Here is a 46576-nt window from a genome sequence, read left to right on the forward strand (position 1 = left end):
GTTAACCTTAATCTGGGGTAAAGAGCGCGCCCATGGCATTTTCAAAATTCAAGGCTGGCCCCGTTTGGGGCTTTGGCCTACACCGCAGCCCATGACCGATACGATCCTGTCCCGATGTGAGGCCCGTGGCCTGCGCCTGACCGACCAACGCCGCACCATTGCGGGGGTGTTGGAGGATGCCGATGATCACCCGGATGTGGAGGAGCTTTATGCCCGTGCCTCTGCCAAGGACCCGCGTATTTCATTGGCCACGGTCTACCGGACCGTAAAACTGTTCGAGGAATCGGGCATTCTGGAAAAGCATGATTTCGGCGACGGGCGCGCGCGGTATGAGACAGCCGGCGGGGAACATCACGACCACCTGATTGATTTGCAATCGGGTGAGGTGATCGAATTTATCGACGCCGAAATCGAAGCCTTGCAGGACCGCATCGCAGACAAGCTGGGGTATGACCTCAAAGGCCACCGGCTTGAACTTTACGGGGTCAAGAAAGGAGCCAAGAATGGCTGACGATCGTCCCCTTCTGGCCGTGTTGATCGACGCGGACAATGTACCTGCCAAACACGCCGAGGCGATCCTCAAAGAGGTCGCGCGCATCGGGGAACCTGCCCTGCGCCGCGTCTATGGCGACTGGTCGTCGGACATGCTGAAAGGCTGGTCCAAGATCATCCCGTCGCTGGGGTTCGTGGCGCGTCAGGAAACGGCCAACACGCGGCAAAAGAACGCCTCGGACATCGGGCTGGTGATCGACGCCATGGACATTTTGCACACGGCCAAGTTTGACGGTTTTGTGCTGGTGTCCTCGGACAGTGATTTCACCGCGCTGGCCAACCGGCTGCGGGAAGACGGGTTGAGCGTGATTGGCATTGGCGAGGCGAAGACGCCCGACAGCCTGCGCAATGTCTGCAACCGGTTTATCCTGATCGAAAACCTTGTTCAGGCCGATGTGAAAGAGGCGGTGCCCGAAAAGCAGAACAACAAACTGTCAGAGGCTTATGATCTGTTTGTTGAGGCCATGAACCGCATCGACACCGAGGACGACTGGTACAATCTGGGTGGCGTGGGGTCGATGATTTTGGCGGCCCATCCCGATTTCGACCCGCGCAGTTATGGCCATGGCAAACTGAGCGGGCTGGCCAAGGCCCTGCGCGATATCGAAACAAAATCGAGCGGGAACAACCTGTTGGTGCGGTTGAAAGACTGATGGAAAACCTGCGCGGCGCAGCCCTGATGACCGCCTCCATGTTGGGGTTCGCCATTGAGGACGCCTTGATCAAGGGGCTGTCGGGCACCGTGCCTGCAGGCCAGATCATCGCCTTCATCGGCTTGGGTGGCATCGTGGCCTTTGCCGGTTGGCTGTTGGCCACGGGTCAACCTGTGTTCGTGACCGAACAACGCCGCCCCAAGGTGGTGTTGCGATCAGGGTTGGAGGCGCTGGGATCGATTTTCTTTGTCTCATCGCTCGCCTTGATTGATCTGACACTGGCGTCTGCCATCATTCAGGCGACACCGCTGGTGGTCGCCATGGGGGCCGCGCTGTTCTTGGGCCAACAGGTGGGCTGGCGGCGCTGGGTCGCTATTTTGATCGGCTTTGCCGGTGTCTTGCTGATCGTGAAACCGGGTGCGTCCGGGTTTGATCCGCTGGTCTTGCTGGCCATCATCGGGATGCTGGGGTTGGCCGCGCGCGATCTGGTGACACGCAATCTGAAATCCGACATTTCCGGCCCTCACCTGAGCATCGCGGCCTTCATCGGCTTGGTGCCAGCGGGCCTGTTGCTGTGCGTGGTCTGGGGCCAATCGCTCGTCTGGCCCACGCCCTACGAATGGTCCGTGCTGGTGCTGTGCGTCTTCGTGGGCATGGTCGCCTATCTGGCGATTATTGCGGCCACTCGGGCGGGCGATGCGGCATTTATCTCCTCGTTCCGCTACAGCCGCATGCTCTTCGCGCTTGTCATCGGCGCGCTGTTTTTCGCGGAATTCCCCGATGCGCTGACCTTGGTGGGCGTTGCCATTGTCATTGCAGCCGGTCTTTTCACCCTCCTGCGGGAGGCACGCCTGCGCCGCCCTTCCCAAGCGTCAAAGGGCACGATATAGGGGCGGTAACAGATGCGCTGTTTGCGCTAACAGATTACAGGAGTCCCAGACCATGGCCACCATCATCGACATCCACGCCCGCGAAATCCTCGACAGTCGCGGCAACCCCACGGTTGAGGTCGACGTGACCCTTGAGGACGGAACGCTGGGCCGTGCGGCGGTGCCATCGGGGGCCTCAACAGGTGTCCACGAAGCGGTGGAAAAGCGCGACGGTGACAAATCCCGTTACAAAGGCAAAGGCGTGTTGCAGGCCGTGGCCGCCGTGAACGGCGAAATCGCCGAAGCAATCCTCGGCTTTGACGCCACCGAACAGGTCGCCATCGACATGGCCATGATCGAATTGGACGGGACCGACAACAAGGGCCGTCTGGGCGCCAATGCGATCCTCGGCGTGTCCATGGCTGTGGCCAAGGCCGCCGCAGAATTCACCGCGCAGCCGCTGTTCCGCTACATCGGCGGCACCGCAGCACGCACCCTGCCTGTCCCGATGATGAACATCATCAACGGCGGCGAACATGCTGATAATCCGATTGATATTCAGGAATTCATGATCATGCCGGTGTCCGCCACCTCCATCGCGGAAGCGGTGCGCATGGGGTCCGAAGTGTTCCACACATTGAAGGGCGAGTTGTCGGCCGCAGGCCTCAGCACAGGCATCGGCGATGAGGGCGGCTTTGCCCCTGACATCAGCTCAACCCGTGCGGCATTGGATTTCATCCTCAAATCCATCGAAAAGGCGGGCTACACGCCGGGCGAAGACATCTATCTGGCCTTGGATTGCGCGGCGACGGAATACTACAAAGACGGCAAGTATGAGATGAAGGGCGAAGGCAAATCCCTCACGTCCGAGGAAAACGCAGCCTATTTGGCGGCTCTGTGTGACGACTACCCGATCATCTCCATCGAAGACGGCATGTCCGAGGACGATTGGGACGGCTGGAAGGCCCTGACCGACCGTTTGGGCGACAAAATCCAGCTGGTCGGTGACGACTTGTTCGTGACCAACCCTGCCCGCCTGTCCATGGGCATCGAACGCGGATCCGCCAATTCCATGTTGGTCAAGGTCAACCAGATCGGCACCCTGACCGAGACACTGACCGCCGTCGACATGGCCCACCGCGCGCGCTTTACCAATGTGATGTCGCACCGGTCCGGTGAGACTGAGGATGCAACGATTGCAGACCTCGCCGTGGCCACAAACTGCGGCCAGATCAAGACCGGATCGCTGGCGCGGTCGGACCGGCTGGCGAAGTATAACCAGTTGATCCGCATTGAAGAAATGCTGGGCGAGACCGCCGTTTACGCCGGCCGTTCGATCCTTAAGTAAGACACTGAAAATGCGCAAAGGCCCCTGCAAACGCGGGGGCCTTTTGCTATTGGAACCGGTCTGGCCTGTAGGGCGTCACCAGATCGGTTTGGGCATTGGTCGCCTGCCCCAAAACCTCTGCCGCTGTAACCTCGCCCACGACTGCGGCCAGTGTCACGCCCGAATGCATCACCGCCACATGCAGGCCCTCCGGCCCTGCTGCACCGATCACCGGCAGGCCGTCCTCAGGCACCGGCCTGTAGGCCAGCGTGACCTCATCCCAACCGGACACCCCGCCCCGGATCATCGGGCTCAGCCAGCCCATGACCCGGGCGGCGATGGCGTCAGGTGTTTCGAAAACCTCGGACGCGTCGTCACCTTGATGGTTGGCCACCGCTGACGCCAGAAGCCGGCCGTCTGGCAACTGGCGAACCTCCCCATGGGGCGTCACAAGGATTGGCGTGATGCACGCATCAACCGGCCGTGTCGTGACCAGAACGCCCGGTCGGGTGAGCATGGGCAGGTTTACCCCTGCGGTCTGCAGAATATCCGGCGCCCCGTTGCCAGCGGCGATTACCACGCGGTCACCTTCGACATCCCCGACAGAGGTCACAACCCCTGTGATTTTCTCTGCCCCCAGAAGACCGTTAACCCTCACCCCACGCAACACCTGCGCCCCCGAAGATCGCAAAAGCCGGTCGGCGACCGCGGCTGCGTCGGCGGCGGCTTCGGACGGAAAAACCAGAAGATCATCAGGCACACCCTCAAGGTCCGGCTGCGCCTTTTCAGCCCATGCTTTGGATAGATATTCTACAGCATATTCATGATCTTGCAGGTCGGACTTCATCCGATATAGCGCCTCACCCTGTTCTTCCCACCACCATGCGCCGCAAAATGAAACGGGCAAATCAGGCAGATGGGTCATCAAACGGCGATATCCTCGCAAACTGGCCGCCCGCAGGTTGTGATGGTGCGCATCGGCATAGAAGCTGGCGTTGATCCAGCCGAACGAGGCCGAAGTCGCGGCGGGCATCCCTCCGTCAATGACCACAACCTGTGCCCCCGCACGGGCGAGATGCCACGCGATGCTGGCCCCGATGATCCCCGCACCCACAATGATCGTTTTCATGACATACCCCCTTGGGTCCTGTTTGCGGACAGCCTAACCTAGGACCATGACAGCACAAGATATCATCGCCGCCCTGAACCTGTCGCCCCATCCCGAAGGCGGGCACTATCGCCAGACCTGGGTCGATGACACCGCCACAAACCGCCCCCATGGCACCTGCATCTATTTCCTGCTCGAGGCCGGAAAACCCAGCCATTGGCACAGGGTCGATGCGGTGGAAATCTGGCACTACTACGCCGGTGCCCCGCTGCGTCTTAAACTGGCGGAAACTGACGCGGGGCCGAGGGCCGACATCCGCCTTGGCCCTGATCTTGCAGCGGGCGAACGTCCGCAAGGGATTGTTCCCAAAGACTGGTGGCAGGCCGCAGAAACAACGGGCGACTGGACGCTGGTCGGCTGTACCGTCAGCCCGGGATTCTCATTTGACGGATTTGAACTCGCCGAGGCCGGTTTCGATATCCGCTAACCGGATCGCAGGCCCGCGAACGTGCGCCTCCGGCGGAGGTATTTGGGAACCAGAGAGCTTGAGCCGTCCCGGAAAGCCTCCAGTTGAGGGGTTCAGGCAAAAGCGGGCGGAGCCAAGGGCTGTCTCGAAAAGACCCCAGTGGGGCGTTTCAGCCGAGGAATGGTCGGAGACCCGAGGCGTCCCGGAAAACCTCCGGGGAAAGGTGTCGGCCGACAACGGGGGGAGCCCAAAGCAGTTCCACCTTCCAGCTGTAGCGTACTGAATTCAAGACGCATTAACCTTAACGCCGTCGCTTGTGGTCTGCGCACCGGCCCCGCTTCTTTGGTTCAAAAATATGCAAATCCTCCCGTTCGACCGGTCACCGCCACACACCGTGAAAACGCCAAAACGCGGGCTTGCCCGCGCGGGTCGGATTGGCGAAGCCAATTCGACAAAAAAGGGAGGACCGAAGCCCTCCCGTTAGTCTCGCCATCTTGGCTCATTCTAGTGTACCGCCCGGTATTCTGCCTGCGGCCAAGACGTCCCCGCGCGCCTCGAAAGATGCGCGGTGTTCTATCAGCTACACCCCGACGTGCCGCCGCATGTGTTGCACTTCATGCAGGTGCCGTTGCGCACCAGCGTGTAGTTGCCGCATTCGCCGCACGGGTCGCCTTCGTAGCCCTGCATCTTCGCCTTATCGCGGGCGGACATGCTGACGGTGCCGGTGGACACAGCCGTCGCTTGCGCCATCCCGCCGCCTGCGGCCACGGCTGGGGCCAGCGTATCAAGTGCGACAGCGGCATCGGCCCCATCGGTGAAGGCCACAGCACCTGCGCCGCCTTGCAGGACGACCAACTCGTTGGGGACGCGCTTGCGCAGGTATCCGGTGGAGCTGATCTGCTTGAGGACCTCGAGGGACTTGGTGGCCGCACTCTCGGATGGCTCGGAGATGTTGCTTACGCCTTCTTCTTCGCCACGGCCAAGGCTGTCGAAGGACGCGCCTTCGGGTTTGACGTGGGCCAGATCGGTCCGGTCGAGGTAGGACACAGCCAGTTCGCGGAAGATATAGTCAAGGATCGACGTCGCATTCTTGATGCTGTCGTTGCCCTGAACCATGCCAGCGGGTTCGAACTTGGTGAAGGTGAAGGCATCCACGAACTCCTCCAGCGGGACACCGTATTGCAGGCCCACGGACACGGCGATGGCGAAGTTGTTCATCATCGCGCGGAAACCAGCGCCTTCCTTGTGCATGTCGATGAAGATCTCACCGAGGTTGCCGTCCTCATATTCGCCGGTGCGCAGATAGACTTTGTGCCCGCCGACGATGGCCTTCTGGGTGTAGCCCTTGCGGCGCTCGGGCATCTTTTCGCGGTGCGATTTGATGACCTCTTTGATGACGACCTTTTCGATGATCTTTTCGGCGATGACTTGCGCCTTTTCCATCGTGTTGCCGCTCTCAAGGATTTCGGCGGCTTCGTCGTCGTCCTCGATCAGGGCTGCGGCCAGTGGCTGGGACAGTTTGGACCCGTCACGGTACAAGGCGTTCGCCTTGATCCCCATGGCCCAGCTGCGCTCATACGCCTTTTGGCAATCCTCGATGGTGGCATCGTTGGGCATGTTGATCGTCTTGGAGATCGCACCCGAGATAAACGACTGTGCGGCGGCCATCATGTCGATGTGGCTGTTGACGGACAAGAAACGTTTGCCCTTTTTGCCGCAGGGGTTGGCGCAGTCGAAGACCACATAGTGTTCTTCCTTCAGGTGCGGCGCACCTTCCAGCGTCATGGTGCCACAGACGTGGTCATTGGCGGCGTCCACATCGGCCTTGGAAAAGCCCAGGGATTTCAGAAGGTCGAACGTCGGATCGTTCAGCTTGTCGGCAGGAATGCCGAGGACGTCTTTGCAGAAGTCTTCGCCCAGTGTCCACTGGTTGAACACGAAACGGATGTCGAAGGCGGATGGCAGCGCGGCTTCGATTTTATCAATTTCTGCCTGACCAAACCCGTGGCCCACCAGCGATGTGTGGTTGATGCCCGGTGCATTGCCCAAGGTGCCGTGGCCCACGGCGTAGGACACGATTTCCTCAGACTGGCTGGAGGAATAGCCCAGCTTTGCCAAGGCCGCAGGCACGGACTGGTTGATGATCTTGAAATACCCACCACCGGCGAGCTTTTTGAACTTCACCAGCGCGAAGTCAGGCTCGATTCCCGTGGTGTCGCAATCCATGACCAGACCGATGGTGCCGGTGGGCGCGATCACGGTGGATTGCGCGTTGCGGTAGCCGTGCTTCTCACCCAGCTTCAGCGCCTCATCCCATGTCGACATGGCAATGTCGATCAGGCGGGCTTCGGGGCAGTTGGCATGGTCAAGGGCCACTGGTTTGATGTCCAGCGCCTCATACCCTTCGGTCGCACCGTAGGCCGCGTTGCGGTGGTTGCGGATGACGCGCAACATGTGGTCGGCGTTCTTTTTGTAGCCCGGGAACGGGCCCAGCTCACCCGCCATCTCAGCGGAGGTGGCATAGGATACACCGGTCATGATCGCGGTCAGCGCACCGGCCAAGGCGCGGCCTTCGTCGCTGTCATACCCCAGCCCCATGTTCATCAGCAGGCCGCCGATGTTGGCATAGCCCAGACCCAGCGTGCGGAAGTCATAGGACCGCTGGGCGATTTCTTTCGATGGGAACTGCGCCATCATGACCGAAATTTCCAGCGTGACCGTCCACAGACGGGAGGCGTGCATGTAATCCTCAACCTGGAATTCGCCGTCTTTGTAGAAGGTCAGCAGGTTCATCGAGGCAAGGTTACAGGCCGTGTCGTCGAGGAACATGTATTCAGAACACGGGTTGGACCCGCGGATCGCGCCGTCTTCGGGGCATGTGTGCCATGCGTTGACCGTGTCGTGGTACTGGATGCCCGGATCGGCACAGGCCCATGCGGCGTGGCCGACCTTTTCCCACAGATCGCGGGCTTTGATCACCTTGGCGACCTCACCGTTGCGGCGGTTGATCAGCTTCCAGTTGGCGTCCTCTTCGACGGCCTTGAGGAAGGCGTCTGTCACACGGATCGAGTTGTTGGAGTTCTGGCCGGAGACGGAGTTATAGGCCTCGCTATCCCAATCGGTGTCATAGGTCGGAAATTCAATCGACGTATGCCCCTGCCGTGCATAATCCAGAACCCGCTTGACGTAAGTCTCCGGGATCATGACCTTTTTGGCCTCGCGAATGGCGTCTTTCAGCTGAACATTCTTTTTGGGGTCATAGGCGTCGGCCTCTGCCCCGTCCCAGCCCTGGATCGCGCCGAAAATCAGGTTCAGCTTGGCTTCGTGCATTTTGGAACCGGCGACGATGGACGCCACTTTCTGCTCTTCCAGCACCTTCCAGTTGATGAATTCCTCGATATCGGGGTGGTCGGCGTCGACAATCACCATTTTGGCCGCGCGGCGCGTGGTGCCGCCTGATTTGATAGCGCCGGCTGCACGATCGCCGATCTTCAAAAAGCCCATCAAACCAGACGACTTGCCACCGCCCGACAGTGGCTCGCCTTCGCCACGCAGTGAGGAAAAGTTGGTGCCGGTGCCGGAACCGTATTTGAACAGGCGCGCCTCACGCACCCACAAATCCATGATGCCGCCGTCGTTGACCAGATCGTCAGCGACCGACTGAATGAAACAGGCGTGCGGCTGGGGATGTTCGTAGGAGGACGTGGATTTCGTCAGCTTGCCGGTCTTGTAATCCACATAGTGGTGGCCCTGCGCGGGGCCGTCGATGCCGTAGGCCCAGTGCAGGCCGGTGTTGAACCACTGGGGGCTATTGGGGGCGGCACGCTGGGTTGCCAGCATGTAGCGCATTTCGTCAAAGTACGTGCGCGCGTCTTCTTCGGTGGTGAAATAGCCACCCTTCCAGCCCCAGTACGTCCATGCGCCAGCCAACCGGTCGAACACCTGCTTGGCGGAGGTTTCGCCGTCCATGGTCGCGCCCTCTGCAGGCACGGACCGCCACAAAAACTCTGGCACGTCTTTTTCTTCGACCTTCACGGTTGCGGAGGGCACACCTGCCTTGCGGAAGTATTTCTGCGCGATCACGTCAGAGGCCACCTGGCTCCAGGCTTGGGGGATTTCACAATCGTCGAGTTTGAACACAATCGTCCCGTCCGGATTGCGGATTTCGGAGGTGGCGGATTTGAATGCGACCTCTGCGTAAGCGTCCTGTCCGGATTTCGTAAAGTTGCGTTCGATTTTCATTGTGTCTTGCCCCTGTGTAATCGTGCCGGCGTTGCGGCGAATGATATGTCCCGTCCCAGACCCCGCTGTCGGGGGTCTCAAAATCGTGCCGGATGAGGTGGCAATGGCGTGGGGCATGATACATCCGCCTTCAAAATCGAAGCGAAGCACTGTCAGATCACCGTAGGGTGCACTGAGGTGTTGTAACCTGTCCCACGCTGGCCTCACCACTATATGTTGTGGCGTCTCATCCAGCCCGCACAAGGTGACGCATCTACACCTAGGGGGTCAACGAAATTTTTACCCTAAATATGGATTAAATATCCTTGACCCATGGTTAACGAAGATCTGGCAAATGCTGTCCCCGATTCCCCCTCAGGCTTGCGCACAGGGATGTCAGGGTGGACGCCCAAAACCGCCGTTTGGAAAATCCTGTGAAATGACAGCGCACTAAGCCGCAAAGTTTAGAAACTACATCACTTATCCACAGGTAGGACGTGGTTTGCGCATGGCCCGACGCCCCCCTTGTTCCTCGGTCAAACTGTGTCACTGTGGTCACGCATCATCTAGGGGCCTGTGCAATGAAACATCTGATTTTCGGACTGGGTCTTTTGGCGGCAGGCTGCGCAGAAACCACATCATCTGGTGGGTCCTTTGCCGCCGGGGCACAGCCAGCAGGCGCGCAACAGGCCTATTTTGAAGGCTACCCTGCCGGTTTGTTCTTTGCAGCCGGCGCCGTTTGCGATGGTCCGGGGCAGGATGTGGTGCGTCCGGATGAAAACGAGGTCCGCTGCGAATCGTTGCCCGACCCGCAGACCGCGGCAGCCTTGATCTTGCAATTTGACGGCACGGTCGAGGACCTGCCCCGTTTTGTAATTGCCTTCAGCGGATTACAGGACACGGCAGGGTATCTGGTAACAGCAGACAGCTACATCCGCGTGCCCCGTCGCGAAGGCGGCGCGCAGCAGGTCCGGTTCCCCGATGAACGGATCGAGGCAGAACTGGCACGGCTTTTGGTGGATGCAGGCGGCGCACCTCTCTGACGATGCCCCAAAACGCAAGCGGCCGCCCCCGAGGGGACGGCCAATGCTTAACTTGGGTAAGTTGGGTTTTGAAAATGTGGTCGGGGCGAGATGATTCGAACATCCGACCCCCTGTACCCAAAACAGGTGCGCTACCAGGCTGCGCCACGCCCCGAACCGAGGCCTCGTCTAAAACCTGCGGCCTGATTTGAAAAGGGGTAAAGTTGACAAAAGCGCGAAAAGCTAGTCGCACGGCCAAAGGACATTGCCCGCAACACTGGGGTGCTGAACCTCATCGCCCACAGAAAGACCCAAGCGGGCCGACAACCCGCCATTCACCTCAAGCACATATTGTATGTCGTCCCCGCCGAAGATCGGGGTTTCGTCCAGCGGAACGGCGTTTTCGTGAATATGATCGACCACGCCATCGGCCCCGATGAACACCATATCAAGGGGGATCAGCGTATTGCGCATCCAGAAACTGGTGGTTTGCGGGGCCTCGAAGACAAACAACATGCCCTCGAACGTGCCCATCTCTTCGACGAACATCAGCCCCTGCGCCCGTTCGGACGCATCATCGGCCACATCAACAGAAAACCGCACTTCGCCGAAATCCCCCCGCAGCGCGAGGGTTCCGGCATCACAGTCGGCCATGGCGGTCCCCGCCATCAGCACTGCACCACACAGGTAAGATGTCAGTCCGCGCTTTCCCATGGCAAAACCTCAGCGGCCATCAGCCCGCGTTTGCCCTCGATGGCCCGCAGCGCGATGGCTTCGCCGGGCAACAGATCAGCCAGACCAGCGCGACGCAAGACCTCGACATGCACAAAGACGTCAGCGGATTTGCCAAAGACATTCGCAAAGCCGAACCCCTTGGCCTTGTCGAACCACTTCACGCGGGCGGGCTCCACCGGCGTTCCGGCGATTTCGGCGGGGTCAAAATCCGCAAAATCAGACAGGGTCGCAACCGCAACATCTGATGGTTGGTCTATTGAGACCACATCGCTGGCCTGAAGCCCGCGATCGGTCTCCACCACATGCACGGTGATCTTTGCCCCCTCCGCCACGGAGCTTTGCCCAAAGTTGCGCAGCACGTTGGCATGAAGCAGGATATCCGGTCCGCCACTTTCGGCGACGATAAACCCGAAGCCCTTGGTTGGATCGAACCATTTCACTTGCCCCCCCACAGGGCGAGCGGTCGTCGTTTCATCAGTCATTTTTTGTCCCCACCCACGCGTAATATTGTTGTGCGCGGGATCTCACTTGAGACTTACGGTGGACCCGAACGGCAAGAAATACAAGCGTTTCCGCCTCCAAATTTTCACGTCGCGTGAAAATTATGGGTTTAACCGGTCGATTTCCCAAGGGTCATTTCGACTTATGCGGGACCACCTGAAACGATCATGCAACCGAAAGTCGCCATCGGCCCAAAATTCGATTTCCACGGGCGAGATTCGAAATCCCCCCCAGAAGGGCGGGCGATCGGGGTTCGTGCCTCTGGTCGCCGTCACCTTGGCAACCTCCGCCACAAGGGCCGCGCGTGACGACAAAGGCGCCGACTGGTCTGACGCCCAAGCCCCCAGTCGACTTTTGAGACTCCGGGACGCAAAATACGCGTCTGCGGCCTCTCCGTCCTCCCGTGTGACGGTCCCGCGCACGCGAATTTGCCGTCTCAGGGATTTCCAGTGCATCACAAATGCGGCCTTTCCCGATGCGTCCAGTTCGCGTCCCTTCTGGCTGCCGTAATTGGTGTAAAAGACAAAGGCACCGTCGCCCTGCCCGTCGCTTTCCACATCTTTCAGCAGCACCATGCGCGCGTTGGGCAGCCCGTCCGCATCGACGGTGGACAAGGCAATCGCGTTGGGGTCATTGATTTCCGCCTCCGTGGCCTCCGCCATCCAGGTGCGCACGATCTCGAAGGGATCTTCGCCTGCAAATTTGCCGCTTCGGTCTGCCATGGTCTGTCCTATCCAACACTGCTTTGCCTTAAGGTGGCACCGCACCGAGGGACGTCAAGCAGCAAACGCCCGGTGTCTTGAAGCCCCCAGCCCTATCGCCTAAACCAAACCCACAAGACATTTATCAGGCGCCGTCGGGGCCGAAAGGAAAGCTATGTCATCCAATTTGATGCAGGGGAAACGCGGCCTGATTATGGGGCTGGCCAATGACAAATCCATCGCATGGGGGATCGCCAAAGCCCTGTCCGAGGCCGGGGCCGAACTTGCGTTCTCCTACCAGGGCGAGGCGCTTAAAAAACGTGTGGGGCCGCTGGCGGAAAAGCTGGGCTCGGACATGGTGCTGCCCTGCGATGTGGCCGACGAGGCGTCCATTGACGCGCTGTTCCAAGGCATCAAGGAAAAATGGGAGACGATTGACTTCGTTGTCCATGCCATTGGCTTTTCAGACAAAAACGAATTGCGCGGCCGCTATGTGGACACCAGCCGCGACAATTTCATGATGACCATGGACATCTCGGTCTATTCCTTCACCTCCGTGATGCAGCGCGCCGAAAAGATGATGAACGCGGGCGGCAGCGCGATCACGCTGACCTATTATGGCGCCGAACGGATCATGCCCCATTACAATGTCATGGGCGTGGCCAAAGCGGCCCTTGAGGCCTCCGTGCGCTACATGGCTGAGGATCTGGGCAAGGACGGCATCCGCGTCAATGCCATCTCGGCGGGTCCGATCAAGACTTTGGCCGCCTCCGGCATCGGCGATTTCCGCTACATTCTGAAGTGGAACGAATACAATTCACCCCTGCGCAAGAATGTGACCATTGATGAGGTCGGCGGCTCCGCCCTCTATCTTTTGTCCGACCTCAGCGCGGGTGTGACCGGTGAGACCCACCACGTCGATGCGGGCTACCACGTGGTCGGCATGAAAGCCGTCGACGCCCCCGACATGTCCCCCAACAAGGATTGATCCCATGAGCACCAGCCCAGAGGGCCGCCTGCCCCACGAAAAAGGCTTCCACATCTCATGGGACCAAATCCACCGCGACAGCCGCGCCCTGGCATGGCGGCTGGATGGCAAAGGCCCCGATGACGGCGCCTGGCGCGCGGTGGTGGCGATCACCCGTGGCGGGATGGCGCCTGCGATGATCGTGGCGCGCGAACTGGACGTGCGCACGGTCGATACCATTTCCGTGGTGTCCTACCATTCGGGCGGCGGGGCCGCGGACCAACGGCGCGAGGCACAAGTCCTGAAATCGCCTGACACGGACATGATGGGCGACGGCACCGGCATCCTGATCATTGATGACCTTGTCGACAGCGGCAAAACCCTCGAACTGGTGCGCAGCCTCTACCCGAAGGCGCATTTCGCCACCGTTTATGCCAAACCCGAAGGCGAGCCGCAGGTGGACACCTTCATCACCGGCGTCAGCCAGGATACGTGGATTTTTTTCCCGTGGGACATGGCCTTGCAATATGTCGAACCTTACCGGGGTAAGGACTAGACGCCGATCGGCCCTCCGGGGGGAGTTTTCCGGGCCAGATGAAACAGGGGACCACGCCCTCCTTCATCTTGGCCGATACAACTCCCGCCGGAGGCATCCCGCACTCTCAACCTCGGAGCCTCCAGATGACTGTTGCGCGCACCCAGACCACCTTTTCGCCCCCCGTGATGGAGGCGCGCCGCTGGCTGGAAGGGGTGGATTTCGCAGACACGCCCCTCATAAATGTCAGCCAGGCAGCACCCGTAGACCCGCCGCCGCTGGCCCTGCGTCAGGAACTGGCGCGGATCGTCGTTGAAGACGACGAAAGTCATCTCTACGGGCCTGTTCTGGGTCTGCCGGAGCTGCGCGCAAAGGTGGCCGCCGATTGGTCGGCTTCTTACGGGGGGAAGATTGAGGCCGCGCATGTGGCGATCACATCAGGCTGCAATCAGGCGTTTACGGCGGCGATTTCAACTTTATGCGCCGAGGGCGATGAGGTCATCCTGCCGGTGCCGTATTATTTCAACCACCGCATGTGGCTGGACATGGCAGGTGTGCGCACGGTCCCGTTGGAGCCGCATGACGCCTTGGTGCCCAGTGCCGAGGACGCAGCCGCCCTGATCACTGACCGCACCCGCGCGATTGTTCTGGTCACGCCCAACAACCCCGGCGGGGTCGAATATCCGGCCGCCACGGTGCAGGCTTTTGCCGCCCTCGCGCGGTCGAAGGGCCTCGCCTTGATCATCGACGAAACCTACCGCGACTTTGACAGCCGCGTCGCCACCACCGGCGATCTGGCCGCCAATGGCGCGCCGCATCCCCTGTTCGAGGACCCCGACTGGGACGAAACGCTGATCCATCTTTACTCCTTCTCCAAGGCCTACCGTCTGACGGGCCACCGCGTCGGCGCGATGATCGCGTCCCGGGCGCGACTGGCGGAGGTGGAAAAGTTCCTCGACACCGTCACCATCTGCCCCAACCAGCTGGGCCAGCGCGCTGCCCTGTGGGGCATGCAGAATCTTGGTGACTGGCTGGCAGGGGAACGGCTTGAAATTCTCGACAGGCGCGCCGCGATAGAAGAACAGATGCCAAGGCTCACCGCGACGGGATGGGCACTGGAGGGGTGCGGTGCCTATTTTGCCTATCTGAAACATCCCTTTGATGTCCCATCGGATGAGCTGGCCAAAACACTGGTGCAGGACGCGAGCGTTCTTACCCTTCCGGGGACAATGTTTATGCCTTCGGGCGGCGGCACCCGTCATCTGCGCGTGGCCTTTGCCAACGTCGACCGCGCCGGGATCACCGCTTTGTTCGACCGTTTGGTGGCCTTCACCCCGCGCTAGGTCCAACACCGCTTGCACCCCGCCCATCCCCCGCCTATTCAGGTGCAAACGTGATTTCAGGGGCGTCTCGACATGGCCAAAGCAGGCAAAACACGGAACTTCTTTGTGTGGATCATCATGGGTCTGCTGTTCGTGGGTCTTATGGGCTTTGGCGCCACGGGGCTGTCGGGCACGGTGCGCGCTATCGGCACCGCAGGGGACAAGCCGATTGCGGCGCAGACATATTACCTTGAACTGCAAAACCGGATTGCCTCCGCTTCGGCCCAGCAGGGCCGCCAGATTTCCTTCCCCGAGGCTGAGGCGCAGGGTATCCCCGCCACCGCCCTTCAGGTGGTTGTGGGCCAGCGGTCGCTGGATGACGAAGCCGCTGATCTTGGCCTGTCAGTGGGCGACCGTGTGATCAGCGAACAGGTGCTGGCCAATCCCGCGTTCAGGGGACTTGATGGATCTTTCGATCGCGCCCAATACCGCGAGGCGCTGTCGCGTTCGGGACTCAGCGTGCGCGAATATGAAAGCACCCTGCGCGATCAGGCCACCCGCGCTATGGTGCAGGGCGCTGTGTTCACCGGCATCCCCGCCCCGTTGACCTATGCCGAAACACTGGCCCAGTTTTCGCGCGAAGGCCGGACTTTTACATGGGCCCCCTTGGCGGATGCAGATGTTGAAGTCACCCTGCCCGAGCCGTCCGAGGAAGATTTGCAGACCCATTATGAGGCAAACCCCGATCTTTACCGCACGCCGGAAACCCGCCAGATCCGCTACGTCTGGCTGACGCCCGACATGATCCAGGACGATGTTCCGGTGGATGAAGACGAATTGCGCGCCGAATATGAAGCCCGTCTGGAAGAATTCCAGCAACCCGAACGCCGTCTGGTCGAACGGCTGGTGTTTTCCGATGAAGAGGCTGCGGCGGAGGCTTTGGCCCAGATCGAAGCCGGTGAGACGACGTTCCCCGATCTGGTGGCCGAACGCGGCCTGACCCTGAACGATGTGGACATCGGCGATGTAACCGAGGCACAGATGGACGACGCAGGCCCCGCGATCTTTGCCGCAGAAACCGGCGACACCGTTGGCCCCTTCCCGTCCGATCTGGGACCGGCGCTGTTTCGCATGAACGCCATTCTGGCCGCGCGCAACATCACCTTTGAACAGGCCCTGCCCGACCTGCGCGAAGATCAGGCCGCCGCCCGCGCGCGCCGCCTGATCGAAGACCAGATCGACCCGATCACCAACCTGCTGGCCGGGGGCGCACAGCTGTCGGACGTGGCAGAGCAGACGGAAATGCAGCTGGGTGAGATCACGTGGACCACCGAAGTCACCGACGGCATCGCCGCCTACGCCAGCTTCCGTGAGGTTGCGGCGGCCACCGATGTGGGCGATTTCGCCGAGGTGGAGGAGCTGGACGACGGCGGCCTTTTCGCGCTTGAGGTGACTGACATCACCGCCCCCATGGTGCCCCCGCTGGATGATATCCGCGCCGATGTGATCGCCGGATGGGAGGCCGAGGCCACGGCCCAAGCTATCGTGGATGAGGCCGAGGCGCGCGCAGCCCAACTGCGCGAGGGGCTGGAATTTGCGGCCCTCGATCTTGACGCCGTGCAGGAAACCGACCTTACGCGGCGCGGGTTCGTCAATGGCACGCCGCCCACCTTCCTGACGGAGGTTTTCACTATGGAACCGGGCGATGTGCGTGTGCTGGACAACACTGGCGGGGCAATCATCGTGCGTCTGGACGAGGTGACTGCAGCCGACGACACCGACAGTGCCTTTGCCGCCGAAGTCGCGTCGATTGCCGAAAGCACCAGCCAGGGCATCGCGCAGGACATCTACGAACTCTATACCCGCAACATTCAGGTCAACACGGATGTGAACCTGAATCAGGCCGCGATCAATGCCATCCACTCGAACTTCCGGTAAGACATGACGCCTGATTTCCAGACCTTTGCGCAGGGCTTTGACGCCGGACGCCACCAGATCGTCTACACGCGGCTGACGGCCGATCTGGACACGCCGGTGTCGCTGATGCTGAAACTGAATGGCGCGGGCAAACATGCGTTCTTGCTAGAATCCGTCACGGGTGGCGAAGTGCGCGGCCGTTATTCCATCGTCGGCATGAAACCCGATCTGATCTGGGACTGTCACGGCACCACAAGCCGCGTCAACCGCCAGGCGCGGTTCGATGACGACGCGTTTGAAGACCAGCAGGGCGATCCGCTGGACAATTTGCGCGCGTTGATCGCCGAAAGCCGCATTGATCTGCCTGAGGATTTGCCCCCTGCATCGGCAGGGCTGTTCGGCTATCTGGGCTACGATATGATCCGTCTGGTGGAACATCTGCCCGACGTGAACCCCGACCCGCTTGGCCTGCCCGATGCGGTGCTGCTGCGGCCCTCGGTGGTGGCTGTTCTGGACGGGGTAAAGGGCGAGGTGATCCTCGTGGCCCCCGCCTATGCAGGCACCGGTCAATCCGCCAAAGCCGCCTATGCGCAGGCCGCCGAACGGGTGATGGACGCGCAACGGGCGCTGGAATTGCCTGTGCCCGCCGCCGAACTGGCCAGTTTTGAGGACAGCACCGAGGCTGAACCTGTGTCCAATTTCACCAAGGACGGCTACATGGCCGCGGTGGAAAAGGCCAAGGACTACATCCGCGCCGGTGATATCTTTCAGGTGGTGCCCGCCCAACGCTGGACCCAGACGTTCCGCGAACCGCCTTTCGCGCTTTACCGCTCCTTGCGCCGCACCAACCCGTCGCCGTTCATGTTCTTTTTCAACTACGGCGGCTATCACATTATCGGGGCCAGTCCCGAAATTCTGGTGCGGGTCTTTGGCAATGAGGTGACGATCCGCCCCATCGCAGGCACCCGCCCCCGTGGCGCGACCCCCGAAGAGGACCGCGCGAACGAGGCTGATCTGATGGCCGACCAGAAGGAACTGGCCGAACATCTGATGCTGCTGGATCTGGGGCGCAACGACACCGGCAAGGTCAGCAAAATCGGCACCGTCCGCCCGACCCAGCAATTCATCATCGAACGCTACAGCCATGTGATGCACATTGTCAGCAATGTGGTCGGTGAACTGGCCGACGATCAAGACGCGCTCAGCGCCTTTTTTGCCGGTATGCCCGCAGGCACCGTGTCCGGCGCGCCCAAGGTCCGCGCGATGGAGATTATCGACGAACTGGAACCCGAAAAGCGCGGCATCTACGGCGGTGGCTGCGGGTACTTCAGCGCCAACGGCGACATGGACATGTGCATTGCCCTGCGCACGGCGGTGTTGAAGGACGACCAGCTGTATATTCAGGCGGGCGGCGGTGTGGTCTATGACAGCGATCCGGAGGCGGAATATATGGAGACGGTGCACAAATCCAACGCCATCCGCCGCGCCGCAGCCGATGCCGCCACCTTCAGGGGTGGCAATTCATGACTATGTGGAACGGACAGGCCGATCCGGCCTGAGACGTCCCGCTGGGGCCCGCTCTAGGACGGGTTTGGACATCGCCCGTTCTCGCCTGAAATCCTCCATTGGAGGCTTTACGGGACGGCTTGAATTCTCTGGTTCTAAAATACCTAAAATCGACCCTATCCGACAGGCCGAACCGCGCCTGAACGGCGGCGCCCATTCCAACGCACCGCTAAAATTCGTAGAATTTTAGCCCCGCCCGCCGCAGGCGCCGATCGCAGATCGTCCTATTGCGCCGTTAGAACAGCGCTCAGCGGGACCAACGCAACCTGATCCCCGCCATTGGCGGTCCCCCACAAAATCAGCGCGGAAATCGTGTCGGGCCGCACCCGGCCCACCAGCACCACGCCGGTGTTCTGACGTGCGCGGAACGCGGCCTGATCCACAAAGCGGCGGATGACACGGGCATCCTGATCGTCCGGGTCCAGATCGCGGTAGATCGTGGCAGCGGGCACGCCCGATTGTTCGGCTGCGCGTCCGGCCATGTTCAGCCCCTGCGACACGGTCACAAACCCGCGCCCCTGATCGGCCAGAATGTCCATTGCCTGCGCAGTAACGTCCCTGTCCGATTGCAGCCCTCCCTGACCCATGTCGATAACGGCGATAGCCTCGGGCAGGGCCGCGAACACACTTTCAAAAGTGACTTCCACATCCTGCGGACGCGCCCCGTCCGGCAAATTGGCCATTACCGCCACCTCGTACCCGCTGTCGCGATAGGCTTGCATGGCCTCCGGCGCATCAGCACGCGCGGCATCCAGAATGATCGTCACCGGAAACGGCAGGCCAGACAACGCCGCAGCCGCCGCGGACATGGACCCGTCGTCAATCAGGGCCACAGACATCAGCGGCTTTCCCGCAGGGTCCGGATAGGTCGCCGCAAAGCGGGTCAGCGCATCGCTGGGCGGCGGGGCAGCAGGGGTGGTGGCGTCCTCGGCGGGGGGGGCCTCGGACGCAGGACGGCGCACAGTGACACCGGTGTCGCGGTCACTCAACAGCGTGTTTCCATCCCCCTGCAGCTGGATCCGCGGGGCCGCCGGTGTGGCCAGCGCCAGATCATCCGCCTGTACCGGATCCTCGCCAGGGGCCTCTTGCGCGCCGGTTTGTGGCAGATCAACGACAAAGACATCCTCTTGCGGGGCCACGTCATCTGCACCCGCACCCGTTTCCACGTCACCCTCGCTTGCGGCATCCGCTTGTGCTCCGGCGTCTGCATCGCGGCCCGCGCCGGTTTGCGCCGTGGCGTCCGCCGTCTCCTCGCCCGTGGTGTCCTCATTCGCCGCCTCAGGTTCGGGCGCGGGCTCATCGGGTTCGTCCACCAGAACAGGGGCCGCAGGCGCGGTCGAAACAGTCAGATCGGCCTCCGTGGCGGGCACTTGCGGGGCCAGTGACTGCGGATTGGGCAGGACCGGATCAACCGGCTCGGCCACAACACCTGCTGGCTGGGATGTCCGGGGCGCTTGCAATGTGCCCTCAATCGACACGACATCGGGTTCGTCCAGCGGATCGGTGTCCGCACGCGGCGCGGTCGCATCAGCGTCTTGCGCTGCCGGACTTGCGGGTTCCGTTGCCGCCGCTTCCGCGCCGGGCAAAGCGGGGGCCACCGGTTCATCAATACTCAGACTTCCCACAGGCGTTGACGGCCCGTCCTCTTCCACCGTCGCGGGCGTGTCTTCAACCTCGGGCGCAGTCACCAACGGAGGCGCGGGCGGCGTCAGACCTGCTGGCTGCTCACTGACCACGGACACCACCGACAAGGCCAGCACAGACACCAGCCCGCCGGTCACGATCCCACCTAAAAATCCCTGCATCTGCCCTTCGTCCTCGACTGCCCCGACGTGTCGCCCTATGGCCCCGTTCAGGCCGCGCCGGATGATTGCGGGCCTTGACGCCCCCCCGCGCTCCGGCCCATGTATGTGGCGACTATACAAGCGGGCGGGCCGTGTGCGGTAGCCCCAAATTAACCCAATCCAAAGGCGGCGGATCCATGCTCCTCCTGATCGACAACTACGACAGCTTCACCTACAATCTGGTGCATTATTTCGGGGAATTGGGCGCCGATGTGGTCGTGCGCCGCAATGACAAGATCGACGTGCAAGAGGCGATGGGCATGGGCGCCACCGGCATCGTGCTGTCGCCGGGTCCTTGCGATCCCGCGCAGGCGGGCATCTGTCTGGCCCTGACCAAAGCCGCAGCGGAAACCAAAACCCCCCTCATGGGTGTGTGCCTTGGCCACCAGACCATCGGTGAGGCCTTCGGCGGCAAGGTCATCCGCTGCCATGAAATCGTGCACGGCAAAATGGGCACCATGCACCACACCGGCACATCGGTTTTTGCGGGCCTGCCCTCCCCGCTTGAGGCGACGCGTTATCATTCCCTGATTGTCGACCGCGCCACCCTGCCCGACTGTCTTGAGGTCACGGCAGAGCTGGAGGACGGCACCATCATGGGCCTGCAGCACCGCGAACTGCCCATGCACGGCGTGCAGTTTCACCCCGAAAGCATCCGGTCGGAGCACGGCCATGCCATGCTGAAAAACTTCCTCGACATTCTGCCTGCCAAAGAAGGGGCCGCCGCATGAGCGATGCCATGAAACCCATCATCCACGCCGCCACCGAAGGCCCTCTGGCCCGCGCCCAGGCCGAGGCTGCGTTTGAGGAATTCTTCAACGGCACCGCCACCCACGCCCAGATGGCAGGCCTGTTGATGGCCATGCGCACACGCGGCGAAAGCGTGGCTGAATACGCCGCCGCCGCCGCCGTCATGCGCGCCAACTGCGTGCCTGTGACTGCGCCCCACGGGGCGATCGACATTGTGGGCACCGGTGGCGACGGCAAAGGAACGCTCAACATCTCGACCGCCACCGCCTTTGTGGTGGCAGGCGCAGGCGTGCCGGTGGCCAAACACGGCAACAAAAACCTCAGCTCGCTCAGCGGGGCCGCTGATGCGCTGACGGAAATGGGGGTGAACACCATGGTGGGCGCCAATGTGGTCGAACGCGGTCTGGCCGAGGCCGGCATCGGCTTCATGATGGCCCCCATGCACCATCCGGCGATCAAACACGTGATGCCCGTGCGGCAAGAGTTGGGCACCAAAACGATCTTCAACATCCTCGGGCCACTGACCAATCCCGCAGGCGTCAAACGTCAACTCACCGGGGCCTTTGCGCCGGATCTGATCTTTCCCATGGCCGAAACCCTCAAGGAACTCGGGTCGGAGGCCGCATGGCTTGTGCATGGCTCCGATGGCACCGATGAGATCACGATCACCGGCCCCACCGCCGTCGCGGCGCTTTCTGGCGGCATGATCGTCGCGCGTGAGGTCCACCCCGAAGACGCAGGCCTGCCGGTGCATCCATTTGAGGCGATCATGGGCGGCGCACCGGCGGACAACGCCCGCGCCTTCCGCGCCCTGCTGGACGGCGAAGCCTCCGCCTACCGCGATGCGGTGCTGCTGAATGCCGCCGCCGCACTGCTGGTCGCGGGCAAGGTGGAGGGGTTGAAGGCCGGGGCTGCCATGGCCGCTGAAAGCATCGATTCTGGGGCCGCCAAACGCAGCCTTGAAACCTTGGCGCGCATCACATCAGCCGCGTGATCCTGCCACGGCCGGACCTGCCTGGCTGGGCCGATCTGCCATTCTGGGACACGGCCTTTCCGGCCGTGCAACAGGCACTCGAAGCTGACACGCGCCATATCCTGCCCCCTGTGGACGATGTTTTTCGCGCCCTCGCGCTGGTGGCGCCTGACGACTGCCGTGTCGTGATCCTGGGACAGGACCCTTACCACACCCGTGGCAAACCTGACGGTCTGGCCTTTTCAATCCGCGATGATTTCGCCGGGCGGCTGGACAGCCTGGGCAATATTTTCAAGGAAATCGAAAGCGATACCGGCGCACAACGCACCAAAACCACCCTGGACGACTGGGCGCAACAGGGTGTGCTCTTGCTCAACACCGCGCTGACCGTGCCCGAAGGGGCCGCCAAGGGTCACGCCAAACTGGGCTGGAACGCGTTGACGCGGGATGTGTTGATGCGCCTTGGCGATCGCCCACGGGCCTTTGTGCTGTGGGGCGGTCACGCGCGCGGGTTCGCCAAACACATCACAGCCCCGCCCACAGGCGCGCATCTGATCCATGAAAGCGCGCACCCCTCGCCGCTGTCGGTCAAAGCTTTCCGCGGAACGCGCCCCTTCAGCGCGGTCAATGATTGGCTGAAGGCACAGGGCAAACCGCCAATCCATTGGGGCGATCCCGAGCGAGGTAGCTAGGTCGACCTTCGGTCTCTTCGTGCACCCGTGTGAGACGTCCCCTATTGAAGGCTTTCGAATACGGCTCGGGTCACCGACCATTCTTCGGCTGAAACGCCCCACTGGGGCCTTTCCAAGACGGCTTTGGGCTCCGCCCGTTCTCGCCTGAAAACCTCCCCCGGAGGTTTTCCGGGACAGCTCGACCTCTCTGGTTCACAAATACCTCCGCCGGAGGCCAAATTTTCGCAGAAAATTTGCACCCCGCCCGCCGCAGGCGCGATTGCCTTTGGCCATCCGCACCGCTACCTATCCCTGCATGGATATTCTTGACAAAATCAAAGCCTACAAACTCGACCATATCGCGGCGTGCAAAGCCGACCGCCCCTTGGCCGATGTCGAGGCCGCCGCGCGGTCCGCTACCGCCCCGCGCAGCTTTGCCGATCGCCTCAGCGAGGCCAGCCGTGAAGGCTACGGCCTGATCGCGGAAATCAAAAAAGCCAGCCCCTCGAAGGGGCTGATCCGCGAAGATTTTGAACCGGCCAAACTGGCCGAGGCCTATGCCAGCGGCGGGGCCACCTGCCTGAGTGTGTTGACCGACGGGCCCAGTTTTCAGGGTGCCGATGAGTACCTGACCCAAGCGCGCGACGCCTGTGACCTGCCCGCCCTGCGCAAGGATTTCATGTATGACACCTATCAGGTGGCCGAAGCCCGCGCCTTGGGCGCCGACGCCATCCTGATCATCCTCGCCTCCGTCGAGGACACCCAAGCCGCAGAGCTTGAGGCCGCGGCGTTCGACTGGGGCATGGATGTCCTGCTTGAGGTTCACAACGAAGAAGAACTTGAACGCGCCTGCCATCTCAAATCGCCGCTCATGGGGATCAACAACCGCAACCTCAAGACATTCGAGACGACATTGGACACGACCCGCACCCTGTCCAAACAGGTGCCTGCGGATCGGCTGATTGTCTGCGAAAGCGGTCTGAACACCCCCGATGATCTGGCCGATATGGCCCGCTACGGCGCGCGCACCTTCCTTATTGGCGAAAGCCTGATGCGGCAGGATGATGTGGCCGCAGCCACCCGCAACCTGCTGGCCAATCCGGTGACCATGGGCGGCATGTGATGGCAGACCGGCTGAGCCATTTTGACGGGGCCGGACAGGCGCATATGGTCGATGTGTCGGACAAAGCGGTCACGGACCGCATTGCCGTGGCCGAGGCCTGGGTCAGGATGACCCCACAGACCCTCGCGCATGTGACCGCCGGGACCGCCAAAAAGGGCGACGTCTTGGGCATCGCGCGGATCGCGGGCATTCAGGGGGCCAAGAAAACCTCAGACCTGATCCCGCTCTGCCACCCGCTGCCAATCACCAAAGTCGCCCTCGACCTTGTGCCAGACGACACCCTCCCCGGCGTGCGTATCTCGGCTACAGTCAAGACAACGGGCCAGACCGGCGTGGAAATGGAAGCCCTCACCGCTGCCTCCACTGCCGCGCTGACGATCTACGACATGCTCAAGGCCGTGCAAAAAGACATGGACATCGGCGGCCTGCGCGTCACCCTCAAAGACGGCGGCAAATCTGGCCGGTTTGAGGGATGATCTCCGTCGACGCCGCACAGGCGCTGTGTTTGGGGTTGGTGCGCGCGGGCGAGGCAGAGGTTGTTGACCTTGCCGATGCCCTGGGCCGCGTTTTGGCCGCCCCCCTGAGAGCCAAACGGGACCAGCCGCCGTTTTCAGCCTCGGCCATGGATGGCTATGCGGTTCAAAGCGGCCAAGCGACGACAGGCAGCACCTTTGATGTCATCGGGGAAGCCGCCGCCGGGCATGGATGGGACGGGCATGTAGGCCCCGGACAGGCCGTGCGAATTTTCACCGGCGCGCCGGTGCCTGACGGGGCAACCCGTGTGATTATTCAGGAAAACGTGACCCGCAACGGCGATCAGATTACCCTCACGGAACCCCTGAAAGACAACATCAATATCCGCCCGCAAGGCGCTGATTTTACACGTGACTTCACCCTCGACGCCCCCCGCGCGCTGACCTCTGCCGATCTTGCGCTGATAGCTGCGATGAACCATGCGCGTGTCGCGGTCATCCGCCGCCCCAAGGTCGCGCTGATCTCAACCGGCGATGAACTTTTGATGCCGGGGGGGGATCCGGGGCCGGATCAGATCATCGCCTCGAACGTCTTCGCGCTGCAGGCTATGCTGGCCCAAACCGGGGCCGAGGCGCATGTCCTGCCCATCGCGCCCGACACGCCTGAGGCGCTGGACACGACCTTGGCGCAGGCCGCAGATTGGGGGGCGGATATCATCGTCACCATCGGCGGCGCGTCGGTGGGCGATCATGACCTTGTGGCCCCTGCCCTCGACCGCTTTGGCGTCACCCGCAGTTTTCACAAAATCGCCATGCGGCCGGGCAAGCCGCTGATGGCGGGTGCCAAGGGCCGCGTCGCCTTTCTTGGCCTGCCGGGAAATCCCGTGTCGGCGGTGGTCTGTGGCCATTTGTTTTTGCTGCCGATGGTGCGGCGCGCGCTGGGGCTGGATGATGTGCTGCCCCCTGCGCTGACCGCCCGCCTGACCGCTCCGCTTCCGGCTGGTGGGCCCCGCGCCCACTACATGCGCGCGCGCTTTGACGAGGGGGATGCCGCGCGGCAGGTCACCGCCTTTGATCGTCAGGACAGTTCCATGTTGACGGTGCTGGCCGAGGCGAATTGCCTGCTGCTGCGCCCCATTGATGACGCGCCCAAGGCGGCCGGCGATGCTGTGACGATCTATCCGATCTGAAACAGAACATATTGACACAAAACAAGAACACCAGTAGAACATCCCGAACCACAGCTGTTGAGGGAGAGGGCGCATGCTCACCAAGAAGCAACTTGATCTACTGGAATTCATCCATAAGCGCGTGCAGCGTGACGGGGTGCCGCCCAGCTTTGATGAGATGAAGGAAGCCCTTGATCTGCGGTCCAAATCCGGCATCCACCGGCTGATCACAGCCTTGGAGGAACGCGGGTTTATCCGCCGTCTGGCGCACCGTGCGCGGGCGCTGGAGATTGTAAAACTGCCCGACGCGCTTGAGGCGAAGCTGGGCGGCGCGCCTGCCCCATCGGGGTTCACGCCCAAGGTGATTGACGGCGACCGGCCCGACAGCCGTCCCGCGGCGGCACAACCGCTGGAAAACGGTGGCGCAATTGAACTGCCCGTCATGGGCCGGATCGCTGCCGGTGTGCCCATCGCCGCCATCTCAGAGGTCAGCCGCAACGTGGCCGTGCCTGCCGCCATGGTCGGCAAAGGCGATCACTACGCGCTTGAAGTCAAAGGCGACTCCATGATCGACGCGGGCATCAACGACGGTGACGTGGTCATCATTCGTGAGACGCAAACAGCCGACAACGGCGACATCGTCGTGGCGCTGGTCGAAGACGCAGAAGCCACGTTGAAACGGTATCGCCGCAACGGCAATGCCATAGCACTTGAGGCGGCGAACCCGGCCTATGAAACCCGGCTGTTCCGGGATGATCAGGTGAAGGTTCAGGGCCGCTTGGTCGGGCTGATCCGGTCCTACTGAAGCCGAGCCAGCGCGCGGGTCAGCGGGCTGTCCCGCTGACGCACCTCGCGCGCGTTCCACAGCCTGTCGCCCGTGCGGTCGCGCACTGTTTCGAGGCGCAGGCGCCCGTCCTCCACCCACCCTGCAACAGCGCCGGTCTGGCGCAAACGGCGGATGTCAAACAGGGTGCAGCCTGCGGGGGCGCTGTGGTCTTGGTTGGTGATGAGGATATCCGCGCCGCCACAGCCTGACACCTCGGCCAGCGCCGTTTTACCCCTGATGTTGATGACCTCGGTCCGGCCAAGGGTGGCACGGATGATGCGGCCGTCTTCGTCCAGCCCTGCCCGCGCATAGGCATCTTCTTGGGGCACCGGCGCACCGTCGTTTTCCAGCCAGCTGCCCGCCGCGAAACTTTCCCCGCGCGCCTTGGACACCGCGCGGCCCTCTTGCGTCATCACCCCGATCAGCGATCCGCTGTCCGCAATCAACAGGTCGGGCCGTTCGGCCACCTGCCACAGCGCAAACCCCAGCATCAGCGGCACGAGACCGGCCCAACGGGCCGACCCGCGCCACAAGATTACGGCCAATCCCCCCACGGCGATCAGCACCAAGACCTCCGGCCCCGGTGTCACCACATGGCGCAGGCTGCCGCCCAAACCGGTTACAAAATGCGCCACGCCCAAAATCCAGCTGAGGCCAAAATCCATCAGCCACAGGCCGATCCCCTCAAGACCCACGGGCCACAGGACCGTGGCCAGCACCGCCGAGGGCATCACGAGCGTGCCCATAAGCGGCACGCTCAGCAGGTTGGCAATCAGCCCGTATTGGGCGATCTGGTTGAAATGGAACGCGGCGATGGGGGCTGTGGCCAGCCCTGCCACCAGCGACGACACCACCACGGCCCCCACAGGGCGCAGCCAGCGGGGCACAGCGTCCATGGGCACATGGCGCATCCCTGAAAACACCGCCACAAGGGCGGTGGTCGCGGCAAAGGACATCTGGAAGCCGGGACCGAACAGCGCCTCTGGCCGCAGGATCAGCACAAGAATGGCGGCGATGGCCACCGCCCGCAGGGTCAGTGCGCGCCTGTCGCACAGCACCGCCACCAACATCACCGCCACCATGATGAACGCCCGTTGCGTGGCGATATTCCCTCCCGACAAAGCCAGATAGCAGGCCGCGACGATCAAGGCCGCGATGGCTGCGATTTTCTTGGTCGGGAACCGCAGCGCCACGCGCGGGAAAAGTGCCAGACCGTAGCGCACCAGCCCAAAGATGAAGGCCGCCAGAATGCCCATGTGCATCCCCGAAATCGCCAGCAAATGCGCAAGATTGGACGCCCTGAGCGCCGCCAGCGACGCCTGCCCCATGGCGCTTCGGTCGCCGGTCATGATGGCGGCGGCAAAGGCACCGGCCTCCCCCTCCATGCGCGCCTGCACGCCTTGGCTGATCGCCACCCTTTGGCGGTAGACCCACAGGCCCGCAGCCCCGTCAGATGCGGGCCGCGCCAGCAACACCGGCGTGCGCGTGTAGCCCACAGCGCCCAAGCCCTGAAACCATGCCATACGTTGAAAATCGAAGCCCCCCGGCTCCACAGGGCCTGAGGGCGGCGACAGGTGCCCTGTCAGGATGACGGTCTGGCCCGGCTCAGGGGTGATAAAGCCCTGTTCACCATGCAAGGACACGCGTACCTTGGCGGGTGTGCGGCGCGGGTCCATCCGTTCGAGGACCACGCGGTCAAGGGTCAGGCGCACGGCCTCGGATTGGGAGCGGTCGATGGCCACGATGCGGCCTTCGATGGCGCCGTAGTACCGAAAGCCCAGCACCGGTTCGGCCACCATATGCGCACGCACGCCAGCCAGACCGAACCCGCCCGCAATCAGCGCCAGCGCCACCACCGTGATGCGCAGGCCCTCAGGCAGCCAGCGCTGCACGACCCAAACGACCAAAGCGCAGACCAACAGCGTGGCGGACGCGGCTAAGGGCGGCTCAAATTTAAGCCCGAAATAGAGAGCAATTCCGACAGACAGCCCGATGGGCGTCCACAGGAACAGATGGTCCCGTTGGGCAGCAATCTGTCCCAGCATGGCCTGCATCTCTTGTCCTCCGACGGCGGGCTTAGTATCTGCGGCGCAACGTCCGGCCCCGTGCGGCCCCAACTTCACCATTTTGTAGTTAGCAAAAGGTTAATTTTCATGTCCGATCGCCCCGTCGTCACCCGTTTCGCCCCCTCGCCTACGGGTGCCCTGCATATCGGCGGCGCCCGCACGGCGCTGTTCAACTGGCTGTATGCCCGTGGTCGGGGCGGCAAGTTCCTTTTGCGGATCGAGGACACGGACAAAGCCCGATCCACTGATGAAAACCGTCAGGCTATTCTGGACGGGCTGACGTGGCTGGGTCTGGACTGGGACGGCGCGCCCACATCGCAGGCCGCCAATGCCGACCGCCATGCCGAGGTCGCGCGGCACATGCTGGCGGATGGCACGGCCTACAAATGTTTCTCAACCCAGGACGAAATCGAGGCCTTTCGCGAAGAGGCGCGCGCCAACAAAACCTCCACCCTGTTCCGGTCCCCGTGGCGCGATGTGCCTGATGCAGACCACCCCGACGCGCCATACGTCATTCGCGTCAAGGCCCCCCGTGAGGGGTCTGTCACCTTGCATGACGAAGTGCAGGGCGACGTGACCTACCAGAACGACCAGTTGGACGACATGGTGCTGCTGCGCTCGGACGGCTCGCCTGTGTATATGCTGGCCGTGGTGGTCGATGACCATGATATGGGCGTGACCCACGTGGTGCGCGGCGACGACCATCTGGCCAATGCCTTCCGCCAGAACCTGATTTACGACGCCATGGGCTGGGACAAACCCGTGCTGGCGCATATCCCGCTGATTTTCGGGCCCGACGGCAAGAAACTGTCGAAGCGGCACGGGGCCACGGGGGCGGCTGAATATCAGGCCATGGGCTATCCTGCGGCGGGGATGCGCAATTACCTCACGCGGTTGGGATGGTCGCACGGGGATGACGAATTCTTCACCGATGAACAGGCGCGGGACTGGTTTGATCTGGACGGGATCGGCAAGTCCCCGGCGCGGTTCGACACCAAAAAGCTGGAAAATCTGTGCGGCCAGCATATTGCCGCCGCAGAGGATGCTGCACTGCTGCATGAGGTGGAGGGCTATCTGGCCGCCACCGACCAGCCTGCCCTTACGTCACCACAACGTGACGGAATGTTGAAAGCCATGCCGAGCCTGAAGGAACGGTCGAAGACCTTCCCGGAACTTCTTGATAAGGCTCACTTTGTTCTCACATCCCGCCCTATTGTGCCAGATGAAAAAGCAGCCAAGGCGCTGGATGATGTACACAAAGGTATACTGGCGGAATTGACGCCGCAGTTGCAAACTGGTAGCTGGACGCGAGACGACCTCGAAGGGATCGTGGGCGCCCTTGCAGAGGCCCATGACACCAAACTTGGCAAACTGGCCGGACCGCTGCGCGCGGCGCTGGCAGGGCGCGCGGTGTCCCCTTCGGTCTTTGACATGATGCTGGTCCTTGGGCGGGACGAAACCATCGCCCGGATCAAGGACGCAACCGTCTGAAACCAAATGCTAACACGTGACTGTTAGCGCGGATCAGACGCAGATTTGACGACGTTGCGGGGTTCGCGCCCTGTTGCGTGCCTAGAAAGGGAAAAACACATGGCTGACCAGAAAACAGCAACGCTGACCATTGATGGTAAATCCTACGAATTGCCGATCCACTCCCCCACTGCGGGGCCTGACGTGATCGACATTCGCAAACTCTACGGTCAGGCTGGTGTGTTCACCTACGATCCGGGCTTTACGTCCACTGCCGCCTGCGACAGCACCATCACCTTTATTGATGGCGACAAAGGTGAACTGCTGCACCGTGGCTATCCCATCGACCAACTGGCGTCCGACAGCCATTACCTTGAGGTGTGCTATGCGCTGCTGTACGGCGAACTGCCGTCAGCTGAGGAGTTGGAGAAGTTCGAAAGCCTCGTGACCAATCACACGATGTTGCACGAACAGATGGCCAATTTCTTCCGTGGATTCCGCCGCGATGCGCACCCGATGGCCATTATGGTCGGCGTCGTGGGCGCCATGTCCGCGTTCTATCACGACAGCACCGACATCAACGACCCCCACCAGCGTGAGGTCGCAACGATCCGCCTGATCGCCAAGATGCCGACGATCGCCGCGTGGGCCTATAAATACACCATTGGCCAGCCGTTCGTCTATCCGCGCAACGATCTGGACTATGCGTCCAACTTCCTGCGGATGTGTTTTGCGGTGCCTGCAGAAGATTACGAAGTGAACCCGATCCTCGCCCGCGCCATGGACCGGATTTTCACGCTGCATGCCGATCACGAACAGAATGCCTCGACTTCGACCGTGCGGTTGGCGTCCTCCTCGGGTGCAAACCCCTTTGCGTGTATCGCCGCTGGCATCGCCTGCCTGTGGGGTCCGGCCCACGGTGGCGCGAACCAGGCCTGTCTGGAGATGCTCAAGGAAATCGGCACACCAGACCGGATCCCCGAATTTATCGCCCGTGCCAAGGACAAGAACGACAGCTACCGTCTGATGGGCTTCGGCCACCGCGTTTACAAAAACCACGATCCGCGCGCGACGGTGATGAAACAATCCGCCGACGAGGTTCTGGAACTGCTCGGGGTTGAGGACAATCCACTGTTGCAAGTCGCGATCGAGCTTGAAAAGCAGGCCTTGGCCGACCCCTATTTCGCCGAGAAAAAGCTGTTCCCGAACGTCGATTTCTATTCAGGCATCATTCTTGAGGCGATGGGCTTTCCCACGTCCATGTTCACACCGATCTTTGCCCTGGCCCGCACCGTGGGCTGGATTTCCCAGTGGAAAGAACAGCTTGACGATCCGCAACTGAAAATCGGCCGCCCGCGTCAGCTGTATTGCGGCATGACCGCGCGCGATTACGTGGACATCGAAAAGCGCTAATCGACGCTGGATTTCGGATCAAAGGCCCTTCAGGATCACCCTTGGAGGGCCTTTTTCATGATCAAGACCAAACGCCTGATCCTGCGCGAACCGCGCGCGTCGGATATCGACGCCATGTTCGCCGCCTATTCCGATCCCGAAGCCATGCGGTACTGGTCCACGCCCCCCCACGCGACGGCGGATGTGACGCAAAAGATCCTGGACGGTCGCATCGCCCACTGGGCCGAGGCGCCGGTGAATTTCCAGATCGAGATGGGCGGCGACTACATCGGCAACGCCGGAAATTACGCCCGTAACGAGGTGGGGTTCATGCTGCGCCGACCGTTCTGGCGTCAGGGAATTGTGTCAGAGGCGATGACAGCCATTCTGCCCCACATCTGGGCGGTAACCGATCATGACCATCTGTTCGCCGACGCCGACCCGGACAATGCGGCGTCTTGCGGGCTGCTGCGCGCCTTGGGATTTCGCGAAACCCACCGCGCACGCAATACCTTCTGCATCGACGGTGTATGGGTCCACAGCGTGTATTTCCGGCTTGATCGACCGCCCCCCGACCCCGACGCGGCATGAGGGTTCTCGCTGAATATCCCTGAGGCTAACCGTGCGACGTCGAAACGAAGTGTTTCCAAAACGTCTTATTGTTTGTCCGAAATCATGGTTAATATCGCCCCGAACCCTGACAGCGTGAGGACAGGTCTATGGAATTGCTGTTTCTTCTGGCCAGCATCGGACTGCTGTCCTTGCTGGACATCGGCGGCCGGTCCTCAGGCGACGATGACGGCCCTGACGGCGAAACCCTGAACGGCACGGACAGGTACGACACACTTTCGGGAACCGAAGGCGACGATCTGATCACCGGCTTTGCGGGATTTGACGACATAACGGCGGCGGGCGGCGATGACACGGTCTATGGCGGGTTGGGCAAGGATTTGCTGCAGGGCGAACGCGGCGACGACACCCTTTTTGGCGAAGACTGGAACGATGGCCTGTTCGGTGGTGCCGGCGATGACACCCTTTCCGGAGGGTCTGGCAACGACCTGCTGGTGGGCGGAACCGGTAATGACGTGCTGGACGGGGGGACAGGCAATGACGATCTGTTCGGCAGTTCGGGGTCGGATACCCTCACGGGGGGCGCAGGCGACGATACGCTTGCGGGCTCCGATCTGTTTACGCGTGATCTGACTGCACAGGACTACCGCGACCTGCGGGCGGGTGAATTGAACCGCGATGAGGACGGCGAGATCGTTTTCGACTTTTTCGCCATCACGGGGGCCCCTGAAACACCAGCCGCCGACACGCTTTATGGGGGGGATGGTAATGACACGCTTGCCCTTGGCACCGCCGATGAGGCGTTCGGCGGCGCGGGGGAGGATGACTTTATCGTCGGAGACTGGATCGACCCCGCGCGCGCGGCCACCGTCATTCGTGATTTCGACACCGCCGAAGACGTTCTGGTGGTCGCCCTGGCGGATAACGCGGCCGACGCACCGGTGGATATCATCGACGACGGCGACGGGATGGAGGTGCAGATCAACGGACGTACCATCGTGCGCGTCGAAGGCACCTTTGACAGTGTGGACGGGCTGGGGGGCAGCCTGATCACGACCACCTACACCCCTGTCCCGTAACTGCGATCAACGACCCTGATAGCGCGCAGGTCGTTTTTGCAAAAAGGCCATGACGCCTTCCTGAAAATCGCGGGTCTTGCCGCATTCGCCTTGCAGGCGCGCCTCGATGGCCAGTTGTTCATCCAAGGTGTGTTCGAACGATCCGCGCAGCGCCTGTTTGATCCGGACGTAGGCTGCGGTCGGGCCTTGCGCCAAATGCAGCGCACGTGATGCGACATGTGTGTCAAAGTCGGCCATCGGAACGGCCTCGAAAATCATGCCCCAGTCGGCGGCCTGACGGCCTGTGATCTTGTCACCGAACAGGGCCGCCCCCATGGCCTTGGCCGCCCCCATCTGACGGGGCAGAAAGTAGGTGCCACCTGCATCGGGGATCAGGCCGATGCGGGTGAAGGCCTGGATGAAGTAAGCCTCCTCCGCCGCAATAACCACATCTGCGCAAAGCGCCAGATTGGCCCCGGCCCCTGCTGCGGCCCCGTGCACGGCGCTGATCGTGGGAATTTTACATTCCGCAATCGCGCGCAACATGGGCACATATTCATCACGCAACGTCCGTTCCAGATCAAGATTTGTGGCATTGCCGCTGTCGCCCAGATCCTGCCCCGAACAAAACGCATCGCCCGCCCCGCCCAGTATCAACACCCGCGCCTCTTTTTCCGCCGCTTTGACGGCGTGCACAATTTCGGCCCGCATCTGCACATTCAGCGCGTTTTTCAATTCGGGCCGGTTCAGGGTCAGGGTGGCGACGTTGTTTTTGATCTCAAGGGAGATGGCGGCATATTCCATGGGGCGTCCTTCCGGGTGGCTTCGGGGATACCCTAGTGAACTGCACGGTTTAGAAAAGCCCAAACGTGCCGTCACTTACGGGGCATCAGGAGTTCAGGATGTCATCAAGGCGCGCCTGTTCGTCTGCACTCAGCGCATCGGGGACAGGCGCTGCGGCGCGGCCCCGCACGGTGACAAAGGCCACGCCGCCTGCCAGCACCAGCATGAATGGCGCGGCCAGCCACAGCAGGATATTCGCCCCTTCGACCTTGGGGTTCAGCAAGATGTAGTCACCGTAGCGATCGACCAGAAATTGCAGCGCTTCGGCGTCGGTGTCACCGGCCACAAGCCGTTCGCGCAACAACAGCCGTAAATCGCGGCTGATGGCGGCGTTGCTTTCGTCAATGCTTTCGTTGCGGCACACGGGACAGCGCAGCCCCTCGGACAGCGCCCGCGCCCGTTGTTCCAGCACCGGATCGTCAAGGATTTCATCCGGCTGCACGGCCACCACAGTGGTCGCCCACAGCAGCACCAGACCTGTCGCCAACGCGCGCATCATCCCCGTCATTCCGCAGGCACCGGTTTTGCGCGGCCGGTTTTAGCCGCCCCTGCTGCCACGCGCAGCCGCCGGTCGGTTAACGAAATCAGCCCCCCCAGCGCCATCAGGATCGACCCGCCCCATATCCAGTTCGCGAAAGGTTTGACGTAGGTCCGCACGGCGTATCCGCCGCCGTCCTGCGCATCGCCCAAGGTCACATAGACATCACGCAGAAGCCCGTTGCGAATTCCGGCCTCCGTCGTGGGCATTTGTGCGACAGGATAGAACCGTTTTTCGGGAAAGACCTGCCCGACCTGCCGCCCGTTGCGGTAGACGATGATATCCGCGCCCTCGCCCACGAAATTCGGGCCCTCGATCTGCCGGACGTCCGCCAGTTCCACCTCGTGTATGCCGATGGCCCAGCGGTCACCAACCTGCGCCACGCGGATGTCTTCATCCTCCCATGCCAGCAATGCAGCCACCGCAAAAACGGTGATCCCCATGCCCGCATGTGCGGTGAACTTTCCCCAATCTGCACGTGGCAGGCGGCGCAGGCGGCCCAACCGGTCCGCCAGCCCCCCGCGCCCCGTGCGCAGTGCCAGATCAACGGCAGCACCGCCCACGACCCATGCGCCCAAGACAACACCGACCGGCCCCAGCGCGGACCGCCCGGTCTGCATCGCAAACGCAAGTGCGCCCAAGGCCATCGCCAAAATCGCAACCGGCATCATGGCTTTTGCAGCCTTGGCCAGTGACCCGCGTTTCCATGCCAGAACCGACCCGATGGGCAAGATGATCGACAGCGCCACAAAGAACGGCGTAAAGGCCGCGTCAAAGAACGGCGGCCCGACGGAGACCTGTTCAGGCCGGTCAAACAGCCCGATGGTGTAGAACGGGTTGGCGATGCTGGACCCGGCCACAGTCCACCGTGCATTGGTTGAGGCCAGTTCGATCACCAACGGCCAGATCGTCCCCACAAACACCACAAAGGCCGACACCGCCAGCAGTACGTTATTGGCCACCAGCGCGGTTTCACGGCTGACGCTGCCAAAGACGCCTTTGGCTTCCATGGCAGAGGCACGCAGCGCAAACAGCAGCAGACCACCGCCGGTGAAAACCAGCAGAATCATCAGGATGAACACACCCCGTTCGGGATCATTCGCAAAGGCATGGACCGATGTCAGGACACCAGACCGGACGATAAACGTCCCCAGCAGAGAGAACCCGAAAGCCAGGATCGCCAACAGGATCGTCCAGGCCTTCAAGCTTTCGCGTTTTTCGACCACGATGGCGCTGTGCAACAAAGCCGCCGCCAACAGCCATGGCATGAAAGACGCATTTTCCACAGGATCCCAGAACCAGAAACCGCCCCAGCCCAATTCGTAATAGGCCCACCACGACCCCAGTGCGATGCCCACCGTCAGAAACAGCCACGCCGCCAGCGTCCATGGCCGCACCCAGCGGCCCCATGCGGCGTCCACGCGACCCTCAAGCAAGGCGGCGATGGCAAAGCTGAACGACATCGACAGGCCCACATAGCCCAAATACAAAAACGGCGGATGAAATGCCAAACCGGGGTCCTGCAACAGCGGGTTCAGGTCACGCCCGTCAAAGGGGGGAAAGTCCAGCCGTTCAAACGGGTTCGAGGTAAAGAGGATAAAGGCATAGAACGCCACACTGACCGCCGCCTGCACGCCCAGCACCCGTGCACGCAGCGACGCTGGCAAATTGCCGCCAAACCAGCTGGCGCAGGCCCCGAACAGCACCAAAATCAGCAGCCAAAGCAGCATGGATCCTTCGTGATTGCCCCACACGCCGGTGACTTTATACAGCATCGGCTTGTCCGAATGGCTGTTGGCCACCACCAGTTTCAGTGAAAAATCGGAGACGACGAAGGCATAGGTCAGCGCCGCGAAACTGGCCCCGACAAGGATAAACTGAACCGTCGCCGCAGGGTCGGCCGTGGCCATCCACCCGCGCCAGCCCTTATGGGCGCCAACCAGTGGCACGACCATCTGCGCAACCCCAATGAGGGCCGCCAGAATCAACGCAAAATGTCCAAGCTCTGTGATCATGCCCCAAGTATAGACCCCTTGGGATGGGCTGCCAGCGAAACCGCCCCTCCGAACGGGTCGGAGGGGCGGTCATATGGTCACGGCTCGGTCAGGTCGCGGGTTTCGTCGCCGCCCATTCGGCAAGTGCGGGGTTGTTCGACGGCGCTTGAGGCGCGGCGACCTCGACCGGCTCCGGTGCATCGGCCTGCAATGCCTCGAGCGCTTTGGTGTTTTCCACCACCGTCGGCACCCGCGCCATGGTTTGCGCGATGGAGCGTTGAAAATCCTGACTGTGCGCCTGATGCCGTGCACCAAAATAGAACGACACAATCGCCCCCATCAGCCACCACAGCGGGTCCGGCACCAGTGCGATGCCCTGCATCCGGCTGGCAAACCAGACCGGATCAACCATGGCGACGATGAACAACCCGATGGTGCCGAAAGCCAGAAAGGGGCGCGGCAGCCGGTTCAGGCCATCCATCAGCCGGTCAAACCAGCCCCGTCGTTCAACCATGAATTCGGCGGCATATTGTTGCATTGCCTGCTGTTTGACCGCAGCCTCGCGCACGCCGGCATTCTCGGCGTTCTCGCGAAAGACCTGTGCCGTCTCGACAATCACATTGCGCCCGCCGCCGAAAATAGCGCCGAAAATCCGGTCGATCAGCCCCATTTTGCGGTCCTTTCACGATGCTCGGCCTCGGTCAGGTGAAACCGCGGCGCGATGAACTCCTCCGCGCGCACGATCCACCCGCCCTTGCCGCCGTCACGACGGCGCGCATATTTGCGGCTGGCCGGACGACCGTCAGCAAGCGAATAATAATAGTTGCGCCGTGCAATGCCGTAGGCATCCACAAAATGGTCGGGGGCCGCAGCCATTCCCTGACGGGTCGCCGCAATCGTTTGTGGCCCGATCAGCCCGTCCACGCTGACCTCGATGCGCATGTCCCGCAGCAAACGCTGCAAAATGCGCACCGCATTGGTGCCCGCGTTTACATACATGTCAAACACCGTCGCATGAAGCGGTGCAGGCAACTCCGCGATGCGCGGCCGGTCGAAATAATGATCCATAAAGATCGCCACCGCCTGGGTCCGGCTCAGCACCCGCACGTCCTGCGCATCCACATCCCCGTCACGATCCAGATCAAGACCCAGACGACGCATGGTGTGAATGGTCACCCCGTGGTTCGTGGCCCCGCCCGGATCATCGGGATCATTCACGTAGCCGCCCTCGCGGGCCACTATACCTTCGGCAATTTCCTCAACATCGTACATTCCGGCACCCCCATGTGTGTGGACACAAAGGGTGCTGGGAATTGGTTAACCGGTGGTGGTGGCACCGTCCGCTGTGTTAACCTCTGGCTCACAGAAATTCTGGGCCTCGTGCATGTTCTCGACCTCGGCGGGCATGTAGGTCTCATCGTGTTTGGCAAGAATTTCAACAGCTTCAAAGGTGCCGTTCACGTAACGCCCCTGCCCGACCATGCCTTGGCCTTCCTCAAACAGGTCCGGCAAAATGCCCTCGTAGGTTACGGGCACCGCGTGAAAGCAATCTGTCACAACAAAGCTGACCTGCGTGCCTTCCCCCCGGCGGATCGAATCCTCGGCGACCATCCCGCCGATGCGGAACAACTCCGTCTCGGACGGGGGCGTCTCGACAATCTCGGACGGCGACCGGAAATAGTTGATCCCGTCACGCAACGCATAGCCGATGATGCCTGTGGACAGCGCGAGGGCCACAAAGGCCACAATGATAATCTGGATACGACGTTGTTTCTTGAGCGATTTCATAAGCGCCTCACGGGAAAAGCGGCGCCAACATCAGCCCCGCCGTCTCCTGCTCACCTAACATCAGATTGGCGTTCTGCAAGGCTTGTCCCGATGAACCTTTCGTCAGGTTATCGAGGGCCGCGACCACAATCGCGCGTCCCTTCCGCCGGTCGGCCACAACGCCAACGTGACAGAAATTCGACCCGCGAATGTGGCGGATACTGGGATGTTCACCGAAGGGCAGAACCTCCAAGAACGGCTCGCCCTCATAGGCGGTTTCCAACGTCTTATGAAGGGCTTGCGCGTCACCCTTCACGTAGACCGTCGCCAAAATGCCGCGGTTGGCGGGGATCAGATGGGGCGTAAACTGCACCTCCACGGGCCGCCCGGCGAGCGCTGAAAATTCCTGATCGAATTCACCCAAATGCCGGTGCGTGCCGCCCACAGCGTAGGCATGGGCCCCTTCTGACAATTCCGCATGCAGCAGGTTTTCCTTCAAAGACCGCCCCGCGCCGGACACCGCACAGGCCAGATCGAGAATAATCTCATCGAGATCAATAACCCCCGCCGCGATCAGCGGACGTAGCGCAAATTGCCCCGTTGCGGCATTGCAGCCCGTACCGGCCACCAGCCGTGCCGCCGCGATGTCCTCGCGGTAGAACTCGGTCAGGCCGTAGACGGCCTCCTTTTGCAACTCGGGCGCTGCGTGGGGATTGCCGTACCACTTTTCGTAGGCTGCCACATCGCGCAGCCGGAAATCCGCGCTGAGGTCAACGATTTTCAAATCACGCGGCAGTTTGGCGATCACCTCCTGGCTGGTTTTGTGCGGCAAAGCGCAGAACGCCAGATCAATACCGGTGAAATCCATATCCTCGATGGTGGTCAACACGGGCAGGTCCAGATGGCGCAAATGCGGGAACACCTGGGCCATAGCCATGCCCGCTTTGGAATTGCCCGACAGGGCTGCCACCTCCATCGACGGGTGACCTGCGATCAGCCGCACAAGTTCCGCGCCGGTATAGCCAGAGGCGCCCAGAATGGCGATTTTGTAAGTCATTTCAATCTCCTTGCCCTAAAATTCCGACATTTTAGGGGCTTGTCCAAATCACACGAAATTAAGCCGCTTCAAATGTGATTTCTCGTCGCAAGAATTGCACAGCACGCTGGCTGACCTGCCGAGGGTCGCCGGACGTCAGGAACTTGGACGTTCCCGCCCCCGCCATCTCGGGCCGCCGGTCCAAATAATCCGCGAGGCTTTCCGCCACCAGATCGGCCTGCGAAAACACTTTTACGTCCGCGCCCAAGGCATCCTGAAACTGCGACTGCATCAGCGGATAATGCGTGCAGCCCAAGATCGCCGCATCGGGGTTCGGCATCTTGCGTTTCAATGCGTCCACATGGGACCGCACCAGCGCATCGGCCAGAATCATATCTCCGTCTTCGATGGCATCGACAACACCGCCGCAGGCCTGCGCCTCGACGTCCACGCCCACCGCACGGAACGCCAGTTCCCGCTGGAAGGCCCGCGATGACACCGTTGCAGGCGTGGCAAACAGCGCCACATGTTTCACACCGACCTCTCGCGGGGGGGAATTGTCGCCCCACGACCGTTCGGTCAGCGCCTCGATCAGGGGTACGAAGACGCCCAAGACGCGCTTGCCCTCGGGCACCCAGCCCTCTTGCATGCGACGCAGGGCTGCGGCAGAGGCCGTGTTGCAGGCCAAAATGACCAGATCACAGCCCGCATCAAACAATGCCTGCGTGGCCTTGGTCGTCAGGTCATAAATGTCGTCTGCCGTGCGCACGCCGTAGGGCGCATGGGCGCTGTCCGCGTAGTAAACAAACGGCACATCCGGCAGGCGCTTTTGCACGGCATCCAGCACAGTCAGTCCGCCCAAGCCGCTGTCGAAAATACCCACTGCCATGTCGATCTAACCTGTCTTTTTGTACCGCGCCTCAAACTCCCGGCCCAACCCGGTCGTTTTTATCGGCTTTGGCGACAAGTCATAAGTGGCTTTGCGCAGGAAATCCATGCAGCTTTTGGGGTCGGACTTGTGGGCGTCCAAATCCGCCTTCGGAATGGGCTTACCGATGACGATGTTCACATCAGACCCGACGCGCGCGCGAAATTCGCGGATCAGCAACCCCATGCGCAGGGTCTGCGACACTTGGCTGGCCAGCTGGAACAGACGGCTGTTGGACCCGTCAAAGAAGACAGGCACAACCGTAGCACCACTTTTGGACACCATTTTGGCGGTGAAATTACGCCACTGCGGGTCCAGCGGCGTTGAAAACGCGCGGGCCGAGGTGCTGACCGTGCCGCCCGGAAACACCCCCATAGCGCCGCCTTCGGCCAGATACCGCAACGCATCGCGCCGCGTCTCAAGGTTGAGTTTTGCGGCTTCTTTGGTGTCATCGAACGAAATGGGCAGGATCACGCGGTCCAGATCGGCGGATTTGCGAAACACCGAATTGGCGAGAATCCTGAAATCCCCGCCCCGACGTTCAGACAAAATGCGCCCCAGCATCAGCCCGTCCAGAATGCCGTAGGGATGGTTCGCCACCAAAATCAAAGGCCCCTCAGTGGGAATATGATCCAGCGATCCGCCAACCACATTCAGCCGCAGCTTGAACCGGTCGCACATGACGGCCCAGAAATCCGCACCCTCCGCGACTTCGGCGTCATAGCCTTTGGCTTTGCGGATCAAACGCAAGCGGCCGGTGGAATTCTCCATCACCCGAATAACCGCCCGCGCGCGGCGGCTTGCCCCAGAATGGGCGTAGGAAATATCGCGGGCGATGTGGCGTGTCGTCATGGTGTTCCTCGGGCTGCGCGTCATTTAGGCGGTCCATTGATGAATATCCAGCGGATGTAACAGTCAGATTACTCCGCTGCCGCACGGGTTTCGGGCGCCCGCAGTACCGCCAACAACTCCTCCCGCCGTTTGGCCGCCTTGGCTGCGTTGGCCAGCTTCACCGGACCAAAGCCACGGATATCCAGCGGCAAGCGCGCCAGAGCAATCGCGGCCTCGGCGGTATCTGGGCGCATAATGCGCAGCACCTCGGCCATGTCGGCCTCATACTCCGCGATCAGCGCCCGTTCCATCCGGCGTTCATCCGTGCGCCCGAAGACATCCCACCGCGTGCCGCGCAGACGTTTCAGCCGTGCGAGCAGCGGGAACAGCCGCGCGGTCAGTTTGGGCATGGCAAATTTGCGCGGCCGCCCGTTTGACCCCATGGGTGACATCATCGGCGGGGCCAGATGGTGGGTCAGTTTCAGATCACCGTCAAATTCGGCCGCCGCCTTGGCGCGGGTGTCCACCAACAGCCGCGCAACCTCATATTCGTCTTTGTAGGACAACAGCTTATGGTATCCCAGGGCCACTGCTTCCCGCAGGTCATCGTCAAACTGCGCCACAAAATCGCTGTACCGTTTGGCGTAATCCGCATCTTGATATTGGGTCAGATGGTCGACCCGGAAGGCGATTTTTTCGTCCAGAGTTTTGGGCTTTTCAACCACCACCGGGTTCAGGACCGAGGCTGCCTGATCAGGAAACGCCACCGCCCAGCGGCCATATTCAAACGCCTGTTTGTTGCGCTCAACTGCTGTGCCGTTCAATTCAATCGCGCGCAAGATCGCGTCAAACGACACAGGGACAGCACCTTGCTGCCATGCGGCGCCAAAGATCATCATGTTGGAATAGATCGCATCCCCCATCAGCGCGCGCGCAAGATCCGACGCGTCAAACATCACCAACCCATCCTTCAGGCGTGCCTGCAACGTCAATGCCAGCCGGTCTGCGGGGAGTTTGAATTCCGTGTCCCGCGTGAAATCGCCGGTGATGATCTCATGGGCGTTGACCACACCTTTGGTGCGGCCCGTGGTCATCAGACCCAGCGTTTTGGCCCCGGCAGAGACGACCAAATCGCCACCAATCAACGTGTCACATTCCCCCGTAGATACACGGATCGCATTGATATCGCTTGCGTTCTCAGCCAAGCGGCAATGGATGTGCACCGCGCCGCCCTTTTGCGCCAGCCCTGCCATTTCCATCATACCGGCGGCCTTGCCGTCCACGTGCGCGGCCATGGCCAGCACTGCGCCGATGGTCACAACACCCGTGCCGCCCACCCCGGTGATCACGACGTTATGGGTGCCTTGAATGGTCGGCAATACGGGGTCCGGCAGCTCCGGCACCTCCACTGCGGTGGTGGCTGCCTTTTTCATCACCGCCCCTTCGACGGTCACAAAGGACGGGCAAAACCCGTTGACGCAGGAAAAGTCCTTGTTGCACGACGACTGGTCAATCGCCCGTTTGCGGCCCAGTTCCGTTTCAACGGGCACGATGGACACGCAATTGGATTGCACCCCGCAATCGCCGCAGCCTTCACAGACGTCGGTGTTGATAAACACCCGTTTGTCAGGGTCGGGAAACTGGCCGCGCTTGCGGCGGCGGCGCTTTTCGGCGGCACAGGTTTGCACATAAACAAGGACCGATACGCCCTTGATCTTGCTCATCTTCTTTTGAACGTCATCCAGCCGGTCACGGGTGGCAATCGACACGGCGGCGGGAATTTTCGAAAGGTCCAAACCCTCTTTGGGATCATGCACCAGATGGACGTTTTGCACCCCCATAGCCAACACCTCACGGCAAATCTGGTCGGCGGTCAGCCCGCCGTCATTGCCCTGCCCGCCGGTCATGGCCACCGCGTCGTTGTACAGCACTTTATAGGTGATGTTCGTGCCCGCCATCAGCGCAAAGCGGATGGCCTGCACGCCGGAGTGGTTGTACGTCCCGTCGCCCAAATTCTGGAACACATGGTCGCGGGTGGAAAACGGCGCCTCGCCCACCCAATTGGCCCCCTCGCCACCCATCTGTGTGGACCCGATCGTGTCGCGGTCCATCCATTGCACCATGTAGTGACAGCCGATGCCCGCATAAGCGCGGTCGCCCTCGGGCACGCGGGTTGAGGAATTGTGCGGACAGCCCGAACAGAAATAGGGCAGCCGTGCCGCGATTTCCTCGGCGTTGTCGGCGCGTTTGGCCTCTGCCAGCTTGGCCAGCCCGCCCTCAATCGCGTCGGTGCCGCAGCCCTCTTCGATCAGAATCGCGCCCAGCTTTTCGGCGATCCACACGGGATCAAGGGCATAGCGCGTGGGGAACAATTCAACCTGTCGGCCATTTTCCCAACTGTCGCCCTTGTGCCAGCCATAGACCCGCCGGCCGCCTCGGTCGTCAAAAATGGCTTCCTTAATCTGCACTTCGATCAGCTTGCGCTTTTCTTCGACCACGACGATTAAATCCAGATCGGCCGCCCAGTCGTGAAAACTCTCAGCATCCAACGGCCAGACCTGCCCCACCTTGTAGGTGGTGATGCCCAGCCGCGCGGCCTCGGCCTCATCCACGCCCAACAGGGACAGCGCATGGTTAAGGTCCAGCCAGTTCTTGCCCGCCGCCACAAACCCGATCTTCGCGCCCTGTTTGGGCCAGACCACCTTGTCGATCCCGTTGGCGCGGGCAAAGGCCTCAGCGGCAAAGCGTTTGTGGTCAATCATCCGCGCCTCTTGTGCGACGGGGGTGTCCACGACACGGATGTGCAACCCGTCCTCGGGCATCTCAAACTCAGGGTCTTCAAAAGACAAACGGTGCGGGTCGCCATTCACCACCGATGTGACCTCGATGGTGTCTTTCATGGTCTTCAGCCCCACCCAGACACCGGCAAACCGCGACAGCGCGTAGGCGTAAAGGCCCATGTCCAACACCTCCTGCACGCCAGCGGGCGACACGATCGGCATATAGGCATCGACCATGGCCCAATCGGACTGGTGCAGGGTGGTGGAACTTTCGCCCGTGTGATCATCGCCCATGGCCATAACCACGCCCCCATGGGGCGATGTGCCCGCCATATTGGCATGCCGCATCACATCGCCGGACCGGTCCACACCTGGCCCCTTGCCGTACCACAGACCAAAGACACCATCATGGGTGCCTTCCCCGCGCATCTGCGCCTGTTGCGTGCCCCACAGGGCTGTGGCCGCCAGATCCTCGTTCAATCCAGGCTGAAATTTTACATCCGCCTCCGCCAGCTGTTTGGCCGCCCTCTCCATCTGCATGTCCACGGCCCCCAAGGGCGAACCGCGATAGCCCGTGACATAACCCGCCGTGTTCAGACCCGCCGCGTCGTCCCGCGCTTTTTGCATCAACATCAACCGGACAAGGGCCTGTGTGCCGTTCAGCAGCACCTGATCCTTCTCCAGATCGAACCGATCATTCAACGTAATATCCTGTCGGGTCATACAGCACCTCCCAATGCCTGATGTCGCGGCGCGGGTCCCGCCGCCTCCCCTCACCTTAGGTCAACAATTCTGACCTACAAAGCGAATTTTGGCCTGACATCACGAACTGAAACAGACATAAGGGGCGCGCAAGAGATGTAAAAATGTGAGCGGTACCAGATGCAACAAGGCTATCCGATGGACTGGGACAAGTTACGAATCTTTCACGCTGTGGCCGCCGCCGGTTCGCTGACACATGCGGGCGATATCCTGCATCTGTCGCAATCCGCCGTCTCCCGCCAGATCCGCGCGCTGGAGGAATCACTGTCCACCGTGCTGTTTCATCGTCACGCCCGTGGGCTGATCCTCACTGAACAGGGGGAACTGCTGTTCGACGCCACCAAATCCATGTCCCGCCGTCTGGATGCCGCCTCTGCGCGGATCAAGGACAGTGCGGAGGAGGTTTTTGGCGAACTCAAAGTCACCACAACCACCGGCTTCGGCACCCTCTGGCTGGCCCCGCGCCTGCCTGCGCTTTATGAAAAATACCCCGATCTCAACATCGACCTGATGTTGGAGGAACGCGTACTGGACCTGCCCATGCGCGAAGCAGACGTCGCCATCCGCATGAAAGAACCCTCACAGGCAGATCTTATCCGCAAGAAACTGATGTCCGTGCGCATGCGCCTTTATGCGTCGCAAGAGTATCTGGACGCCTCAGGGACCCTTGATCAGATCGAGGACATCGGCCAGCACCGCCTGATCTGTCAGGCCCCCAGCGCGTTTCAGGTCTCTGCCGGGGCCACGTTGACGCAACATCTGCTCAGCTATGACAAACCGCGCCTTTTGCATATGAACAACTACTTCGGGGTGTTGCAGGGTGTGCTCAGCAACCTCGGCATCGGTGTATTGCCCGATTACGTGACCGAAGACTTCCCTGCCCTCGTGCGCGTGCTGCCCGATCTGGAAAGCGGCGAAGTTCCGGTGTTCCTCGCCTATCCGGAAGAATTGCGTCAATCCAAACGCATCATGGCCTTCCGCGATTTTGTGCAGGACGAAATCATCGCCCACCGCAAACGCATCCGCGACGCAGCCTCCGGCTAGGCGACTTTGGCCTGACAGTCCTCGTAAAGTTTCACAAAACCGGGACGGTCCATATAAAGCGGCTTACGTTTGCCCAATTCGACCAGTTGGGCATGCATGCCATGGGCATTCACAAACCGCCGCAGCACGTGGACAAAACGGGGCCGCAACTCGGGCGGAAATCCATCCCAGTTGGGCTCAAGCCCGCGCATGACCCCGAAATTCTGGATAATGCGCCACGATGACGCGCTGTCGTCCACGGTGTGTTCAAACAGCGGCTCATCCCCCACCAGTTCGGTGTTGTAGCGTTTGTAGACGCGGCTTTGCCACAGCTTCACGACGCTGTCCTCGCCCATCTCCTTGATCAGTCGGGCCAGCATATAGGGCCCGGCAAACTCCATGACCTGATAGACATCCGTCTTGTCGCGCAGGTTGCGCGCGGTGCCTTCCATCATCGCACGGGCCAGCGGCGACTTGGGCGGCATGTACAAAAACCCGTTCATCACATCGCCCCGTTTGATCAGGCGGCGGCGGTTGTCGCGGAACACAATCACCGGCTTGTCGCCCGTCAGGGGGCGCAAATCCCCCACGGGCAGCGTGTCTGCATCAATGTACCAGCCGCCATAGGCATAAAGCGCGGCCATGCGCACGATGTCGGACCGGCAGGCAGGAATCCAGATATCGTCATAGGCCGCAGCGATCTCGGGCCAGTCGCGCGCCAACAGGTCGCGCCCGAATTCATCCGTCATCAGCGCAAAGGTCCAGTCAGGGTATGCGTCCATCGCAAACCGGATATTATCGTGAAACCGGTCCGACAGCGTATCCAGATTGTCCCAGAAATAGAACAGGTTAGGTGTGGATGTGTCCAGCAACCCCGCCTCTTGGTCCAAGTTGGACAGGATGGACCCGTCCTTCAAATCCAGTTTTGTCATGATACGCCTTTTGCCCGTGATCGGCCTTGCCAGCCGTTATCTGTTTTGCAAAGACTAGCCGCGAAACCCGCACCCGGCAAGCGCCGGATTTGCACGCTAAGGGCGATCTCGCCCGTATATTATCAACCCGCCGTCGTGACCCATGTGCCACATGCATAGCGGCATTGCACTACATCTGGTGTATAAAGCTTGATCGACTCACGCCAGCCACTTATTTCATCAGTCATGAGGCGACACGTTCGCTTTATACCTCCCTGTTGGACTTTGCCGGGCCTTGTGCCCGGCTTTTCTTTTT

Annotated in this window: 41 protein-coding genes and 1 tRNA gene; 23 read left to right on the top strand and 19 right to left on the bottom strand. The window is 61.4% G+C overall.

Annotated features, from left to right (window positions below):
• Positions 1-91 precede the first annotated feature (91 nt).
• From QZ653_RS02935 to eno, 4 genes are read left to right on the top strand one after another with little or no spacing between them, the layout of a single operon-like run.
• Positions 92-511 carry a Fur family transcriptional regulator gene (locus QZ653_RS02935; RefSeq protein WP_296417486.1) on the top strand — a complete coding sequence of 140 codons (420 nt, stop codon included), beginning with the start codon at positions 92-94 and terminating at the stop codon, positions 509-511.
• Complete coding sequence (locus QZ653_RS02940; protein ID WP_296417487.1) at positions 504-1205, top strand: NYN domain-containing protein; 702 nt, start codon at positions 504-506, stop codon at positions 1203-1205. The genes QZ653_RS02935 and QZ653_RS02940 overlap by 8 nt, the downstream gene beginning before the upstream one ends.
• Positions 1205-2095 carry a DMT family transporter gene (locus QZ653_RS02945; protein WP_296417488.1) on the top strand — a complete coding sequence of 297 codons (891 nt, stop codon included), beginning with the start codon at positions 1205-1207 and terminating at the stop codon, positions 2093-2095. Before QZ653_RS02940 ends, QZ653_RS02945 begins: the two co-directional genes overlap by 1 nt.
• 52 nt (positions 2096-2147) lie before the next feature.
• The gene (gene eno / locus QZ653_RS02950; RefSeq protein ID WP_296417489.1) at positions 2148-3422 is read left to right on the top strand and encodes a phosphopyruvate hydratase; all 1275 of its coding nucleotides are present in this window, start codon (positions 2148-2150) and stop codon (positions 3420-3422) included.
• Positions 3423-3468: 46 nt separating this feature from the next.
• Here eno and QZ653_RS02955 read toward each other — a convergent pair whose 3' ends face one another.
• Positions 3469-4530: an NAD(P)/FAD-dependent oxidoreductase gene (locus QZ653_RS02955; protein WP_296417490.1), complete on the bottom strand. Its 1062-nt coding sequence runs from the start codon at positions 4528-4530 to the stop codon at positions 3469-3471.
• A 46-nt stretch (positions 4531-4576) separates the two neighbouring features.
• Between QZ653_RS02955 and QZ653_RS02960 the strand changes: the two genes are divergently transcribed.
• A complete protein-coding gene (locus QZ653_RS02960) occupies positions 4577-4996 on the top strand; it encodes a cupin domain-containing protein (protein WP_296417491.1) in 420 nt (139 codons plus the stop codon).
• A gap of 555 nt (positions 4997-5551) precedes the next feature.
• Here QZ653_RS02960 and QZ653_RS02965 read toward each other — a convergent pair.
• Positions 5552-9217, bottom strand: coding sequence for a vitamin B12-dependent ribonucleotide reductase (locus tag QZ653_RS02965; RefSeq protein ID WP_296417492.1), 3666 nt, complete (start codon positions 9215-9217; stop codon positions 5552-5554).
• Positions 9218-9777: 560 nt separating this feature from the next.
• On the opposite strand from QZ653_RS02965, the gene QZ653_RS02970 reads away from it, so the two are divergent.
• On the top strand, positions 9778-10239 hold the full coding sequence (locus QZ653_RS02970; RefSeq protein ID WP_296417493.1) for a hypothetical protein: 462 nt from the start codon (positions 9778-9780) through the stop codon (positions 10237-10239).
• 77 nt (positions 10240-10316) lie between these two features.
• Here the strand turns inward: QZ653_RS02970 and QZ653_RS02975 are convergent.
• The 4 genes from QZ653_RS02975 to pdxH all read right to left on the bottom strand — a co-directional run bounded on the left by QZ653_RS02975 (position 10317) and on the right by pdxH (position 12176).
• Positions 10317-10393, bottom strand: a tRNA-Pro gene (locus tag QZ653_RS02975).
• A gap of 68 nt (positions 10394-10461) precedes the next feature.
• The gene (locus tag QZ653_RS02980) at positions 10462-10932 is read right to left on the bottom strand and encodes a DUF192 domain-containing protein (protein ID WP_296417494.1); all 471 of its coding nucleotides are present in this window, start codon (positions 10930-10932) and stop codon (positions 10462-10464) included.
• On the bottom strand, positions 10914-11435 hold the full coding sequence (locus QZ653_RS02985; RefSeq protein ID WP_296417495.1) for a cold-shock protein: 522 nt from the start codon (positions 11433-11435) through the stop codon (positions 10914-10916). Before QZ653_RS02985 ends, QZ653_RS02980 begins: the two co-directional genes overlap by 19 nt.
• Before the next feature lie 120 nt (positions 11436-11555).
• Positions 11556-12176: a pyridoxamine 5'-phosphate oxidase gene (gene pdxH, locus QZ653_RS02990; RefSeq protein ID WP_296417496.1), complete on the bottom strand. Its 621-nt coding sequence runs from the start codon at positions 12174-12176 to the stop codon at positions 11556-11558.
• 154 nt (positions 12177-12330) lie between these two features.
• On the opposite strand from pdxH, the gene fabI reads away from it, so the two are divergent.
• The 5 genes from fabI to trpE all read left to right on the top strand — a co-directional run bounded on the left by fabI (position 12331) and on the right by trpE (position 18423).
• A complete protein-coding gene (gene fabI, locus QZ653_RS02995) occupies positions 12331-13143 on the top strand; it encodes an enoyl-ACP reductase FabI (protein ID WP_296417497.1) in 813 nt (270 codons plus the stop codon).
• A gap of 4 nt (positions 13144-13147) precedes the next feature.
• The gene (gene gpt, locus QZ653_RS03000; protein ID WP_296417498.1) at positions 13148-13678 is read left to right on the top strand and encodes a xanthine phosphoribosyltransferase; all 531 of its coding nucleotides are present in this window, start codon (positions 13148-13150) and stop codon (positions 13676-13678) included.
• Positions 13679-13803: 125 nt separating this feature from the next.
• Positions 13804-15000 (top strand): aminotransferase, encoded by a 1197-nt coding sequence (locus QZ653_RS03005; protein WP_296417499.1) that lies wholly within the window; start codon positions 13804-13806, stop codon positions 14998-15000.
• 72 nt (positions 15001-15072) lie between these two features.
• Positions 15073-16917, top strand: a complete 1845-nt coding sequence (locus QZ653_RS03010) for a peptidylprolyl isomerase (protein ID WP_296417500.1) — start codon at positions 15073-15075, stop codon at positions 16915-16917.
• A gap of 3 nt (positions 16918-16920) precedes the next feature.
• Entirely contained in the window at positions 16921-18423 is a 1503-nt protein-coding gene (trpE, locus tag QZ653_RS03015) for an anthranilate synthase component I (RefSeq protein ID WP_296417501.1), read from the top strand.
• 263 nt (positions 18424-18686) lie between these two features.
• Here the strand turns inward: trpE and QZ653_RS03020 are convergent, their stop codons facing one another.
• A complete protein-coding gene (locus tag QZ653_RS03020) occupies positions 18687-20267 on the bottom strand; it encodes a divergent polysaccharide deacteylase family protein (RefSeq protein WP_296417502.1) in 1581 nt (526 codons plus the stop codon).
• Positions 20268-20443: 176 nt separating this feature from the next.
• On the opposite strand from QZ653_RS03020, the gene QZ653_RS03025 reads away from it, so the two are divergent.
• From QZ653_RS03025 to lexA, 7 genes are all read left to right on the top strand, one after another.
• The gene (locus QZ653_RS03025; RefSeq protein WP_296417503.1) at positions 20444-21037 is read left to right on the top strand and encodes an anthranilate synthase component II; all 594 of its coding nucleotides are present in this window, start codon (positions 20444-20446) and stop codon (positions 21035-21037) included.
• Positions 21034-22050 (top strand): anthranilate phosphoribosyltransferase, encoded by a 1017-nt coding sequence (gene trpD / locus QZ653_RS03030; RefSeq protein ID WP_296417504.1) that lies wholly within the window; start codon positions 21034-21036, stop codon positions 22048-22050. Before QZ653_RS03025 ends, trpD begins: the two co-directional genes overlap by 4 nt.
• Positions 22047-22721, top strand: coding sequence for a uracil-DNA glycosylase (locus tag QZ653_RS03035; RefSeq protein ID WP_296417505.1), 675 nt, complete (start codon positions 22047-22049; stop codon positions 22719-22721). Before trpD ends, QZ653_RS03035 begins: the two co-directional genes overlap by 4 nt.
• 295 nt (positions 22722-23016) lie before the next feature.
• On the top strand, positions 23017-23823 hold the full coding sequence (gene trpC / locus QZ653_RS03040; protein ID WP_296417506.1) for an indole-3-glycerol phosphate synthase TrpC: 807 nt from the start codon (positions 23017-23019) through the stop codon (positions 23821-23823).
• Positions 23823-24299, top strand: a complete 477-nt coding sequence (gene moaC / locus QZ653_RS03045) for a cyclic pyranopterin monophosphate synthase MoaC (RefSeq protein ID WP_296417507.1) — start codon at positions 23823-23825, stop codon at positions 24297-24299. Before trpC ends, moaC begins: the two co-directional genes overlap by 1 nt.
• Entirely contained in the window at positions 24296-25486 is a 1191-nt protein-coding gene (glp, locus tag QZ653_RS03050; protein WP_296417508.1) for a gephyrin-like molybdotransferase Glp, read from the top strand. The genes moaC and glp overlap by 4 nt, the downstream gene beginning before the upstream one ends.
• Positions 25487-25559: 73 nt before the next feature.
• Positions 25560-26270 (top strand): transcriptional repressor LexA, encoded by a 711-nt coding sequence (lexA, locus tag QZ653_RS03055; protein ID WP_296417509.1) that lies wholly within the window; start codon positions 25560-25562, stop codon positions 26268-26270.
• Here the strand turns inward: lexA and QZ653_RS03060 are convergent.
• Positions 26264-28345: a ComEC/Rec2 family competence protein gene (locus QZ653_RS03060; RefSeq protein WP_296417511.1), complete on the bottom strand. Its 2082-nt coding sequence runs from the start codon at positions 28343-28345 to the stop codon at positions 26264-26266. The two genes, lexA and QZ653_RS03060, sit on opposite strands and share 7 nt — an antisense overlap.
• A 99-nt stretch (positions 28346-28444) precedes the next feature.
• Here QZ653_RS03060 and gltX point away from each other — a divergent pair, with 99 nt between their 5' ends.
• From gltX to QZ653_RS03080, 4 genes are all read left to right on the top strand, one after another.
• Positions 28445-29848 carry a glutamate--tRNA ligase gene (gene gltX, locus QZ653_RS03065; protein WP_296417512.1) on the top strand — a complete coding sequence of 468 codons (1404 nt, stop codon included), beginning with the start codon at positions 28445-28447 and terminating at the stop codon, positions 29846-29848.
• Positions 29849-29947: 99 nt separating this feature from the next.
• Complete coding sequence (gene gltA, locus QZ653_RS03070) at positions 29948-31240, top strand: citrate synthase (protein ID WP_296417513.1); 1293 nt, start codon at positions 29948-29950, stop codon at positions 31238-31240.
• 57 nt (positions 31241-31297) lie between these two features.
• Complete coding sequence (locus QZ653_RS03075; RefSeq protein ID WP_296417514.1) at positions 31298-31810, top strand: GNAT family N-acetyltransferase; 513 nt, start codon at positions 31298-31300, stop codon at positions 31808-31810.
• Between the two features lie 128 nt (positions 31811-31938).
• Positions 31939-32868 (top strand): calcium-binding protein, encoded by a 930-nt coding sequence (locus QZ653_RS03080; RefSeq protein WP_296417515.1) that lies wholly within the window; start codon positions 31939-31941, stop codon positions 32866-32868.
• 6 nt (positions 32869-32874) lie between these two features.
• Here QZ653_RS03080 and QZ653_RS03085 read toward each other — a convergent pair whose 3' ends face one another.
• The 10 genes from QZ653_RS03085 to QZ653_RS03130 all read right to left on the bottom strand — a co-directional run bounded on the left by QZ653_RS03085 (position 32875) and on the right by QZ653_RS03130 (position 44287).
• Positions 32875-33651 carry an enoyl-CoA hydratase-related protein gene (locus QZ653_RS03085; RefSeq protein ID WP_296417516.1) on the bottom strand — a complete coding sequence of 259 codons (777 nt, stop codon included), beginning with the start codon at positions 33649-33651 and terminating at the stop codon, positions 32875-32877.
• A gap of 85 nt (positions 33652-33736) precedes the next feature.
• On the bottom strand, positions 33737-34186 hold the full coding sequence (locus QZ653_RS03090) for a cytochrome c-type biogenesis protein CcmH (protein ID WP_296417604.1): 450 nt from the start codon (positions 34184-34186) through the stop codon (positions 33737-33739).
• Positions 34187-34194: 8 nt separating this feature from the next.
• A complete protein-coding gene (locus QZ653_RS03095; protein ID WP_296417517.1) occupies positions 34195-36243 on the bottom strand; it encodes a heme lyase CcmF/NrfE family subunit in 2049 nt (682 codons plus the stop codon).
• An 88-nt stretch (positions 36244-36331) separates the two neighbouring features.
• A complete protein-coding gene (locus tag QZ653_RS03100) occupies positions 36332-36892 on the bottom strand; it encodes a holin family protein (protein WP_296417518.1) in 561 nt (186 codons plus the stop codon).
• On the bottom strand, positions 36883-37494 hold the full coding sequence (locus QZ653_RS03105; protein WP_296417519.1) for a holin-associated N-acetylmuramidase: 612 nt from the start codon (positions 37492-37494) through the stop codon (positions 36883-36885). Before QZ653_RS03105 ends, QZ653_RS03100 begins: the two co-directional genes overlap by 10 nt.
• A 45-nt stretch (positions 37495-37539) precedes the next feature.
• Positions 37540-38010: a cytochrome c maturation protein CcmE gene (gene ccmE / locus QZ653_RS03110; RefSeq protein WP_296417520.1), complete on the bottom strand. Its 471-nt coding sequence runs from the start codon at positions 38008-38010 to the stop codon at positions 37540-37542.
• A gap of 7 nt (positions 38011-38017) precedes the next feature.
• Positions 38018-39046: an N-acetyl-gamma-glutamyl-phosphate reductase gene (argC, locus tag QZ653_RS03115; RefSeq protein ID WP_296417522.1), complete on the bottom strand. Its 1029-nt coding sequence runs from the start codon at positions 39044-39046 to the stop codon at positions 38018-38020.
• Positions 39047-39104: 58 nt separating this feature from the next.
• The gene (murI, locus tag QZ653_RS03120) at positions 39105-39914 is read right to left on the bottom strand and encodes a glutamate racemase (protein WP_296417523.1); all 810 of its coding nucleotides are present in this window, start codon (positions 39912-39914) and stop codon (positions 39105-39107) included.
• Between the two features lie 6 nt (positions 39915-39920).
• Entirely contained in the window at positions 39921-40805 is an 885-nt protein-coding gene (locus tag QZ653_RS03125) for a lysophospholipid acyltransferase family protein (RefSeq protein WP_296417524.1), read from the bottom strand.
• Between the two features lie 68 nt (positions 40806-40873).
• Complete coding sequence (locus tag QZ653_RS03130) at positions 40874-44287, bottom strand: indolepyruvate ferredoxin oxidoreductase family protein (RefSeq protein WP_296417526.1); 3414 nt, start codon at positions 44285-44287, stop codon at positions 40874-40876.
• 177 nt (positions 44288-44464) lie between these two features.
• On the opposite strand from QZ653_RS03130, the gene QZ653_RS03135 reads away from it, so the two are divergent.
• Complete coding sequence (locus tag QZ653_RS03135) at positions 44465-45370, top strand: LysR family transcriptional regulator (protein WP_296417527.1); 906 nt, start codon at positions 44465-44467, stop codon at positions 45368-45370.
• Here the strand turns inward: QZ653_RS03135 and QZ653_RS03140 are convergent.
• A complete protein-coding gene (locus QZ653_RS03140) occupies positions 45367-46281 on the bottom strand; it encodes a glycosyltransferase family 32 protein (protein WP_296417528.1) in 915 nt (304 codons plus the stop codon). The two genes, QZ653_RS03135 and QZ653_RS03140, sit on opposite strands and share 4 nt — an antisense overlap.
• Between the last annotated feature and the right edge of the window lie 295 nt (positions 46282-46576).

Origin of the sequence: Pseudooctadecabacter sp., assembly GCF_020627745.1 — a bacterium.
In the GTDB taxonomy this organism is placed as follows: domain Bacteria; phylum Pseudomonadota; class Alphaproteobacteria; order Rhodobacterales; family Rhodobacteraceae; genus Octadecabacter.

What these genes read in the sequence shown, in the direction of transcription:
- QZ653_RS02935 (WP_296417486.1), top strand. Translation starts at nt 92, where the DNA reads ATGACCGATACGATCCTGTCCCGATGTGAGGCCCGTGGCCTGCGCCTG.
- QZ653_RS02940 (WP_296417487.1), top strand. Translation starts at nt 504, where the DNA reads ATGGCTGACGATCGTCCCCTTCTGGCCGTGTTGATCGACGCGGACAAT.
- QZ653_RS02945 (WP_296417488.1), top strand. Translation starts at nt 1,205, where the DNA reads ATGGAAAACCTGCGCGGCGCAGCCCTGATGACCGCCTCCATGTTGGGG.
- eno (WP_296417489.1), top strand. Translation starts at nt 2,148, where the DNA reads ATGGCCACCATCATCGACATCCACGCCCGCGAAATCCTCGACAGTCGC.
- QZ653_RS02955 (WP_296417490.1), bottom strand. Translation starts at nt 4,530, where the DNA reads ATGAAAACGATCATTGTGGGTGCGGGGATCATCGGGGCCAGCATCGCG.
- QZ653_RS02960 (WP_296417491.1), top strand. Translation starts at nt 4,577, where the DNA reads ATGACAGCACAAGATATCATCGCCGCCCTGAACCTGTCGCCCCATCCC.
- QZ653_RS02965 (WP_296417492.1), bottom strand. Translation starts at nt 9,217, where the DNA reads ATGAAAATCGAACGCAACTTTACGAAATCCGGACAGGACGCTTACGCA.
- QZ653_RS02970 (WP_296417493.1), top strand. Translation starts at nt 9,778, where the DNA reads ATGAAACATCTGATTTTCGGACTGGGTCTTTTGGCGGCAGGCTGCGCA.
- QZ653_RS02980 (WP_296417494.1), bottom strand. Translation starts at nt 10,932, where the DNA reads ATGGGAAAGCGCGGACTGACATCTTACCTGTGTGGTGCAGTGCTGATG.
- QZ653_RS02985 (WP_296417495.1), bottom strand. Translation starts at nt 11,435, where the DNA reads ATGACTGATGAAACGACGACCGCTCGCCCTGTGGGGGGGCAAGTGAAA.
- pdxH (WP_296417496.1), bottom strand. Translation starts at nt 12,176, where the DNA reads ATGGCAGACCGAAGCGGCAAATTTGCAGGCGAAGATCCCTTCGAGATC.
- fabI (WP_296417497.1), top strand. Translation starts at nt 12,331, where the DNA reads ATGTCATCCAATTTGATGCAGGGGAAACGCGGCCTGATTATGGGGCTG.
- gpt (WP_296417498.1), top strand. Translation starts at nt 13,148, where the DNA reads ATGAGCACCAGCCCAGAGGGCCGCCTGCCCCACGAAAAAGGCTTCCAC.
- QZ653_RS03005 (WP_296417499.1), top strand. Translation starts at nt 13,804, where the DNA reads ATGACTGTTGCGCGCACCCAGACCACCTTTTCGCCCCCCGTGATGGAG.
- QZ653_RS03010 (WP_296417500.1), top strand. Translation starts at nt 15,073, where the DNA reads ATGGCCAAAGCAGGCAAAACACGGAACTTCTTTGTGTGGATCATCATG.
- trpE (WP_296417501.1), top strand. Translation starts at nt 16,921, where the DNA reads ATGACGCCTGATTTCCAGACCTTTGCGCAGGGCTTTGACGCCGGACGC.
- QZ653_RS03020 (WP_296417502.1), bottom strand. Translation starts at nt 20,267, where the DNA reads ATGCAGGGATTTTTAGGTGGGATCGTGACCGGCGGGCTGGTGTCTGTG.
- QZ653_RS03025 (WP_296417503.1), top strand. Translation starts at nt 20,444, where the DNA reads ATGCTCCTCCTGATCGACAACTACGACAGCTTCACCTACAATCTGGTG.
- trpD (WP_296417504.1), top strand. Translation starts at nt 21,034, where the DNA reads ATGAGCGATGCCATGAAACCCATCATCCACGCCGCCACCGAAGGCCCT.
- trpC (WP_296417506.1), top strand. Translation starts at nt 23,017, where the DNA reads ATGGATATTCTTGACAAAATCAAAGCCTACAAACTCGACCATATCGCG.
- moaC (WP_296417507.1), top strand. Translation starts at nt 23,823, where the DNA reads ATGGCAGACCGGCTGAGCCATTTTGACGGGGCCGGACAGGCGCATATG.
- glp (WP_296417508.1), top strand. Translation starts at nt 24,296, where the DNA reads ATGATCTCCGTCGACGCCGCACAGGCGCTGTGTTTGGGGTTGGTGCGC.
- lexA (WP_296417509.1), top strand. Translation starts at nt 25,560, where the DNA reads ATGCTCACCAAGAAGCAACTTGATCTACTGGAATTCATCCATAAGCGC.
- QZ653_RS03060 (WP_296417511.1), bottom strand. Translation starts at nt 28,345, where the DNA reads ATGCAGGCCATGCTGGGACAGATTGCTGCCCAACGGGACCATCTGTTC.
- gltX (WP_296417512.1), top strand. Translation starts at nt 28,445, where the DNA reads ATGTCCGATCGCCCCGTCGTCACCCGTTTCGCCCCCTCGCCTACGGGT.
- gltA (WP_296417513.1), top strand. Translation starts at nt 29,948, where the DNA reads ATGGCTGACCAGAAAACAGCAACGCTGACCATTGATGGTAAATCCTAC.
- QZ653_RS03075 (WP_296417514.1), top strand. Translation starts at nt 31,298, where the DNA reads ATGATCAAGACCAAACGCCTGATCCTGCGCGAACCGCGCGCGTCGGAT.
- QZ653_RS03080 (WP_296417515.1), top strand. Translation starts at nt 31,939, where the DNA reads ATGGAATTGCTGTTTCTTCTGGCCAGCATCGGACTGCTGTCCTTGCTG.
- QZ653_RS03085 (WP_296417516.1), bottom strand. Translation starts at nt 33,651, where the DNA reads ATGGAATATGCCGCCATCTCCCTTGAGATCAAAAACAACGTCGCCACC.
- QZ653_RS03090 (WP_296417604.1), bottom strand. Translation starts at nt 34,186, where the DNA reads ATGCGCGCGTTGGCGACAGGTCTGGTGCTGCTGTGGGCGACCACTGTG.
- QZ653_RS03095 (WP_296417517.1), bottom strand. Translation starts at nt 36,243, where the DNA reads ATGATCACAGAGCTTGGACATTTTGCGTTGATTCTGGCGGCCCTCATT.
- QZ653_RS03100 (WP_296417518.1), bottom strand. Translation starts at nt 36,892, where the DNA reads ATGGGGCTGATCGACCGGATTTTCGGCGCTATTTTCGGCGGCGGGCGC.
- QZ653_RS03105 (WP_296417519.1), bottom strand. Translation starts at nt 37,494, where the DNA reads ATGTACGATGTTGAGGAAATTGCCGAAGGTATAGTGGCCCGCGAGGGC.
- ccmE (WP_296417520.1), bottom strand. Translation starts at nt 38,010, where the DNA reads ATGAAATCGCTCAAGAAACAACGTCGTATCCAGATTATCATTGTGGCC.
- argC (WP_296417522.1), bottom strand. Translation starts at nt 39,046, where the DNA reads ATGACTTACAAAATCGCCATTCTGGGCGCCTCTGGCTATACCGGCGCG.
- murI (WP_296417523.1), bottom strand. Translation starts at nt 39,914, where the DNA reads ATGGCAGTGGGTATTTTCGACAGCGGCTTGGGCGGACTGACTGTGCTG.
- QZ653_RS03125 (WP_296417524.1), bottom strand. Translation starts at nt 40,805, where the DNA reads ATGACGACACGCCACATCGCCCGCGATATTTCCTACGCCCATTCTGGG.
- QZ653_RS03130 (WP_296417526.1), bottom strand. Translation starts at nt 44,287, where the DNA reads ATGACCCGACAGGATATTACGTTGAATGATCGGTTCGATCTGGAGAAG.
- QZ653_RS03135 (WP_296417527.1), top strand. Translation starts at nt 44,465, where the DNA reads ATGGACTGGGACAAGTTACGAATCTTTCACGCTGTGGCCGCCGCCGGT.
- QZ653_RS03140 (WP_296417528.1), bottom strand. Translation starts at nt 46,281, where the DNA reads ATGACAAAACTGGATTTGAAGGACGGGTCCATCCTGTCCAACTTGGAC.